The organism is Campylobacter avium LMG 24591 (assembly GCF_002238335.1).
Classification (GTDB): domain Bacteria; phylum Campylobacterota; class Campylobacteria; order Campylobacterales; family Campylobacteraceae; genus Campylobacter_D; species Campylobacter_D avium.
This window is the reverse complement of the sequence record NZ_CP022347.1, coordinates 344,531-402,201: the sequence shown is the minus strand read 5'-3', so window position 1 is coordinate 402,201 and position 57,671 is coordinate 344,531. Positions and strand designations below refer to the sequence as shown.

At 35.4% G+C, this 57,671-nt stretch carries 57 protein-coding genes (2 of these 57 running past the window's edge); 24 read left to right on the top strand and 33 right to left on the bottom strand.

Annotated elements, in window-relative coordinates:
- The 3 genes in view from pglK to CAV_RS02040 are tightly spaced (at most 39 nt apart) and all read right to left on the bottom strand, a layout consistent with a single transcriptional unit that may run on beyond the window.
- Positions 1 to 1,401 carry the 5' portion of a BC-type lipopolysaccharide transporter PglK gene (gene pglK / locus CAV_RS02050; protein WP_094325519.1) on the bottom strand. The gene continues 297 nt to the left of window position 1, outside the view, so 1,401 of the gene's 1,698 nt are visible here — the first part of the coding sequence; the start codon lies at positions 1,399 to 1,401; its stop codon lies off the left edge, out of view.
- Entirely contained in the window at positions 1,395 to 2,381 is a 987-nt protein-coding gene (gene galE, locus CAV_RS02045) for a UDP-glucose 4-epimerase GalE (RefSeq protein ID WP_094324860.1), read from the bottom strand. Before galE ends, pglK begins: the two co-directional genes overlap by 7 nt.
- Before the next feature lie 39 nt (positions 2,382 to 2,420).
- Complete coding sequence (locus tag CAV_RS02040) at positions 2,421 to 3,212, bottom strand: 3'-5' exonuclease (protein ID WP_094324859.1); 792 nt, start codon at positions 3,210 to 3,212, stop codon at positions 2,421 to 2,423.
- Positions 3,213 to 3,285: 73 nt separating this feature from the next.
- Here CAV_RS02040 and waaC point away from each other — a divergent pair, with 73 nt between their 5' ends.
- Positions 3,286 to 4,305 (top strand): lipopolysaccharide heptosyltransferase I, encoded by a 1,020-nt coding sequence (waaC, locus tag CAV_RS02035; protein WP_094324858.1) that lies wholly within the window; start codon positions 3,286 to 3,288, stop codon positions 4,303 to 4,305.
- Positions 4,292 to 5,170: a lipid A biosynthesis lauroyl acyltransferase gene (locus CAV_RS02030; RefSeq protein ID WP_094324857.1), complete on the top strand. Its 879-nt coding sequence runs from the start codon at positions 4,292 to 4,294 to the stop codon at positions 5,168 to 5,170. Before waaC ends, CAV_RS02030 begins: the two co-directional genes overlap by 14 nt.
- Here the strand turns inward: CAV_RS02030 and CAV_RS02025 are convergent.
- From CAV_RS02025 to mraY, 15 genes are all read right to left on the bottom strand, one after another.
- Positions 5,161 to 6,207: an aspartate-semialdehyde dehydrogenase gene (locus CAV_RS02025; protein ID WP_094324856.1), complete on the bottom strand. Its 1,047-nt coding sequence runs from the start codon at positions 6,205 to 6,207 to the stop codon at positions 5,161 to 5,163. The genes CAV_RS02030 and CAV_RS02025 overlap by 10 nt on opposite strands.
- 8 nt (positions 6,208 to 6,215) lie before the next feature.
- Positions 6,216 to 7,499 carry a sigma-54-dependent transcriptional regulator gene (locus CAV_RS02020; protein ID WP_094324855.1) on the bottom strand — a complete coding sequence of 428 codons (1,284 nt, stop codon included), beginning with the start codon at positions 7,497 to 7,499 and terminating at the stop codon, positions 6,216 to 6,218.
- A 1-nt stretch (position 7,500) separates the two neighbouring features.
- Complete coding sequence (locus CAV_RS02015; protein ID WP_094324854.1) at positions 7,501 to 7,941, bottom strand: hypothetical protein; 441 nt, start codon at positions 7,939 to 7,941, stop codon at positions 7,501 to 7,503.
- Between the two features lie 9 nt (positions 7,942 to 7,950).
- Positions 7,951 to 11,208 carry a cytochrome c biogenesis protein gene (locus CAV_RS02010; protein ID WP_094324853.1) on the bottom strand — a complete coding sequence of 1,086 codons (3,258 nt, stop codon included), beginning with the start codon at positions 11,206 to 11,208 and terminating at the stop codon, positions 7,951 to 7,953.
- Positions 11,209 to 11,240: 32 nt separating this feature from the next.
- A complete protein-coding gene (locus tag CAV_RS02005; protein ID WP_094324852.1) occupies positions 11,241 to 11,936 on the bottom strand; it encodes an ABC transporter ATP-binding protein in 696 nt (231 codons plus the stop codon).
- Entirely contained in the window at positions 11,936 to 12,709 is a 774-nt protein-coding gene (locus CAV_RS02000; protein WP_094324851.1) for an ABC transporter ATP-binding protein, read from the bottom strand. The genes CAV_RS02005 and CAV_RS02000 overlap by 1 nt, the downstream gene beginning before the upstream one ends.
- Complete coding sequence (locus tag CAV_RS01995; RefSeq protein WP_094324850.1) at positions 12,693 to 13,730, bottom strand: branched-chain amino acid ABC transporter permease; 1,038 nt, start codon at positions 13,728 to 13,730, stop codon at positions 12,693 to 12,695. Before CAV_RS01995 ends, CAV_RS02000 begins: the two co-directional genes overlap by 17 nt.
- Positions 13,730 to 14,614: a branched-chain amino acid ABC transporter permease gene (locus CAV_RS01990; RefSeq protein ID WP_094324849.1), complete on the bottom strand. Its 885-nt coding sequence runs from the start codon at positions 14,612 to 14,614 to the stop codon at positions 13,730 to 13,732. The genes CAV_RS01995 and CAV_RS01990 overlap by 1 nt, the downstream gene beginning before the upstream one ends.
- 7 nt (positions 14,615 to 14,621) lie before the next feature.
- Entirely contained in the window at positions 14,622 to 15,731 is a 1,110-nt protein-coding gene (locus tag CAV_RS01985; protein WP_094324848.1) for an ABC transporter substrate-binding protein, read from the bottom strand.
- A 9-nt stretch (positions 15,732 to 15,740) separates the two neighbouring features.
- Positions 15,741 to 16,850, bottom strand: a complete 1,110-nt coding sequence (locus CAV_RS01980; RefSeq protein WP_094324847.1) for an ABC transporter substrate-binding protein — start codon at positions 16,848 to 16,850, stop codon at positions 15,741 to 15,743.
- A gap of 8 nt (positions 16,851 to 16,858) precedes the next feature.
- Complete coding sequence (locus tag CAV_RS01975) at positions 16,859 to 17,056, bottom strand: major outer membrane protein (protein ID WP_094324846.1); 198 nt, start codon at positions 17,054 to 17,056, stop codon at positions 16,859 to 16,861.
- 112 nt (positions 17,057 to 17,168) lie between these two features.
- On the bottom strand, positions 17,169 to 18,467 hold the full coding sequence (locus tag CAV_RS01970; protein WP_094324845.1) for a major outer membrane protein: 1,299 nt from the start codon (positions 18,465 to 18,467) through the stop codon (positions 17,169 to 17,171).
- Between the two features lie 124 nt (positions 18,468 to 18,591).
- Positions 18,592 to 19,872, bottom strand: coding sequence for a major outer membrane protein (locus CAV_RS01965; RefSeq protein WP_094324844.1), 1,281 nt, complete (start codon positions 19,870 to 19,872; stop codon positions 18,592 to 18,594).
- A 138-nt stretch (positions 19,873 to 20,010) separates the two neighbouring features.
- Positions 20,011 to 21,207, bottom strand: a complete 1,197-nt coding sequence (gene murD / locus CAV_RS01960) for a UDP-N-acetylmuramoyl-L-alanine--D-glutamate ligase (protein ID WP_094324843.1) — start codon at positions 21,205 to 21,207, stop codon at positions 20,011 to 20,013.
- Complete coding sequence (gene mraY / locus CAV_RS01955; protein WP_094324842.1) at positions 21,207 to 22,268, bottom strand: phospho-N-acetylmuramoyl-pentapeptide-transferase; 1,062 nt, start codon at positions 22,266 to 22,268, stop codon at positions 21,207 to 21,209. Before mraY ends, murD begins: the two co-directional genes overlap by 1 nt.
- 75 nt (positions 22,269 to 22,343) lie before the next feature.
- Between mraY and gpmI the strand changes: the two genes are divergently transcribed.
- The 3 genes from gpmI to CAV_RS01940 are packed head-to-tail and all read left to right on the top strand — an operon-like array spanning position 22,344 to position 25,033.
- Complete coding sequence (gene gpmI, locus CAV_RS01950; RefSeq protein WP_094324841.1) at positions 22,344 to 23,822, top strand: 2,3-bisphosphoglycerate-independent phosphoglycerate mutase; 1,479 nt, start codon at positions 22,344 to 22,346, stop codon at positions 23,820 to 23,822.
- A 50-nt stretch (positions 23,823 to 23,872) separates the two neighbouring features.
- Complete coding sequence (gene fabG, locus CAV_RS01945) at positions 23,873 to 24,616, top strand: 3-oxoacyl-ACP reductase FabG (protein WP_094324840.1); 744 nt, start codon at positions 23,873 to 23,875, stop codon at positions 24,614 to 24,616.
- Positions 24,617 to 24,625: 9 nt separating this feature from the next.
- Positions 24,626 to 25,033: a pyridoxamine 5'-phosphate oxidase family protein gene (locus CAV_RS01940; protein ID WP_094324839.1), complete on the top strand. Its 408-nt coding sequence runs from the start codon at positions 24,626 to 24,628 to the stop codon at positions 25,031 to 25,033.
- A gap of 128 nt (positions 25,034 to 25,161) precedes the next feature.
- Here the strand turns inward: CAV_RS01940 and tenA are convergent, their stop codons facing one another.
- From tenA to CAV_RS01895, 9 genes are read right to left on the bottom strand one after another with little or no spacing between them, the layout of a single operon-like run.
- Complete coding sequence (gene tenA, locus CAV_RS01935; protein ID WP_094324838.1) at positions 25,162 to 25,827, bottom strand: thiaminase II; 666 nt, start codon at positions 25,825 to 25,827, stop codon at positions 25,162 to 25,164.
- Between the two features lie 10 nt (positions 25,828 to 25,837).
- Complete coding sequence (locus CAV_RS01930; RefSeq protein WP_094324837.1) at positions 25,838 to 26,788, bottom strand: KpsF/GutQ family sugar-phosphate isomerase; 951 nt, start codon at positions 26,786 to 26,788, stop codon at positions 25,838 to 25,840.
- Between the two features lie 8 nt (positions 26,789 to 26,796).
- Complete coding sequence (locus tag CAV_RS01925) at positions 26,797 to 28,470, bottom strand: polysaccharide biosynthesis/export family protein (protein ID WP_094324836.1); 1,674 nt, start codon at positions 28,468 to 28,470, stop codon at positions 26,797 to 26,799.
- On the bottom strand, positions 28,470 to 29,675 hold the full coding sequence (locus CAV_RS01920) for a KpsE/RkpR family capsule polysaccharide export protein (RefSeq protein ID WP_094324835.1): 1,206 nt from the start codon (positions 29,673 to 29,675) through the stop codon (positions 28,470 to 28,472). Before CAV_RS01920 ends, CAV_RS01925 begins: the two co-directional genes overlap by 1 nt.
- Positions 29,672 to 30,370: an ABC transporter ATP-binding protein gene (locus CAV_RS01915; RefSeq protein WP_094324834.1), complete on the bottom strand. Its 699-nt coding sequence runs from the start codon at positions 30,368 to 30,370 to the stop codon at positions 29,672 to 29,674. The genes CAV_RS01920 and CAV_RS01915 overlap by 4 nt, the downstream gene beginning before the upstream one ends.
- A complete protein-coding gene (kpsM, locus tag CAV_RS01910; protein WP_094324833.1) occupies positions 30,367 to 31,149 on the bottom strand; it encodes a capsule polysaccharide transporter KpsM in 783 nt (260 codons plus the stop codon). Before kpsM ends, CAV_RS01915 begins: the two co-directional genes overlap by 4 nt.
- Positions 31,150 to 31,198: 49 nt before the next feature.
- On the bottom strand, positions 31,199 to 31,609 hold the full coding sequence (locus tag CAV_RS01905; protein WP_094324832.1) for a hypothetical protein: 411 nt from the start codon (positions 31,607 to 31,609) through the stop codon (positions 31,199 to 31,201).
- The gene (locus CAV_RS01900; protein WP_094324831.1) at positions 31,603 to 32,601 is read right to left on the bottom strand and encodes an alanine racemase; all 999 of its coding nucleotides are present in this window, start codon (positions 32,599 to 32,601) and stop codon (positions 31,603 to 31,605) included. Before CAV_RS01900 ends, CAV_RS01905 begins: the two co-directional genes overlap by 7 nt.
- Positions 32,601 to 33,581, bottom strand: coding sequence for a L,D-transpeptidase family protein (locus CAV_RS01895; protein WP_094324830.1), 981 nt, complete (start codon positions 33,579 to 33,581; stop codon positions 32,601 to 32,603). The genes CAV_RS01900 and CAV_RS01895 overlap by 1 nt, the downstream gene beginning before the upstream one ends.
- Positions 33,582 to 33,684: 103 nt before the next feature.
- On the opposite strand from CAV_RS01895, the gene CAV_RS01890 reads away from it, so the two are divergent.
- From CAV_RS01890 to CAV_RS01880, 3 genes are read left to right on the top strand one after another with little or no spacing between them, the layout of a single operon-like run.
- Positions 33,685 to 34,125 (top strand): copper chaperone PCu(A)C, encoded by a 441-nt coding sequence (locus CAV_RS01890; protein ID WP_245807420.1) that lies wholly within the window; start codon positions 33,685 to 33,687, stop codon positions 34,123 to 34,125.
- 1 nt (position 34,126) lies between these two features.
- On the top strand, positions 34,127 to 34,561 hold the full coding sequence (locus tag CAV_RS01885; RefSeq protein ID WP_094324829.1) for a hypothetical protein: 435 nt from the start codon (positions 34,127 to 34,129) through the stop codon (positions 34,559 to 34,561).
- Positions 34,558 to 35,100 (top strand): SCO family protein, encoded by a 543-nt coding sequence (locus CAV_RS01880; protein WP_094324828.1) that lies wholly within the window; start codon positions 34,558 to 34,560, stop codon positions 35,098 to 35,100. Before CAV_RS01885 ends, CAV_RS01880 begins: the two co-directional genes overlap by 4 nt.
- On the opposite strand, the gene cysK is transcribed toward CAV_RS01880, so the two are convergent.
- Both cysK and CAV_RS01870 read right to left on the bottom strand, forming a co-directional pair.
- Positions 35,092 to 36,000 carry a cysteine synthase A gene (cysK, locus tag CAV_RS01875; RefSeq protein WP_094324827.1) on the bottom strand — a complete coding sequence of 303 codons (909 nt, stop codon included), beginning with the start codon at positions 35,998 to 36,000 and terminating at the stop codon, positions 35,092 to 35,094. The genes CAV_RS01880 and cysK overlap by 9 nt on opposite strands.
- Positions 36,001 to 36,065: 65 nt before the next feature.
- The gene (locus tag CAV_RS01870) at positions 36,066 to 36,362 is read right to left on the bottom strand and encodes an HU family DNA-binding protein (RefSeq protein WP_094324826.1); all 297 of its coding nucleotides are present in this window, start codon (positions 36,360 to 36,362) and stop codon (positions 36,066 to 36,068) included.
- 192 nt (positions 36,363 to 36,554) lie between these two features.
- On the opposite strand from CAV_RS01870, the gene CAV_RS01865 reads away from it, so the two are divergent.
- Positions 36,555 to 37,196, top strand: coding sequence for a thioredoxin domain-containing protein (locus CAV_RS01865; protein WP_094324825.1), 642 nt, complete (start codon positions 36,555 to 36,557; stop codon positions 37,194 to 37,196).
- The gene (locus CAV_RS01860) at positions 37,193 to 37,852 is read left to right on the top strand and encodes a disulfide bond formation protein B (RefSeq protein WP_094324824.1); all 660 of its coding nucleotides are present in this window, start codon (positions 37,193 to 37,195) and stop codon (positions 37,850 to 37,852) included. The genes CAV_RS01865 and CAV_RS01860 overlap by 4 nt, the downstream gene beginning before the upstream one ends.
- Here CAV_RS01860 and rseP read toward each other — a convergent pair.
- From rseP to CAV_RS01845, 3 genes are read right to left on the bottom strand one after another with little or no spacing between them, the layout of a single operon-like run.
- Complete coding sequence (gene rseP / locus CAV_RS01855; RefSeq protein ID WP_094324823.1) at positions 37,845 to 38,954, bottom strand: RIP metalloprotease RseP; 1,110 nt, start codon at positions 38,952 to 38,954, stop codon at positions 37,845 to 37,847. The two genes, CAV_RS01860 and rseP, sit on opposite strands and share 8 nt — an antisense overlap.
- A gap of 1 nt (position 38,955) precedes the next feature.
- Positions 38,956 to 39,480, bottom strand: coding sequence for a CDP-diacylglycerol--glycerol-3-phosphate 3-phosphatidyltransferase (pgsA, locus tag CAV_RS01850; RefSeq protein ID WP_094324822.1), 525 nt, complete (start codon positions 39,478 to 39,480; stop codon positions 38,956 to 38,958).
- A 53-nt stretch (positions 39,481 to 39,533) separates the two neighbouring features.
- Positions 39,534 to 40,625 (bottom strand): CinA family protein, encoded by a 1,092-nt coding sequence (locus CAV_RS01845; protein ID WP_094324821.1) that lies wholly within the window; start codon positions 40,623 to 40,625, stop codon positions 39,534 to 39,536.
- 96 nt (positions 40,626 to 40,721) lie between these two features.
- Between CAV_RS01845 and ileS the strand changes: the two genes are divergently transcribed.
- The 11 genes from ileS to CAV_RS01790 all read left to right on the top strand — a co-directional run bounded on the left by ileS (position 40,722) and on the right by CAV_RS01790 (position 54,555).
- Positions 40,722 to 43,493 carry an isoleucine--tRNA ligase gene (gene ileS / locus CAV_RS01840; RefSeq protein ID WP_094324820.1) on the top strand — a complete coding sequence of 924 codons (2,772 nt, stop codon included), beginning with the start codon at positions 40,722 to 40,724 and terminating at the stop codon, positions 43,491 to 43,493.
- Positions 43,494 to 43,583: 90 nt separating this feature from the next.
- Positions 43,584 to 44,948 carry an Asp-tRNA(Asn)/Glu-tRNA(Gln) amidotransferase subunit GatA gene (gatA, locus tag CAV_RS01835; protein WP_094324819.1) on the top strand — a complete coding sequence of 455 codons (1,365 nt, stop codon included), beginning with the start codon at positions 43,584 to 43,586 and terminating at the stop codon, positions 44,946 to 44,948.
- A gap of 9 nt (positions 44,949 to 44,957) precedes the next feature.
- Entirely contained in the window at positions 44,958 to 46,415 is a 1,458-nt protein-coding gene (gene guaB, locus CAV_RS01830) for an IMP dehydrogenase (RefSeq protein ID WP_094324818.1), read from the top strand.
- Positions 46,412 to 46,588, top strand: a complete 177-nt coding sequence (gene xseB, locus CAV_RS01825; RefSeq protein WP_094324817.1) for an exodeoxyribonuclease VII small subunit — start codon at positions 46,412 to 46,414, stop codon at positions 46,586 to 46,588. The genes guaB and xseB overlap by 4 nt, the downstream gene beginning before the upstream one ends.
- Positions 46,581 to 47,366 carry a carbon-nitrogen hydrolase family protein gene (locus CAV_RS01820; RefSeq protein ID WP_094324816.1) on the top strand — a complete coding sequence of 262 codons (786 nt, stop codon included), beginning with the start codon at positions 46,581 to 46,583 and terminating at the stop codon, positions 47,364 to 47,366. Before xseB ends, CAV_RS01820 begins: the two co-directional genes overlap by 8 nt.
- A 9-nt stretch (positions 47,367 to 47,375) precedes the next feature.
- Positions 47,376 to 48,665 (top strand): UDP-N-acetylmuramate--L-alanine ligase, encoded by a 1,290-nt coding sequence (gene murC, locus CAV_RS01815; protein ID WP_094324815.1) that lies wholly within the window; start codon positions 47,376 to 47,378, stop codon positions 48,663 to 48,665.
- 19 nt (positions 48,666 to 48,684) lie between these two features.
- Positions 48,685 to 50,883, top strand: coding sequence for an endonuclease MutS2 (locus tag CAV_RS01810; protein WP_094752796.1), 2,199 nt, complete (start codon positions 48,685 to 48,687; stop codon positions 50,881 to 50,883).
- 147 nt (positions 50,884 to 51,030) lie between these two features.
- Positions 51,031 to 52,071, top strand: coding sequence for a Cj0814 family flagellar-dependent secreted protein (locus CAV_RS01805; RefSeq protein ID WP_094324813.1), 1,041 nt, complete (start codon positions 51,031 to 51,033; stop codon positions 52,069 to 52,071).
- Between the two features lie 262 nt (positions 52,072 to 52,333).
- A complete protein-coding gene (locus CAV_RS01800) occupies positions 52,334 to 53,026 on the top strand; it encodes a hypothetical protein (protein ID WP_094324812.1) in 693 nt (230 codons plus the stop codon).
- Between the two features lie 71 nt (positions 53,027 to 53,097).
- Positions 53,098 to 54,144, top strand: a complete 1,047-nt coding sequence (locus tag CAV_RS01795) for a hypothetical protein (RefSeq protein WP_094324811.1) — start codon at positions 53,098 to 53,100, stop codon at positions 54,142 to 54,144.
- A gap of 108 nt (positions 54,145 to 54,252) precedes the next feature.
- Positions 54,253 to 54,555, top strand: coding sequence for a c-type cytochrome (locus CAV_RS01790; protein ID WP_094324810.1), 303 nt, complete (start codon positions 54,253 to 54,255; stop codon positions 54,553 to 54,555).
- 26 nt (positions 54,556 to 54,581) lie between these two features.
- Here CAV_RS01790 and CAV_RS01785 read toward each other — a convergent pair whose 3' ends face one another.
- Positions 54,582 to 55,940 carry a phosphomannomutase/phosphoglucomutase gene (locus CAV_RS01785; protein ID WP_094324809.1) on the bottom strand — a complete coding sequence of 453 codons (1,359 nt, stop codon included), beginning with the start codon at positions 55,938 to 55,940 and terminating at the stop codon, positions 54,582 to 54,584.
- Between the two features lie 88 nt (positions 55,941 to 56,028).
- Here CAV_RS01785 and fliL point away from each other — a divergent pair, with 88 nt between their 5' ends.
- From fliL to CAV_RS01770, 3 genes are all read left to right on the top strand, one after another.
- Entirely contained in the window at positions 56,029 to 56,580 is a 552-nt protein-coding gene (gene fliL, locus CAV_RS01780) for a flagellar basal body-associated protein FliL (RefSeq protein ID WP_094325517.1), read from the top strand.
- A complete protein-coding gene (acpS, locus tag CAV_RS01775) occupies positions 56,577 to 56,939 on the top strand; it encodes a holo-ACP synthase (protein ID WP_390088412.1) in 363 nt (120 codons plus the stop codon). The genes fliL and acpS overlap by 4 nt, the downstream gene beginning before the upstream one ends.
- Before the next feature lie 124 nt (positions 56,940 to 57,063).
- Positions 57,064 to 57,671 carry the 5' portion of a YebC/PmpR family DNA-binding transcriptional regulator gene (locus CAV_RS01770; protein WP_094324807.1) on the top strand. 100 nt of this gene lie beyond the right edge of the window, so the window shows 608 of its 708 coding nt (coding positions 1-608); its start codon is at positions 57,064 to 57,066; its stop codon lies beyond the right edge, outside the window.

The window sequence follows — 57,671 nt, the reverse complement described above, 5'->3', positions numbered from 1 at the left end:
GATAAAGTCCTTTAAATTCGCCTTTTCTAAGACGCTTAAGACCTTAGCCTCATCTATCTCTTCGCAAAAGGCTATGTTTTTTGCTATGCTCTCATTAAAAAGATAAATTTGTTGAGGTATATAGCCTATCTTTTGTCTATAATCCTTGCAGTTTGCTTCATTTATTATCTTTGAATCCACTAAAAGCTCTCCTTTATCAGGCTTTAAAAGTGAGCAAAGCAAATCCACAAGTGTGCTTTTTCCGCCCCCGCTTTCTCCAACTAGGGCTATTTTCTCGCCCTTTTTTATGCTAAAGTTTAAATTTTCAAAAAGTAAAGGCTTATCTTTGTAAGCAAAGCTGATATTTTTTAATTCTATGCTTTCTTTAAAGTCTATCTTTTCATCTTTTAAATTCTCATCCTTGCTTTGAAGAGCCTGATATATTATATCTAGTGAGGAGCGGTAGTAAAGTAAGTCGTGATAGCTTGTGATTATGCGGTTTGCACTTGGCATAAGCCTATAAAGTGCTAAAACAAACATAGAAATCATAGCTAAAGAGCCTGATATATCGCCTTTTCTTTGCATTACAAGCAAGATTACTACAAGGATTAAGACGCAAAAGCCAACTGCTTCCAAGAAAATTCTAGGCATAGCATTAACGCTTTCACTTGTTATATTTGCCCTTGAAAAATCAAAGCTTTGAGAGCTAAAAAGGCTTGTTACATCCTTTTCTTTTGCCCTTAGTTTTATAAATTTAAAATTACTTAAATTTGTCTCAAGCGTTTCAAAAAAGTCCTTCATAGCCCTTTCTCTTTTTACACCTGCTTTTTTTATCATAGGAGAGAGAATTTTTACTAAGATAAGGGCGTTAATTAGCAAAAAAGCACTTAAAAATAAGGTTATTTTATAATCCACAAAAAGCATAAGCAAATATATGAGTAAAACCACAAAAATTTCACTAAGCATAAGCAAAAAGGAAGCTAACATCGTGCTTAGATTATACGCTTCGTGAGCTATGCTTTTAAGAAGTTCTGATTTGTTTTGCCTTGTGAAATCCTCGTAGTTTAAAGAAAAATATTTTTTGAAAATTCTAAGCGCGAAAAGATGATACCTGCCTTTTGAAAATTTAGCCAAAAGATGAAAATAAAAGCCATTTAAAAGAGCTCTAAAGGCGTAAAATCCTATCAAGGCAAAGCCAAGATATATGACAAAGTCATAGGCACTTAAACCAAATTTACTAAGTAAAGAAGAAAGATAAGTAGAGCTTTCAAAATGAGAAAAATTACTTGCCAAGCTTACAAAGGGCATTATAAGGCTTATAGCAAAGCTTTCTATAAAGGATACAAAGATAGAAAAAACAAGCAAGAAAAATAAAAAGTTCTTGTCCTCCTTGCTTAAGATAAAAAAAAGCTTTTTCAGCACAGCTTCTCCCACTCATAAGCACTTTTGCAGATGAGTTCTAAGTCATCATACTTAGCTCTCCAGCTAGTTTTTGCACGAATTTTATCAGCATTTGAGATTAAAACACTAGGATCTCCAGCCCTCCTAGGTGCAAGCTCAACCTTAAAATCAACCCCGCTAACCTTTTTCATAGCTTCTATAACTTCTTTTACGCTAAAGCCGTGCCCATAGCCTACATTAAAAACATCGCTATCATTATCTTTTAAATACTTAAGTGCAGCTAAATGCGCACTTGAAATATCATCAACATGTATGTAATCCCTTATACAAGTTCCATCTCTTGTATCATAATCATCTCCAAAAATAAATAACTTTTCCCTTTTGCCAGCTGCACATTCAGCTGCAACCTTTGTAAGCAAAGTCGCTTTTGGATATCTTTGACCTATGCCGTAAGTATTACAAGCACCTGCTACATTAAAATATCTTAAAATGCAGTGCTTAAAGCTAGGATTTGCCATACTTGCATCCCTTAAAAGCTCCTCGCTCATAAGCTTAGATCTTCCATAAGGATTTATAGGTTTTAACTCACTCGTCTCGCTAACTACAGGGTTTTTAGGCTCTCCATAAGTTGCAGCTGTGGATGAAAATATGAAATTATTTGTGCCATTTTCTAAGCAAGTTTGCACTAAATTTGCGGTATTTACGGTGTTATTCATATAGTATTTTAGCGGATTTTGCATACTTTCAAAGACCTCTATACTAGCAGCAAAATGCACCACAGCTTCAAATTTTTGCTCCTTAAAAAGCCTTTTTACTCCCTCAAAATCACTTAAATCCATCTTTACAAAGTTAAATTCTCTTAATTTTTGTAAATCATCTATACTCTTTTGACTACCCTTTGAAAGATTATCTAAAACTACGATTTCATTATCTGTTTCTAAAAATTGCTTTAAGGTGTGAGAGCCTATATAACCAGCTCCTCCTGTTAGTAAAATTTTCATAATCCCTCCTTGTTAAAGCCTGATTTTATCCTATCTTTGCTAATCAACTCTTAAGCACTCATCCTCACAGGCTTTTATAAAAATTTCAGCATAAGCCCTGTGCTTTTTTTGCTTTTTTAGATACTCACTCATAGTAAAAAGGTATTTTTTATAATCTTCCTCACTTAAATTTCCCTTTATAAGCTCGTATTTTAAAAACAGCATATAGGTGTTTAAGGTGTCGCTTTCGCAGTATTCGTGTATCTTTTCAAGCTCGTTTTTATAGTAAAGCTCAAGCACATCAGAGCCATTTACATCGTATTTTCCGGGCAAAGAGGCCATTGAACATATAGTATCAAGCTTAAGCCCTCTAATGCCAAAGCCGCCCAAGGATTCAAGCAAATCACAGTGCTTTAGCTCACTATATCTTGTTTTATAATTATTCCACTTATCTTCTTGACTTAGATAAGCACTTGCTTTTATGTTGTATTTTAAGGCTCTTAAAACAAGCAAGGGCATATCGTAGTTTTTGCCATTAAAACTAACAAGTCTTGGCTCATAATCCTCAATGATTTTAAAAAAATTTGAAACTAAGCTTTTTTCATCATCTCCGCTTATCTTATCTACCTTTATGAAAGAGCCAAAGCTATCACAAAGCGTGGCACAAATGCTTATAATCTTATGAAAAGGCAGAGGTAAAAAGCTAGTGCCCTGCTCTTTTTCGTAAAGCTCAAGCATTTGTTTAGAAAGCTCATAATCATCTCCTTTAAAATCATAAAGTCTTCTTACAAGCTGCGTATCCACTATACTTTCGCAATCAAAAACACAGATATAACCCTCGTTTTTTTTCATCCTTATACCTTTAGTAAGCAAATTTTGTTAAAATCATAGCTAAAATTACTAAAATTTAAGGTATAAAATAAGTATGAAAATAGCCATTATAAGACTTTCAGCCCTAGGAGATATAATCCAAAGCACTATTATTTTACAAGTTATAAAAGAGCATTTTAAAGGGGCTAAAATTCATTATTTTATAGACGAAAGATTTAAAGACTTACTTTTTAATCATCCCTTAATAGACGAGCTTTTTACCCTACCCTTAAAGGATAAAAAAATTTTAAAATCCCTAAAAATAGCCCTTAAGGCAAGAAAAAATAAATACGACCTTGTCATAGATATGCAAGGGCTTATAAAATCAGCCCTTTTAAGCAAAATTTTATCAAGCAAAAACTACGGCTTTGATAAAGATAGCATAAGAGAAAGTTTTGCAAGTGCTTTTTACACGCATAAAGTTAATATTTCATACAATGAAAACATTTATATAAGAAATTTAAGCTTACTTTGCTTTGCCTTAAATTTAAATTTCGATAAAAAGAGCTTTTTACTAGATAAAAAGCCCTCTTTTTTTAGCGATGAAAGGCTGGAAAAAAGCCTGATAAAAGAGCTAAACTTAAGTGAAAAATTTTTCTTAATTCACTGCGGCTCAAGCGTAGAAAATAAAATTTATCCCAAAGAAAAAATGGCTAAACTTTGTAAAAATTTAGCCTCAACTTATAAAGATTATGAGCTTTTACTTTGCTTTGGCAGTGAAAAGGAAAAAAACTATGCTCAGTTTGTGCTTGAAACTTGCAAGAAAGAAAATGTAAAGATATGCAAAAAACTTAGCTTACAAGAGTTAATTTGCCTTACAAACTTAAGCTCTTTCGTGCTTGGAAATGATAGCGGACCAACTCATCTAGCCTTTGCCTTAAACAAGCCCTCTCTTAGTATCTTTGGTGCAACACCTAGTAAAAGAAATGCTTATGAAACAAATATAAATTTCACTATAGACACAGGCAAAGAAATAGACGCTAAAAAGCTTGATAAGAATGATTTTTGCATAAGGGATATAGATGAAAATGAAATTTTTAAAAAGATTAGGAATTTTTTAGATGAAAAAAAGTGATTTTTTATATCTTTTTCTTTATTATCTTTTAAAATTTGTATTTAAAATTCTGCCTAAAAAGCTTATAAAAAAACTAGCAAACTTGATAGCTAAAATAGCTTTTAAGCTTAATAAAAAACATAGAAAAATCATAGATGTAAATTTAAGCATTTGCTTTCCTAGCAAAACTAAGAAGCAAAGAGATGAGATAAGCCTTAAGATTTATGAGAATTTCGCCAAATTTGGACTTGATTTTTTGGCAAATCAAAATATAAATAAAGACGAAATTCAAAAAAAGGTGCAAGTTGAGGATTTGCAAGATTTCAAAGCAATATCAAATTCTGGGAGAAAATTAGTATTTAGCACGGCTCATTATGGAAATTGGGAGCTTTTGTCCTTGTTTTACTCTGCAAATTTTAAAAAAATATCTATAGTGGTTAGAATGCTAGATAGCGAGGTTATGAATAAGATTGTTGCTAAAAACCGTGCCCAATTTGACATAGAATTAATCAATAAAAAAGGCGGTTTAAAACAAATGCTAAAAGCCCTAAAAAACGACAGAGTTTTAGGAATTTTAACAGACCAAAATGCCACTGAAAACGAGGGTTTAAAGCTTAAATTTTTTAACAAAGATATAATTTATCTAAGCGGTGCTAGCGTGATAGCGAAAAAAAGCTCCGCCCTTTTAGTGCCCGTTTTTATATACCAAAAAGATGACAAATACATCATCAAGCATTTTAAAGCCATGGATTCTAAAGACTTCTCAGTGGAAGAGCTTACAAAATACCAAGCCGCTTGCCTTGAGCAAATGATAAAATTTAAGCCTGATGAGTATTTTTTCTTTCACAAAAGATTTAAAAGCTCTAGCGAAAATCCTTATGAGTGAGAAGCTTTAAATTCCTTATTTTTAATTAGTTTCAAAGCTATGCGAACAGCATTTGTCGCAGCCCCTACTCTAATCTGATCCGCCACACACCAAAGGTGCAAAATCTTTTTAGAATGCAAATCAAGCCTTATTCTACCAACATAAGTTTCATTTGTATTAGCTGTAAAAAGAGGCATAGGGTATTTTAAATTTTTTATATTATCCATCAAAACTATATGTTTTTCCTTTGACAAAGCCTTTCTTGCCTCATCAACATCAACTTCTTTGGCAAAAGTTAGGGTAAGGCTTTCGCTATGAGAGCGTAGAACAGGCACTCTAACGCAGGTTGCCGAAATAGCCATTTTCTTGTGCATAATCTTTTGAGTTTCATTTATCATCTTTAGTTCCTCTTTTGTGTAAGAACTATCCTCATCAAAAGAATCTATATGCGGTATCAAATTTAAAGCTAAAGTGTGAGGAAAAACCTTGGCCTTAAAATCATGCAGCTTAAAAGAAAAAAACTCCCTAAGCCCATCACTTAGTTCTCTCATGCCCTTAGCACCAGCACCACTTGCTGCTTGATAGGTGCTTACATCAACCCTTTTAAGATTGTAAAGCTTATCAAGAGGGCTTAGGATATGAACCATTTGTATGGTGGAGCAGTTTGGATTAGCAATAATTCCTCTCTTTTTATACAAGCTTATATCCTCTTCATTTACCTCAGGCACAACCAAAGGAACATCATCTTGCATTCTAAAATAACTCGTATTATCAATCACAACAGCACCACTATTAACCGCATCTTGTGCAAATTCAGCTGACACAGAACCTCCTGCTGAAAAAAAGGCTATATCGACCTTATGTTCTTTAAAGACATCATGAGTTAGCTCTTTTACAACTATTTCTTTATCCTTAAAATTCACAGTACTGCCTACGCTGTTACTGCTTGCTAGAGCTAAAATTTCATTAACAGGAAAATCAAACTCCTCTAATACAGTCAAAAGCTCCTCTCCAACAGCACCCGTAGCACCGACTATAGCTATATTAAATTTTTTCACTTAACACCTCAATTTAATTTGTATTTTTTAATCTTTTCTTCTAATTTATTTTTACTAAGACCTAAAAGCTCGCAGGCCTTGCTTAAATCGTTATCAACGCTTGCTAAAACCTCAACCAAAAGATCTTTTTCCATATCCTTAATATCTTTTATTTTTCTACTTTCTAAAAACAAATCATCACTGCTTATCTCATCGACCTCGCTTAAGATACAAGCCCTTTGCACTATGGATATAAGCTCTCTGATATTGCCCGGATAATCATAATCTAACAAGGCCTCTTTAGCCTCCTTGCTTATGCTTTTTTTAGCAAAATCATACTCTTTGCAAGTATCTTCTAAAACCCTTTGTGCTATTTCTAAAATTTCTTCTTTTCTTTGCCTAAGTGGTGGAATTTGTATAGGAACTGTGTTTAATCTATAATACAAATCGCTTCTAAATTCATTATTTTTAATTTTTTCTTCTATATTTGCATTTGTGGCTGAAATAATCCTCACATTTATCTTTATACTCTTAGTGCCACCAAGCCTGGTAATCTCCCTTTCTTGCAAAGCTCTAAGCAATTTTGCTTGAATTTCAAAAGGCATTTCTCCTATCTCATCTAAAAAAAGGGTACCCTCATTTGCAAGCTCGAACAACCCTTGTTTTGTGGTATTAGCATCTGTAAAAGCTCCCTTTTCAAAGCCAAAAAGTTCACTTTCTATCAAATTTGAAGGTATAGCTGCCATATTTATTGCTACAAAGGGCTTAGAAGCTCTTTTTGAATTCTTATGAATATAATTTGCAAAAAGCTCCTTGCCAACACCACTTTCTCCAAAAAACATCACAGAAGCATCTGTTTGTGCTACTTTTAAGGATAATTTTAAGGCTTGTTCTAATGCCGGCGAATTTGCGAAAAAGTCATTATTTTTGTTTATCTTAGCACTTTTTTTATCTGTGCTTTTTTCTCTTATAAGCTTAACCCTTTTTATCGCTTGAACCAAGGTTTGTATGTCAAAGGGCTTAGTAAGAAAGTCTTTAACGCCTAATCTCACGGCCTCTATGGCTCTGTTTAAGGTAGCATTTCCTGTGATGATGATAAACTCATATTTATTCTCGCAAGCCTTAACAAATTCTATGCCGTCAATTCCAGGCATGTTTATATCAGTGATTATCAAATCTGTATTATCATCTAGCTTTTTTAAGGCTTCGGTGGCTGATTTGTAAGTTTTTATTTTAAATTCATCAAATTCAGCCAGGGCTATTTCTAGCGATTTTCGCATATTGATATCATCTTCTACTATAACTATATTCATATTAGCTCTCTGTATGTTTGATTATACTTCTTTTAGCCATGCCAATTTGTTCGTATTTTAAAATATCATCTTTATAGGATGTGTATCTCTTGCTTAGCTCCCTGCTTAAAAAGGCTATATTTTTAGCACTTGCGTTTTTATGAGCGGCAACCGCACTTACAAATTCTAGCTTTTTTTTAGCCTCATTGCTTAAATTTTTGCCAAGTTTCATTGGCAAAGTTTGAGTGTCTATAAATTTTAATATAATTTTTTGTATAGCCTCATGGTCTAATCTTGGATTAGCAAGCTCTGCAAACAAGCTGTCTATATTAACAGTTTTTTTTGCATTTATTTTTTCTGAGTTGCTAACGCTTTTCTTTTTAAGATACGAAAGCACCAGTGCGCAAAATACAAAGATTAATATAACAATAACAACGAAAATTGACAATAAAATATAATTCAAAATAAATCCTTACAATCTTTTAGCAAAATGCCTTTTTCTATATGAAACAATGCCTAAAACAAGCATAGCAGTAAAACCATAATAAACATAACTTGGAATTTGAGTAGCCTCACCGGCTGCGTAAGAGTGCATTCCAACTAGAAAATAATTCACCCCAAAATAAGTCATGATGATAGACCAATAAGCAAATATCGAACAAAGTGCGAAATTATACTGACTTGTTAGGCTTGGAATCATCCTTATGTGCAAGATTGCAGCGTAAATTAAAATGCTAATTAAAGACCAAGTTTCTTTTGAATCCCAGCTCCAATACCTACCCCAGCTTTCATTCGCCCAAATCGCACCCAAGAAATTTCCAACTGTTAGCAAACAAAGCCCTAAAATCATAGCCATTTCGTTAATCCTTGTGGCTTCAAGAATGTTTCTGGCTATATTCTCATTGTGCTTTGAGCCTTCTTTCATGAAACAAAACAGTATCAAAGTAAAAATTCCAAGCAAGGCACAAAGTCCTAAAAATCCATAACTAGCAGTGATTACTGAAACATGTATAACTAACCAATAAGAATCAAGCACGGGGACTATATTTGTAATTTGTGGGTCCATTTCACTTAAATGTGCCACCCAAAGCACAATACCTGATAAAATAGCAGTTAATGCTAGCGATATAGGGCTTTTTTTGGAAAAGAAAATTCCACTTAAAGCCAAAGCCCAAGCTATGTAAATCATGCTCTCATAAGCATTACTCCAAGGTGCGTGCTCGGCCAAATAAGCTCTAATCACCAAACCAGCAGTATGTATAACAAAGGCTATGATATTTACTATATAAACTGCTTTAAAAGCCAAGGATATATTTAGCTTTGAATTTAGCATTTTTATTATAAGTATCAGCAAGAGCAAAAGGCCAGCAAAAAGATAAACAGGCGTTAATTTAACAAAAATTTGACTTTCATTTATAAAAAGCTCTGTATAAATTTTGCTCTTACTTGGCATTATATGAGCAGAATACTTGCTTTGATATGCACTCATATCATCAAGGGCCTTGTTTGCTTCCTCCCAATTGCCATTTTCTAGGGCTTGTTTTACGGCAGTAAAATAATTATCAAGCAAAACAACAGCACTTTGTCTTTCTTGATCCTTTGTTTTGGTGAGAATTTCATAGCTTGTAAGCCAAGTATCGTTCTCATCATCTTGCTTTGGTAGGAACCTAAAAAGCTCTCCTAAAAGAGTTAAATTTAAGATATTTGCCCTCTCATCAAGCTTGATAATCTCTTTATCATACACAGTTCTAGCATTTGGTGCTTTTCTGTTTGCGTTTTCCACATATTTTGCAAGTTTGTATTGCTGATTTTCATCAAAAAAATCTAAAAAGCTTATATAAGGCTTTTCCTCTATGTTTAAAAGCTTTGCAAGCTCTTTTCGCACATTCTTATCTTTTGGCATTGCGATTAGCTTTTCCTCGCTCCAAGCCTTTGAATTCATAATCATAGAAAGCACCACAGCGTTAGAATCCATGCCCTTATAGGTGATATTTTTATGCAGTTTTTCTAAAATTTCCTTAGACACAGTATCAAAAGGGCTCATCCTGCCATTTAGCTTTTGCACCACCAAGGCACCAAGTCTTTGACTATGCGTTTCATCTATAACAGGAAGTTCGCTTGCATTTAATTTAGAAGCAAAAAAACTTAGAAAAACAACGATGGCTAAGGATTTCACGCCGTATTTTAGGGAATCCTTGCTAACTAATCTTGCTAAGGTTCTAAATCTTGACTTAGGATTTAATAAATTCAAAAACATCCCCAAAAATAACAAAGTATATCCTATATATGTAGTGAGTTTGCCAGGGTCCTGATTTACAGATAAGATTGTTCCTTGCTCATCTTGGTCATACGAACTTTGATAAAATCTGTATCCTTCATAGTCTAAAACATTATTCATAAAGATCCTAGCCTCAAATTTTTCATCACCGTTTCTTACCTCAACCAAGCTTTCATAAGACTTAGGCGACATAGAACCAGAATACCTTTCTAAGATAAAATCTTTCAAATATATGGAAAAATCAAGCTTTTGCAAATGAGTGCCCCAAGATATGAAAAATACTTGATTTGCAAGCTCTAAGCCCAAAGGCTTTGCGTGCTCTAGGACATAAAATTGGGTCTTTTCACCTCTAAATTCAAGCTCCAAAAGCAAGGCATTTATATCATTATCTTTTAATTTTAAAGCCTGATAATCCTTACTCATCGCAAAGTCTTTGAATTTTAACAAAAATGAATTTTGCCACCTATTAGGCTCTCCAAAGGTGGATACCAGCAGGGTTCTAAGAGCCTCTAAAGAAATACTTTTTAGCCAGGAAGCAAAATTTTCATCTTGCTGTCTGTTTAGGCCTTTTAAGTCCATTCTAGCGTGCTTGGAAGCGTATTTGACGACGAAATTTAAAGCCTGCATGTCATACAGCCTTTTTTGCGAGCTATCAGCCTTTTGCCCGGCTAAAAGCACATCTTGTTCGCCGCTCGCCATACTAAGAAATTTCAAGTTTTTATTAGAACTTAGCTGTAAATTTTCATCTATACTAACATAAGGTGTGTTTTTCAAATCCTTGTATAAGGCCTCATCACCCATAAAAACAAAGCTCACGCCTCCTATATTTTTAACATCGCCCTTGCCTAGTAAAACTTGCTGCGCCTCGCCGTTTAAATTTATCACCAAAGATAATAAAGCGCTAGCATTCTCATCCTCTACGAAAACTTCGCTTGCTCCTAAAAGCAAATTCTTGTAAGAAAGCTTTGCTACTTCGCCATTTACATCAAGTTTTAGTTCAAAGTCATTGGCAAAAGGTAAAAGCGCCATGTCCTCCTGGCTTTGCGTGCTTACAACCTCATTTTGCCCTGTTAATGCTGCGATTTTTACGAAAGATTTTGAGCTTTCGATTACAGAACTTTCGGCATTTTCCCTTATGTGCATAAGCCCTTCAAAACCCATATATCTAGTGAAAATCGAACCAAGCAAGATAAATAAAAAAGAGATGTGAAAGATTAGCATAGGAATTTTGTTCTTATCTATCATCTTGTATCTAAAGATAGCGCATACTAAATTTATGCCCAAAAGTAGCTGTATAAAACCAAAATAAAGCGTCCCATACACCATAGCCCAAGCGGTTGGCGTTCCATAAGAACTCTCTATAAAAGTGGCCAAAGCACAAAACAGTGCAAACAGTAAAAATAAAATTATCGAAACACTAAGGCTTCCAACAGAATACAATACTTTTCTCATGGAAAAAATTGTAACAAAGATAAATTAACTAACTACAAGCCTAAGTATTTTTTGCGTATCTCATCATTGCCTATTAATTTAGAGGACTCATCTTGCATACTAATCTTGCCATTTTCCAAAACATAAGCATAATCGCTTATCTTGAGGGCTAAATAGGCATTTTGCTCAACCAAAAGTATGGTAATGCCCTCCTCCTTAAGTCTCATTATGGTTTGAAATACCTCGCTTACTATCTTTGGTGCAAGTCCTAGGCTTGGTTCATCAAGCATCAAAAGCTTTGGTTCGCTCATTAAGGCTCTTGAAATAGCAAGCATTTGCGCCTCGCCTCCGCTTAGAGTTCCTGCCAGGGCGTTTCTCTTAAGTTTTAATCTAGGAAAAATTTTATACATTTGTTCCTTTAAATGCTCGTAATTTTCATCGTTATTAAAAGCACCGATTTTTAAATTCTCCTCAACAGTTAAATTTATAAACACTCTCCTACCCTCAGGTACCAAGGCTATGCCTTTTTGCACTAAGGTGTGGGGCAAATGTCTTTTAGTGTCATAGCCTAGAAAGCTTATCTCGCCCTTTCTTTTCACGCAGTTTAGCAAGGCATTTAGCGTAGAGGTTTTGCCGGCTCCATTTGAACCAATCAAACTAACTATTTGTCCCGTTTTTATCTCAAAGCTAATGCCCTTAACAGCTTCTACCAAGTTATAATACACATGCAAATCTTTAACTACTAACACTATTTCTCCAACTGCTCTATGTCGCCAAGATAGGCTGCTATCACTTCTTTATTAAGCACAGCTTCTTCTATCTTGCCTTCAAAAATTACCTTGCCATAATCTAGCACTAAAACCTTATCGCACAAAGTATTCACAAATTTCATATCATGTTCTATTAGCAAAACGCTTAGTTTATATTTATCTCTTAGCCTAAATATAAGACTTGCTAATTCATCGCTTTCAGCTGCGTTCATGCCAGCAACAGGCTCATCAAGCAACAACAAGGTAGGGTTTGTGGCCAAAGCTCTTGCTATTTCCACCTTTCTTTGCTGGCCGTAGCTAAGTGAAGTTGCCTTTTCATAGGCCAAATGCTCTATGTCAAGCTCTTTTAAAAGCTCTAAACACCTATTTTTAGCTAAATTCTCGCTTTTCCTAAAACGCCCTAAGTGCAAAAAGGCTTCTAATAAGCTGTATTTTATGCTGCTATTAAGGCCTATCAAGACATTTTCAAGCACGGTCATGGATGAAAACAATCTTATATTTTGAAAGGTTCTTGCTATGCCAAGATGTACTATTTTATGCGCCTTTAGCTTGTCAATTCTTTTGTCTTTAAATAAAACCTCACCAGAACTTGGCTTGTAATTTCCTGTGATTATATTAAAAAGAGTTGTTTTTCCAGCACCATTTGGGCCTATGATAGCGTAAATTTCGCCCTCATTTATAGAAAAGGAAGTATCGCTGATAGCCTTTACTCCGCCAAAATTTTTCGTGATATTTTTAAGACTTAGTATCACTTTTTTTCCTTTTGATTTTAAGCAAGTCTAAAAGCTCCTTATCTCCCATAATGCCCTTTCTTGCAAAAAGCATTATAAGGATTAGTATTAAAGAAAAAACAACCATTCTAAGACCCGGCATTGCCTCGCTTTCATAGCCAAAGATATTCATAGGTTCATCTAAAAATCTAAGCCACTCCGTACCCCCAAGCACCAAAACAGTTCCTATGATAGCTCCTGTTGTAGAGCCAAGACCGCCTAAAACTATGATTATTAAAAGCTGAAAGGTTAGTAAAAACTCAAATTGCTCTGGCGAAACAGTGGTTAAAAGACAAACTAGCAAGCCGCCTCCAACACCTTCTAAAAAAGCTGAGGTTCCAAAGGCTAAAGTCTTGGTCCAAAAGGTATTAATGCCCATGGCAGAGGCCGCGTCCTCATCATCTCTAATCGCCCTCATCGCACGACCGTATTTAGAATACACCAAATTCAGTATTAAAATCACAGCAAGTATGGCAAAAATGCCTGTAACATAGATGTTAGAATGCTTTGGTATATCGACAAGCCCCAAAGAACCATTAGTAAAGGAAGGAAAATTTATAGCAACAAGCTTTATGATAATGCCAAAGCCAAGAGTAACTATAGCTAAGTAATCCCCTCTTACCCTAAACACCGCAAAAGAAAGCACCAAAGAAAGAGCCAAGGCGCAAAGGCCGCCCATTAAAAGTGCTATGAAAAAATTGCCCGTATAAAGTGCAAGTATTAAAGAGCTAGGGTCTTCTAAGGCAAATTGTGAAATTTTATCATCAGCACTTAAAAGCATGATAGCAGTAGCGTAAGCCCCAACAGCCACAAAGCCGTTAGGTTCTAGGCTAAACTGCCCTGTAACGCCGTTTATGAGGTTATAAGAAACGGCTAGGATTATAAAAATCGCGATATTGTTTAAAATTCGCATGCCATAATCGCTAAAAAAATAAGGAGATAAAAACACAAAGGCTAAGGCTATAAATAAAAAGGCTAAATGATAAGCTTTATTAACAGTCATTAAAATCTACTTCTTTCATAATTTATTCCTAAAATTCCACTAGGTTTGAAAAGTAAAATAAATACTAAAAATATAAAGGCAAAAGCGTCTTTAAACCCGGCAAAATCAGGGAACAATGCCACAGCCACAACCTCAGTAAAGCCTATGATAAGTCCGCCTAAAACCGCACCAACAACAGAGCCAATCCCGCCCAAAACAGCGGCAGCAAAGGCTTTAAGCCCTATTAACACTCCCATATTAGGGTCTAATGAGGGATAATTCACAACCCAAAAAATCCCCCCAATAGCCGCCAAAGCCGAGCCCAAAGCAAAAACAAGGGCTATGATTTTATTTGCGTCAATTCCCATTAAATTTACAGTGTGTATATCAAAGGCTAAGGCACGGATGGCCACGCCGTATTTCATCTTATAAAGCACGAAAAGCAAGATGGCTAGGATTAAGATAGTTAAGATAGGCACGCAAAGCGTGGCAAGGCTGATATTTAAAGAGCCTATTTGTATAACTTGTTCTAAATAAGGCGGAACAGGAAAAAGCCTAGGCGTGGAACCAAAGCACACATTAAATAAATTTTGTATGAAAAAACTCATGCCAATGGCTGTGATTAGCAAAGAAATTTTAGGCGCTTTTCTAAGGGGCTTATACGCTATCTTATCCATAGCTATACCGATACAAGCCGCAAAAATCATGGCCAAAGAAATTGCACCCAAAAAAGGCACATTCATAGCACTTACGCAGAACAAACAGCAGTAAGCACCTATCATCATGATTTCACCATGAGCGAAATTTATGAGCCTTAGCACCCCATAAACCATAGTGTAACCTATGGCTATGAGTGCATACATAGAACCTAAGGAAAGACCGTTTATAACTTGTTGTAAATCCATAAAAATCCTAAGGGTTTATGCTGTCTTTATAAACTTGCTTTTGATTTTGAATTTGTTTTACAACCAAAGACCTTGTAGCGTTGCCGCTTTTATCTATGTTGATTATACCTGAAACGCCGTTGAAATTCGTAGTTTTGTGAATTTCATTATTAACACACTCGCTTGTTAAAGAGGAGGCGCATTTTTGCATAGCTTCAAACATCACAAAATACGCGTCAGCTCCCATAGCCGTGAAATTTGGCACCTCTTTTGTTTTCTTGCTTTTTTGATACTGTGCTATAAAGTCCTTGCTAAGCTTAGTTGGCGGGTTTGTATAATCGAAACTATCTGTAAAGATGTGATTTTCAGCCGCTTGTTCAGCTAATTTTATAAAGGTATCATCAGCCACGCCATCAGCCGAGCCCATAGGAGTTTTAAGCCCTGCTAAGCGTGCTTGTCTCACAAACAAAGCCGCCTCTGTGTAATACACCGGCATATAAATAAAGTCCGGATTTAGCTTTTGAATTTGAGAAATCACAGCCTTATAGTCCTTATCGCCTGAGCTTATCCTAAGCTTTTTAAGCACCTTGCCGCCTTTAGCCGTAAATTCCTTTTCAAAGGCTCTAGAAAGACCTAAAGAATAATCAGCACTTTGGTCACTTACTATAACCGCACTCTTGTATTTTAGGGTATCGCTTGCATATTTTGCCAAGGATGAGCCTTGAAAACTATCCATGAAGCAAACTCTGCTTGAGTATTTTTTGTTATTTAAAATTTTATCTCCGGTTGCGGCTGGAGCTATTAAAGGCACCTTGTTTTCCTCTGCAACGCTCATGATTTGCAAGGTGTTTGCACTTAGCATTTCGCCTATTAATCCGATGGCTTTATCTTGGGAGATAAGCCTTTGTGCTGCGTTGCTTGATTCTATCTTATCGCCCTTTGTATCAAGCACGACAATCTTAACGGTATCGCCGTTTGGAAGTTTATTTTTCATTTCATTTGCTAGTTTAATCCCCTCAAGTGCAGCCTGACCGTAAGCAGCCGTAGAGCCACTTAAAGGCATAATCACACCTATATTTACATCCTTTGCTAGCAAAGCACTAGCAAGTAAAGCAGATAAAAGTAAAATTTTTCTCATCGTCTTTCCTTAAGGATTTACAGTAGCTTTATAGCTTTGCTTGCCGTTTTTAATCTCTTTTATAATAACCGGCCTTTTGGCATTTCCGCTTTTATCTATGCTTATCACACCGCCAACCACTTCTAGCTTCGTGGTTTTGTGAATTTCGTTGTTAATGCACTCGCTTGTTAAAGAAGCAGCACAGTTATTAATGGCATTAACCGTTACAAAGTAAGCGTCAGCTCCCATAGCAGCAAAGGCTGGAACCTCTCTTGTCTTTTTTTCTTTTTCATATCTATCTACAAAGCTCTTACCTAGGGCTGTGCTTGGGTTGTTGTAATCAAAGCTATCGGTAAAGATGAAGTCATTTACAGCCTCGCCGCCTAGTTCTATGAAAGTCTTGTTATTTACCCCATCTCCTGCACTAAAAGGAGTGTTAAAGCCCAAAGCTCTTGCTTGCTTTGTTATTAGGGCTGCTTCTGGGTGGTAAATTGGCATATACACAAAGTCAGACTTCACGCTTTGAAGCTGGGAAATTATAGCCTTAAAATCCTTGTCATTTGAGCTTATCATAAGCTTTTTAAGCACCTTACCGCCTCTTTTTTTAAACTGAGTTTCAAAAACCTTGGCAAGCCCTAAAGAATAAACATTCGCCTGGTCAACAACCATAGCAACAGTCTTATACTTCAAGGTATCTATGGCGTAATCAGCGAATTTTTGCCCCTGAAAACTATCCATAAAGCAAACTCTGCTTGAGTATTTTTTATTATCCAAAAGCTTGTCCCCGCTTGCAACAGGTGCTATCATAGGCACTTTTTTATCCTCTGCTACTGAGATAACTTGCATTGTGTTTGGGGTGGTGGCCTCGCCTATTATCGCCACAACCTTATCCTTTGATACAAGTCTTAGGGCTGCGGTCGAGGTTTCTACCTTGTCTCCCTTGCTATCTAGCACTACTAAATTTATGGTATCGCCATTTTTAGCCTTTGGCATGATTTTATTAGCCAGCTCAACCCCAGCCAAAACATCCTGACCATAAGCAGCAACAGGGCCTGTTAAAGGCAAAACAACGCCAACTTTTACATCCTTAGCGAAAACAAAGCAGCTTAAAAGAGCTGTGCTTAAAAGAATTTTTTTCATGATAACTCCTAGTTTAAAGGTATGGTAACATTTAGTCTTGTTCTATCACCCCCACCGCTGTGAGGCACTGTCATTTTATCATTATTACTATTTTCGTATCTGTAGCGAATTTCACCGCTGATTTCAACATTTTTAATGGCTTCTTCTAAAGGTTTTGCGAAGCTAAATGAAGAAAGTATAAAAAAGCTTAAAAGCAAAATTCTCATAAATCTCCTTTACGAAATTTTAAAGAAATTATAAGCTTTTTAACTTAATCTTTAGCTAAATATAGTAAGAAAATGTGAATTTTTAAAGAAGAGTCCCCAAAAGGGGACAGTGTTAGAATGTATAAGCAGCTTGTAATCTTACAGCGTCTCTTTTGCTAGTTCCATAAACTTTGTTGTCATAGTTTAGGATAGAATACCAGCCAAAGAATTTAAGATTGTTGCTGTATTTGTAATCTAGGTCAAGAACATACTCGCTCTTATCGCCACCACCTGTAGAACCTTGTCCGGTAGTTAAGGTATCAGAAGTTCCACCTATAACACCTCTAAGTCCTATTCTAAAATCCCCCGGTAAGGTGTAACCAACAGAAGCGTAAGCTAGGGTAGTTTGTCCGTTGCTTATACCGGTCCAAGAACCGCGTCCGTATAAAATTTCTCTACCTATCACATTAAGACCAGCTGAGCCTGTATCTTCTATGGTGTTGATAGTTACTTTGTTTTTCTTACCATACATGATACCGCCTAGGGTTCCATCAAAGCCGTATAAATTCACAGTTCCGTATAGGTTGAAAAGCTGTCCGCTATCAGCTATGTCGCCTAAAAGTTCATTAAAAGAGTTGTCGACATTATTACCCATGTAAGTAAATCTTAACTTCCAAGAATCTTGCTCACCTAAAGGTAAGGTATAAGCTAAATCAGCTGCATAAAAAGTAGCTGTTTTCATAAGCTGTGCAAACCAGATATTCGCATCAAAGCCACTTCCGCCTATGTCTTTACCTAAGAAAGCAGCACCATACATATTGTATTCATAAATTCTGCTATTTATAGCTGCTTGTTGTGCAGCATTAGGAAGCAAATTTAACTTAGAAACAGATATAGCATCGCTATCGCCTGTATTTTCCTCGAAGCTATCTACAGCAAAAGCAGCTATGGATATACCATCAGCTGGAGAGTAAATAGCCTTAGCAGCAGTTCCTACGAAATCAGATGTCCAAATAGTTCCTAACTCTTGGCGACCTAGCACAAGACCGAAACCATAATCAGCCAAATCGTATTGTAAATACGCTTGTCTTAGGTTAAAAGGCTTGTTTGTTGGTGTTCTACCATCAGGTGTATTGCTGTTTATATAACCAGCAGCCTTATCGTTAGCATACTGAGCTTGACCAAAGATTTTAAAGCCATCGCCCACATCTGCCTTAAGTCCCAATCTCACACGAATTCTGTGATCTTGCTTACCAGAAACAGATGAAATATCACCTATTTGGCCATTATTTTCAGAGTTATCTTCATATCTGTATCTTAACTCACCTGTAAAATCAACATTCTTAATAGCTTCCTCTAAAGGCTTAGCATTAAGAGCTGAAAACGAACCAACCGCAAGGGCAGTTACTAAAGAAAGTTTTACTAATCTCACATATTCTCCTTAAAAAGTAAACTAACGGGTATATTATATCAAAAAAATAGGATTTTTAGAAAAAAAATAAATAAAATGAGAATACAAGAAAAAATGAAATTCAAGGCTTTAAGCCTTGAATTTTTTAGAATGTGTATCTTGCTTGGATACGGAAGGTGTTTTTGGTTTCATTATCTACATTTGTTCTACCGCTGTAGTTTAGATAAGAATACCAGGTTAAAAAGTCTAGATTAGCACTGTATTTATATGAAGCTTCTACAACTCCTTCTAGCTTATCGCCACCACCCCAGGCAGCTCCATTAGCACCTGTTTTAGTTCCACCATATACGCCTTGTAAGCCTATCCTAAAATCAGATGGTAGGGTATAGCCTACATTTACATATCCAGCAGTGGTTTGACCTTGGCTTATAACAATCCAAGAACCTCTAGAATACATAAATTCCTTACCTACTGAAAGACCAAAAGAACCTACATCTTCAATGGTGTTTATCGTAATTTTATCTTTTTTACCATAATAAACTCCACCCAAACCACCGTCAAAGCCGTAACCTTTGATGTCTCCATAAACATTTACAAAGTTTCCAGCATCAGCTCCTTTATTTTTAAAATAACTATCCACACTGTTGCCAAGATAAGTAGCTCTTAAAGACCAGGCTAAATCATCAGCTAAAGGCAGGGTGTATTTAAAATCAACAGCATAGAAAGTAGCTGTATTCATAAGTTGTGCGAACCATAAGTTAAAGTCTAAGCTAGAACCACCCAAATCAAAGCCACTTAAAACAGCAGCACCATACATATTATATTTATATAATCTGCTAGTTAGAGGATCGCCAGCAGCATCTCCCATAAGGTAATCAAATCTAGCATTATCGCCGTCTGTATCTTCCTCAAAGCTATCTACAGCAAAGGCAGCTATGGCAAGACCATCATAAGGTGAATAAACAACCTTAGCAGCAGTGCCTACGAAATCATCTGTCCAAATAGTTCCTAATTCTTGGCGACCCCAGATGAAGTTTAAGCCGTAATCAGCCATATCGTATTGCAAATAAGCTTGTCTTAAAGCGAAAGGTTTGCCTGTTTGGGTTCTACCCTGACCTGCAGAAGCAGGATCTCCAAAACCTCTATTTTTATCAAAATCATAATGAATTTGACCGAAAATCTTGAAGCCATCACCTATGTCAGCTTTAGCACCAAATCTAGCTCTAAATCTATGATCTTGATTACCAGCAACACCAGCACCTATAAAAGCTTGGGGTGCTTTTCTAGCAGTAGAGCTATCATATCTGTATCTTAGATCACCGCTTAAATCAACATTCTTAATAGCTTCCTCTAAAGGCTTAGCATTAAGAGCTGAAAACGAACCAACTGCAAGAGCAGCTACTAAAGAAAGTTTTAAAGCTTTCATAAATCTCCTTTATAAAAAAATATTAAAATTATAGCAAAAAAGAAAGGTATTTTGGACAAAAAATGGCAAAAATTTCATATGCGAAACGGTAGAAAAAAAACGCTATCTCAAGGACATTTGCAAGACTTAGATTTAAATTTAAAGCCTTGCCACACAGTCCTTAAAAAGCTCTGCCCTTTGAGCATAAGAGCTAAATTCGTCCAAGGAAGCACAGGCAGGGCTTAGAAGTGCTACTTCATTTAAATTTAGGCTTTTATCTATCTTAAAAACCGCATCTTCTAAATTCTCGCAAAGGCTGTATTTTATGTCATACTCTTTAGCCAAGACTTCGCACTGTTTTTTGCTAGTGCCTATGAGATAAATCCTTATCTTAAAATCTTTCATAAAGGCAAAAAGCGGGCTTAAATCAACGCCCTTGCTATCGCCTCCTAAGATAAGATGAATGTCTTTGTCTTTGTATCTTATCAACGCTGCTTTGGTGGCGTCTAAATTTGTGGCCTTGCTGTCATTTACCCACAGCCTTTGCTTTTTATCCTTAAATTCTTCTAGCTTGTTATCAAGGATGACAAAGGAGTTTAAAAGCTCGTATGAGGTGCTGTCAAGTAAAATTTTCTCTATGCTTAAGGCTAGGATAGCGTCTAGTAAAAATGGGGTTTTAAAAGAAATTTTAGCCATGTCAATGCCCATCTTTAAGGCCAAATCCTCATCATTTTCATAAGTTATAATATAAGCCTTTGTTTTTACATCCTTATACTTGGCTGGCAAAATGGCCACATCGCATTCATTCATCCTTGAAAGAACGCTTAGTTTAGCTTTCTCGTAAGCCTTGAAAGAACCGTGCCAAGAAAGGTGGTCCTGCGTTATAGGCAAAAGGGCGTAAAGCTCGGGCTTGGCTTTTTTAGTGTAGTGCATGGTGAAACTTGAGGTTTCAAGTATCCAAAGCCTTGCGTAAGGGTCTAGCTCGGCTAAAGGAATGCCAACATTTGCCCCCATTTGAGAGCCTATTTTAGCCAGCAGGTGCTGAGACATTTGCGTGGTGGTGGTTTTGCCATTTGTGCCGCTTATCCACACGGTTTTGGGCGAAACATCGTAAAAATAATCATACTCGCTTGTTAAATTCCTAGCCTCTTTTATGAGCTTGTGCTTTGGCGGAAAACCCGGGCTCATAATCTCAAGCTCGCTTAAGGCAGGATTAAAATACGAGGGGTTTAGCAAGATGTTGTTAAATTCATCTTCTTTAGGCTCTTTGAAAGTATCATCATAGATATGAAAGCCGCCAAATTTTTGTGCCAAAGCCTTGGTAGTTTTACCATAACCAAATAAAGACTTTTGCATTATCTTAACTTTATGGTGGCTATGGCTAGGAGGTTTGCTAAGAAAGCTATAGTCCAAAAACGAACTATGATTTTATTTTCTACCCAGCCTATTTTTTCAAAATGGTGGTGTATTGGTGCCATTTTGAACACTCTTTTGTTAAACATCTTAAAAGAACCGACCTGCAAAATCACAGAAATGGTTTCAAGGACAAAGACAAAGCCTATTAAAAGAAGTAAAATTTCGTTTTTGCTTATAACGGCTAGAAATCCTAAAAATCCTCCTATGGCTAAGGAGCCGCTATCGCCCATGAAAACTTGAGCCGGGTAGCAGTTATACCACAAAAAGCCTATCAAAGCGCCAATTAAAGCAGAACACACTATAACAACCTCGCCCAAACCTTGAATTTTAGGCAAGAGCAAATACTCGCTGTAAATGACATTTCCGCTTAGATACATGAAAATTCCCAAGGTAGCAAGGGAAAAAATCGATGGCACGGTTGCAAGTCCGTCTAGTCCGTCCGTCAAATTTACGGCATTTGAGCTTGAAAGCAAGACTAAAACCCAAAAAAACAAGGCAAAGAAACTCATGTCAAAAAGTGGGTATTTGTAAAATGGAAAATAAAGCTCCGTGCTTATGTAAGAGCCTAGATATAGGGGCAAAATGCAAAGCAAGGATACTAAGCTTAGGTAAAAAATCTTTTCGTTAGGGCTTAGGCCTGAGTGATTATCTTTCTTTAAAACCTTTGCTATATCATCTATGAAACCTATGAAACAAAAGGCTGCAAGGCAAAACAAAGAGCATAAAACCAAGACATTATCAAGCTTGGCACAGAGTAAGGAGCCAAGCAAAGCACAGATTACAAAGACTAGGCCGCCCATTGTAGGAGTGCTACACTTTTGCTGATGTGAGCTTGGGGCTAACTCATAAATAGGCTGCTTTACATCCCTAGACTTTGCCCAAGCTATAAATTTAGGCATTAAAAAAAGAGTTAAAACTAAAGATATGAAAAAGGCAGCACCCGCACGAACGCTAATATATGAAAAAAAGGCGTAATCAGAAAAATAATGCAGATAATACAAAAATCGTCCTTGTTAGTTTTTCAAAAATGAAATTGTAGTAAAATTTAACTTAAATTACGGCAAGGGAAGTAGGAAATGAAGCAAAAATGTATTTTGGTTATAACTGATGGGATAGGCTATAATAAAAGCTCTTATTACAACGCCTTTGAAGCGGCGAAAAAACCCACTTATGAAAGACTTTTTAAAGAGGTGCAAAACTCACTTTTAAAAACCAGCGGGCTTGCTGTTGGTTTGCCTGAGGGGCAAATGGGAAATAGCGAGGTAGGCCATATGTGCATAGGAAGTGGTCGCGTGATATATCAAAATTTAGTGAGGATAAACAAGGCGATAGAAAATGACAGCCTAAAGGACAATGAGAATTTAAAAAACTTTTTAAAAAAACACAAGAAAATTCACATCATAGGGCTTTATAGCGATGGCGGTGTGCATTCAAATTTAAGCCATTTTAACGCCATAGCTAAGATAGCAAAGCAAAGCGGTGCGGAGGTTTTTGCACACGCAATTAGCGATGGCAGGGATGTGATACCTACAAGCGGGCTTTCTTTTATCGGTGCCTTGGAGGAGTTTTGCAAAAAAGAGGGTGTGAGCTTTGCTAGTTTGTGCGGACGCTTTTATGCTATGGATAGAGATAAGAGGTGGGAAAGGCTAGAAAAATACTACAAATGCTTAATGGGCGAGGTAAACTCAGTAGAAAGTTTTAGCGCTTACATGCAAGAAAGTTACGATAAAAACGTCTTTGATGAATTTATAGAACCTGTTAAGAATGCTGAATTTAAGGGTATAAATGAGGATGATGGCATAATTTTAATAAATTTTAGAAATGACAGAATGAAGCAGCTAGTGACTGTTTTAAAAGATGAGAGCTTTGCTGAATTTGAAAGAAAAAAGCTTTGCAAAAACATACTGTGCATGACTGTTTATGATGATAGCTTTAAGCTGCCTGTTATCTTTGAAAAAGAACAGATAGAAAATACCTTGGCCGAGGTGATTTCAAAACAAGGCTTAAGACAGTTTCACACAGCAGAAACCGAAAAATACGCTCATGTAACCTTTTTCTTTAACGGCGGCAAGGAAGAATGCGTTGAAAATGAGGATAGGTTTTTAGTGCCAAGCCCTAAGGTAAAAACTTATGATGAAAAGCCTGAGATGAGTGCGTATGAAGTACTTGAAAAGGTGAAAGAAGCTATAAATAAGGAGTATGATTTCATAGTAGTGAATTTCGCAAACGGCGATATGGTAGGGCATACGGGGGATTTTCAGGCTTGTGTGAAGGCTGTTGAGGCTGTCGATGAGTGCTTGGGAGTGCTTGTAGATGAGGCTAGGAAAAAAGATTATGCCTTTATAATCACGAGTGATCATGGAAACTGCGAGGCTATGCAGGATGAAAAGGGCAACATCTTAACAAATCACACAAATTTTGATGTCTTTGTCTTTGTAGAGGCTAAGGGCTTAACGAAGCTAAAAGAGGGAATGGGGCTTAGCAATATAGCCGCTTCTGTGCTTAAAATAATGGGCATTGAAAAAGCACCTCAAATGAACGAGGCGATATATTAAAATTTGCTTTAAGTGGGTAGAATTTTAAAAATTTAAATAAAGGATAAAAAATGAAATTTAGTGGCAAAAATGTATTAATAACCGGGGCTAGCAAAGGCATTGGCGCGGCGATTGCTAAAACCTTGGCTTCTTTTGGCTTAAAGGTGTGGATAAATTATAGAAGCAAACCTGAGCTTGCAGACGCTTTGAAAGAGGAAATCGAAAAAAGCGGTGGCAAGGCTGCTGTGATATGCTTTGACGCTAGCAAGGAGGATGAATTTGAAGCTGGGGTTAAAGCTATAATTGATAGTGATGGCGAGCTTTCTTATCTTGTAAATAATGCAGGAATTACAAATGACAAATTGGCTCTAAGAATGAAGCTTGAGGACTTTAACTCCGTGATAGAGGCGAATTTAAATTCGGCCTTTTTGGGTTGCAGGGAGGCTTTAAAGGCCATGAGCAAAAAGAAATTTGGGGCTGTGGTGAATGTGGCTTCTATAGTTGGTGAAATGGGCAATGCTGGGCAGACAAATTACAGCGCAAGCAAGGGTGCTATGATAGCTATGACAAAGTCCTTTGCTAAAGAGGGCGCTAGCAGAAACATAAGATACAACTGCGTTACGCCGGGCTTTATAAAAAGCGATATGACGGACAAGCTAAGCGATGAGATAAAAAAGGCTTATGAGGATAGCATAGCTCTTAGGAGATTTGCAGAACCAAGAGAGGTGGCTGAGTGTGTGGCGTTCTTGCTTAGCGATTATTCAAGCTATGTGACAGGGGAAAGCCTTAAGATAAACGGCGGATTATATATGTAAGGAAAAAATATGACTTTAGAAGATATAGCTAAATTTTTAGACGATAACGCACCTGCGTTTTTGGCTACGCTTGGAACCTGTGGCAATCCTCGCTTAAGGCCTGTACAAAGTCCGCTTTTGTATGAGGATAGAATTTATTTTTATACCTCTAATGAAAAAAATCTTTACAAGCATATACAAAAGCACAGCGGTATAGAATTTTGCTCTTGTGCTAAGGACGGAACTTTTTTAAGGCTAAGAGCTCAAGCCGTGTTTGAGGATGATAAAAAGGTTAAGGAAGCGATGTTTGAAAAATATCCTCTTGTAAAAGACATATACAAGGATGTTAATAATCCTATCTTTGAGGTTTTTTACCTTGATAAACTAAGTGCAAGGTTGCAAAAGCTAAACGGAGAATTTGAAATTTTCAAGGCTTAAAAAGCCTTGAGACGCAGGCTTCACTAGCTTGCCGCAACCGCAATCAAAATAAAGTCTAGAAATTTACTAAAACTAACTTGCCAAAACCGGCGAAATTTCAGTTTTTGCAGCCTAAAAACTGCATAAAACTAATACAAATCAAGCTTTAAGTTTAAGCCGTGTTGCCAGAATTCTCTTTCTAAACGTACAACGGTGTGAAAAATTTCACTTAGTTTTTTAAATTTATTCTCATCTACCTCGTAAGAATTTAAAAAGTCTTCAAATTCCTTAATCTCTGCTTGAAATACCTCGCCTGAGTAGGTTAAAATCCACTCCTTATAAGGGTGTTTTTCTAATTCATCTTTAGAAAGCCTTTGCTTAATCTCAGCTCCTATATAGCCATAACCTATAGCACAAGCACTAAGTGCTACTAGCATATCTAAAAAATCCCCGCTTTGACCCACACTTAGCATATATCTAGTATAAGCAATATTTACTATACTCTCATCTTTTACGCAGAGCTTATCAGCATCAATGCCAAGCTTTAAAATGCTTTTATGAAGTTCAAGCTCGCCCTCAACTATATAGTTTTGAAATTTCATAGCAAAGCGAAGCTCTTTAGCATTGTTTGCATTTAGGGCTAAAAGTGCGTAGCATTTTGCGTAATTTATGAGATAAATATAATCTTGCTTTAAGTAAAACAAGAAATTTTCCTCTTTTAAAGTGCCTTTTTCTAGCTCTTTTACGAAGCTATGGTGCAAATACTCATCCCAAACCTTAGCATTTTCTTTTAATAATCTTTGAAAAAGTTTCATATTTTCTCCTTTAAATTCTACCTATATCATAAAGCTGTATAATGCCTACTATCTTGCCATTTTTAGATACCGGAATTTCTTTTATATTATGTTTTAGCATAAGCTCTTCAGCCTCTATGATTTCGGCACCCCAATCTATTACCTTTGGGTTTTTACTCATTATCTCACTTGCTAAAAAGTCAAACCTAGCCTTATCGCTATTTTGCAAGGCTCGTCTAAGATCGCCATCTGTTATAATGCCTTTTAATTCCTTTTTATCAAAAACCAAGCAAAGTCCTAGTTTTCCACTCGTCATAGTGTTTATAAGCTCATTAAATTTAGTATCTAAATTTACAGATGGAACCTTTTTTATCATCACATCCTTAACCCTTGTAAGAAGCTTTTTACCCAAAGAGCCTCCCGGATGAAAAAGTGCAAAATCATCTGGCTTGAAATTCCTAAGCCTCATCAAAGCAGCAGCTATCGCATCACCCATAGCAAGAGTTGCCGTGGTTGAGGACATAGGAGCAAGCTGCAAGGGGCAAGCTTCCTTTTTTACGCTTATATTCAAAAAAGCGTCTGCTTCTTTGGCTAGGGTGGATTTTGCATTTGAAGTCATTGCTATTATGTTTATGCCTCTTTTTTTAATAGCTGGAATTATCTTTAAAATTTCATCGCTTTCGCCTGAATTTGAGATAGCTAAAAGCACATCCAAAGAGGTTAGCATTCCTAAATCTCCGTGCAAGGCCTCAGCTGGATGCATAAAAAAGCTAGGTGTGCCTGTGCTAGCTAGGGTAGCTGCTATCTTAGCTCCTATGTGGCCTGATTTGCCCATTCCGCTTATAACGCACCTTCCCTTGCTTTGAAAGATAAAATTTATAGCCTTTGTGAAATTTTCATCTAAATTTAGGGCTAAATCCCTAACGCTATTTGCCTCTATCTCAAAAACCTCTCTTGCTATCTTTAAAACATCTAAATTCATAAAAAGCCTTATCTGTTGATATTTAAAACCACATTTGTAGCTATAGCTACTTGATATAAGATATTTACAAGCATACTTGTGATTTGTAAGCCTTGAGAATCAACCTTTGGTAAGACTAAGATACTATCTCCTGCCTTTACTTCTGGTGCGAAGGACAAAAAGCCTTGATTATACTTTGTGGCCTTGCCATTTGAATTTATAACAAGAACCTTAGAGGTATCAGCCCTATCGCTATAATCTCCAGCTAAATTTATGTAATAATCAAGCTTTTTTGAGGGCATATACACAAAAGAACCGGGCAAGGAAACCTCGCCTTGCACCACTACTAAATTATTCTTACTAGGCACTACGATAGTATCGCCCTCTTCTAAAACCACGCTTTTATAGGCTTTTACGCTATCTATGATGATTTGTCCCTTTGGCTGCACTTGCTTTGCTCTTTGTATGAAATCAAGTATGGTTTTAGCTTGATTTGCCCTTATGGCTGCACCTTCTGAATTTACAGATGGCGCGGTTAAAGCTAAAGTTTCAAGCTCTTTAAGCTGTGCATCTATGAGTTGTTTTTGAGTAAGGGCAACGCTTTTTCTAAAAACCTGCACCGAAGTTATATCAGACTGTGCATTTGTTACTATCCTAGAAACCACCTCATCCAAGGTGCTTCCTTTTCTTACCACCATAAAATGCGCTCCGCTGTGCTCACCTTCTATGCGGATATTTACATCATTAGCATTATAATCTGGACGAAATTCAACCTCATCAGCACTTTTAAGCATAACAGAGGCAAAGTCTTTTTTAGAATAAGATTTTATATCTACTATGTGATTATTTGCGTAAGATTTTACTATGGCATTTGTAACTATGGGCTTTGCACCGGCTAAGATAGCTAAATCTTGCAAGGACAAAGCTTCGTCCTTTAACTCAAATCTAAAAGGCTTTTGCACATCCCCGCTAGCACTTACATAGCTTTTTAAAGATGATACTAAGATAACATCACCCGTTCTAAAGGCAAGTAAGCTTAACTTTCCTTTTAGCAAGAAATCATAAAGATCGATATTTGCTAGAATTTTATTATCTCTTAGAATTTGTATGTATCTAAAAGAGCCATAATCAAGATTTATCCCGCCTGCTTTGTCTATGTATTGCACCACAGAATCAGAGCTTAAGCCCTTGTAAAGTCCGGGCGAATTCACAGAGCCGGTCACGAAAACAGAGACATTTTGATAGGCATTCATATCCGCATAAACATAGACATTGTCTTTATAAATTTTAGAAACACTTGCTTGTATGACTGATAAAAGCTCTGAGTTTTTAACGCCTAAAACCTTGATAGCTCCAACTTGAGGCACGAAAATATTGCCTTGCGAATCAACTACTAAATTACTTTCATAAGACACAGCTCCCCAAATTTTAAGGCTTATCACATCAGCAACGGCTATCTTATAATCAGGATTATAAATGTGCTGTGTGCTTTGAGTGAAATTTCCGCTAAAAAGATGAGAGCCAAAGGCTGTGATTTTAGGGCTTTGTTTTGAAATGTCTTGATTTGAAGTGCTTTGGGTGCTGTTTTGAGCTGTTGAGTTACTATCCTCTAGCAAAACGGCTGCACTTGTGCTTCCTGCTATGTTTGAAACATCTACGGCATAAAGTAAAAAAGGTAATATTAACAATAAAATTCTCTTCATCAATACTTATGCTCCTCTATGATAGTTTTTATAAGCCTTAAAACACCAAAAGCTAGACTTAGTATAACAAAAATACTAATGATATTATATGTTTTTCTAGGATAGGTTTCGCTTTGTGGGTAGCTTGGATTTTGCACTATCACAAGATGTTTAATCTTTCTAATGGCCTCTATACGCGTGGTTTCAAAAGAGCTTAAAGCCGTGGTGTAAGCCTTTTCAGCAAAGCCTGCTTCTATGCTAAGCTTTTGAAAATCAGAGGCGAGGTTGTTTAACTGATCCTTTGTAGAACTAGATACTACCTTGTTTTTTTCCTTTTCAAGCTGTTCTTTTAAGGCTTTTATCTCTGCTCTTAAGGTAACAAGCTGTGGTGCGTCATCATTTATATATGATCTCATAGCTAAAAGCTTGGCTTCCTTGCTTGCTATCTCAGCTTCCATTTGTGCCGTAAAAGATGCCCTACTTTCAGCCTCTTGCAGTGGATCAAAAACTCCGTGTTCATTTTGAAAGGCTATGAGCTTATCTCTTGATTTTTGATAATCATCCCTGTATTTTACAAGCTCTGTTTCAGCAAATTGTAGCTGCTCTCTAGCACTTTTGTGCGAAATTTCATTTACAAATTTTTCACTTTCTTCTAAGATAGCAGTGGCTATTGTATAGGCTTGTTCTGGGCTAAAACCCTCAACTTCTAGCTTTAGCATACCTGTTTCATCTATAACCTTAACCCTAGCTTGATAAAATTTCAAAAAGCTTTCTTGGCTATCATCCTCATAAAGTCTAAAGAAAATGTCAAGCTTTTGACTTTCATAAAGCTTTCTTATACCTATCTTTTCATCTAAAATTTTTAGCATATCTAAAGAAGTGATATAGGTTTTTAAAAAGATTAAATCCTCATTTGAATTTACGGTTCCCGGACTTATCAAAGCACTTAAACCGCTTAAGGATGAGCCTTGATTATCCCCTGCTGAACGCACACTTATATAAGAGCTACTTACATATCTAGGTGCGGCGATAAAAGCATAATAAATAAGCACGAAAAGCATTATGAAAAGCACGGATTTATAGGTGTTTAAAGATAAGATGTCTCTAAGTTTTTGCCAAAAATCCTTTTGATTTATGGTGCTAAAGGTTCTATGCTCCTTAAGCTGTCTAAATTTAGCTATAATCTTTTCTTTATCTATCTTTTTTAAGACATTTTTACCATTCATTGCACAAGTCCTATTTGCCTTGAGCTTTTTAGTGCTAATTTGCCTTGATAAGCGGCTATGCCATCCTCTACATCATCATACACATCAACAACACCGTCGTGAAGTAAAACAACCTTATCGCACCATTTTCTTATCTCGCTAACTATGTGAGAAACCATTATAACATTTGAATTTGCTAATCTTTCCTCATAAAGCTTTCTTGATTTTTGTATAAAGGAAGGGTCTCCAACCGCACCAGCTTCATCTATTAAATAATAATCAAAGTCAAAAGCCATAGAAAGCCCAAAACCTATACGAGAACGCATACCGGCTGAATAATTTCCCATAGGCTCATCAAAGAATTTGCCTATCTCCGCAAAGTCCTCTACAAATTTAATCTTTTCTTTTAAAGACCTACCCTTATAGCCATAAACCCTAGCTACAAAGGCTACATTATCCCTTGCGGTGAGTGAATTTTGAAAACCTCCCGCAAGTCCTAGGGGCCAAGAAATTCTTTTGTTTGTGATGATTTTACCCTTATTTGGCACCTCAGCACCACTTAAAAGACGCATAAGGGTTGATTTGCCAGCTCCATTTTTGCCCATAAGCCCTATGCTACAATTTTCAGGAAATTCAAAGGTAAAATCCTTAAAGATATAATGCTTCTTACCTGAACTTAGGGTATAAAATTTAGTTATATTATCAAGCTTTATCATAGTGGGTCCGCTGCTAGTTCTTGTCTTTTGTAGTAGTAAAACCAAAGCCCTATAAATAAAATCACTAAGTTAAATATTATAGGATAAGTTATGTCTATGCCCTCAGTTACGGGGTAATTATCAAAATAATTTATCTTTAGTGTTTCTGTTATGTGAATGTATGGATTATAAAGTAAAATTTCAAGCAAATTCGTAGGCACTATCCATATAGGATACACAACCGCAGAGGCTATATAGAGCAAAATGCCTGTGTATGGCAGGATTTTCCTACTTGGTTCTACTAAGTGATTTAAGATAGTAAGGCAAAGTCCTAGGCAAAAGCCACTAAAGGCTAATAAAACAAAGCATAAATACACTTCTAAAAAATGCTTAGGAACAGCATAAATTCCAAAAACCCACTGCGCTAGAAAAAAAACTAACAAAATAACGAAAAAAAAGATAAAGGACTCAAGCAAGGTTCTTGCGATAAAAACATGTATGGGTTTAACAGGCTTATAGGCAAAAAGTCCTAAATTTGCTTGAATTCCGCCCATTAGCTGAGTAAGGATATTTCTAAACATAAAAAAGGGGATTATACCAACAGCTAAAAACATAAAGATAGAAACCCCTTGAGGCATTATGATAGTCCTTGAATGCTCTCTAATGGCTGTGATAATGCTAGTAATAACCACGACTTGTATCATAGGCTCAGCTATAACTAAAGCGTAGCCAAGCCTTCTATTTTTACCAAATCTAGTCTTTATCTCCCTAAAAAAAAGGGCGTAGATAACATTTATCATCACTTCCTCTTAAAATATCTAATCCAAAATATTAACTTAAAAAGCTTAATTAAAGGCAAGATTTATTTACAAATTCTATCTTTTTACTTAAGGTATTATCGCTAAATTTTAGATATTTTATCCTGAGTGCAAAAAGCTTGGCATCTGATAGTCTTGCAAAAGGAAATTTTTTATAATAAAGTTTTTCTTGTTCTTTTAAGGCTTGTGAAAAAAGAGCCTTTATCTGCAAACCCTTTAAAAGCGGGATTTTATCTAGCTTTGCTATGTTTATGGCTATGTTTGGATTTTTAAAGGCTAGTTTTATGTGCTTTGTGTCGCTGTGAGAGGCTATTAAGAAGTCTAAATTCGCTTCATCAAAGGCATAAAAGGCATTTGCTATATAAACTTCGTTTTCATCTTGCATAGCCCAAGCTAAGAGCTTGTGCTTTTTGATGTATTTTAAAACTTTTTCATCTAGCATAAAATTCTTTTTATATTTGCATTTAATTTAACCAAAATTTCATACTCTATGGTATTAAAAAACTTAGCCCAAATTCTAGCATCATCAAAGACGCAAAGCTCCTCTCCAAAATCCTCACAAGAAAAGCTATCCATAGACATCCTACCAAGTAAGCAAGCTTTATTTGCTAACAAAAGCTTACCCTTGCCAGAGTATCTAAAAAGTCCGTCTGCATAGCCAAGATCATAAGTTGCTATACTCATATCCTTTTTCGCTGTGAAGCTTAAACCATATCCTAAAGACTCGTTTTTTCTTAAAATCCTGCTGCTAAGCTTGTTTGCATAAAGGCTTAAAACCCTTTTTAAAGAAGCTTCAAAATCACTATATCCAAACTGCACAAGCCCAACCCTGCAAAGCTCGTCCTCATCAAGCTTTAAGCACCGAAAAAGTGCTGATGAGTTGTGTGAGTGAAAGCAAAGTTTTAAATCGCTTAAAGAGCTTGCTAACTCTTTTGCCTTTTTAAATTTTTGTCTTTGCACAAAAAAAGAGCTATCAATCTCATCAGAGTTTGCAAAATGAGTGAAAAGTCCAAGTATACGAAGTCCTAGTTTTTTAGCCTCAGCAAAAACAAGGGGCAAGTCCTCTAAAAAAACTCCATTTCTGTGCATACCTGTATCTAGGGCTATGTGAAGCTTGGTATTTTTTTTATATTTGTGTAAATTTTCTTTTGAATTTAAGGCGTAGATGAAATCCTCGTTTTCACAACCATTTGGGATATGAGATAAGATAAGAATATTAGCAAATAAATCTTTTAGGCTTTGTGCCTCGTCTTCGTTTTTTAGTGCTATAAATTTTATTCCAAGTTCTTTGGCTAGTGGTGCTATTTGCAAAACTCCGTGTCCATAAGCATTATCCTTAAGCACACAGATTATCTTATCAAAGCCCCCTGCCTTTGAAGCAATGAGCTTTAAATTATGCTCGTAAGCCTTTTTATCAAGCCTTATAAAAGCCATTATCTTTCTGCAAGTATCTTCATTTTTCCATTTTCATCAAGCTTTACATAAAGAAGTTTATTCCCTCTAAAGCTGTGATTTGTGGCGCGGTAATCTTGATAAAAGGTTATTCTAAACATCTTTTCATTATCTAAATTTGGATACGGGCTTATGTTGATATTTGAAAATTTTATAGTCTTATCCTCATTTCTTGAAAAGATAATTCTTTTCATAGCTGCAAATTCTTTAAAAGAGCTTTTATCAAATCTTTTAAAATTCTTTTCATCGTAAAAGCTTAGGTATTTTTTTATATCACTTATCGTCCAGCTTTCTTTCCACTCAAACAAAGCAGCCATTATACTTGCTATCTCATCTTGATTTGTCCTAAAAACTTCTTTGTTTTCAGTCATAGCATAGACATTTTTTTCCCTGTCTATAACCTTGGCAAAATCAACCAAGATATGATTATGCAAGGCTATGCAGCCTCTAGTCTTATACTCATCCAGCCTAGTGCCATCCATTGGATAGCCGTGTATCCAAATTCCGCCTCCTGTTTTGTCATTTACCCTATCTAACATATTTGGATAATCGGTAGCAAAGGCAAAGGGTCCATAGTAAGTATTTCTAGGATCAAACTTAGGTCCTAAATCATAAAAACCAACAGGAGTTATCAAATCGCCCTCTTTTTGCTTATCGCCCATAAGCCCGGTTAATACATCTTTTTGCTCGAATTTTTGCTCTAATTTACCATTATCATACACAAATACCCTAAAGGTTTTATCTGTCTTATTTGTAAGCACGATAGCAGTTCTTTGAGTGTAGTAACCTAGGGACAAATCCTTGCCATTAAGCTCACTTAGCCAAAAATTTTTATTAGTAAATTCTTTTTCAAGCTCTCTTGCAACCGCCTCTAAGCCCTCATTAAGATAAATTCTAGCCAAATCACTAGAAAAAGCAAGACTAAAAACAAAAAACAAACACAGTAAAACTTTTCTTAACATAAAAATTATCCTTGAAAAATATAAAACACGAAGCCTAAATTATACTACAATTTGTTTAAAAAAGTATTATAATATGATAAAAATTTACTATAAGGTTTTATTTATGAAAAAATTTTTTATACTTTTTGCCTTGATTTTATTTACTACGCAAATGTATGCTAACAGTGCTTCAGAGCCAATAACAGTTCAAAATGCCTATTCATTTAAAAGCGCTCCAAATGCAAAAAATGGCTCCGTTTTCCTTGAGATAAAAAATAACACAAACTCAAATATAAACCTTATAAAAGCACAGTCTGATATAAGTGAGCATACTGAGCTTCACACCCATGTGCATTCAAAAGATAAGATGATTATGAAAGCGGTAGATAAGATAGAAATTAAAGCAAATTCTACCCTATCTTTAAAACCATTTCACGAACACATAATGCTAATAAATTTGAAAAAAAGCATCCAAAAAGATACGAAAATTTCCTTAAAACTCTTCTTTGATAACGGGCAAAATGTGTCTATTTTGCTTACAGATATAAAAGAGCGCAACAAGTAATATGCGCAAAAAAATTGTAATTTTTGCGATTTTTTTACTAACTCTTGCTTTGGTGTTTTTTGCGAATAAAAACCTAAAAAACGCTGAAAATTTAAATGAAGAAAATTTAACTCTTTCTTTTTGTGATTTAAATTCTAAAAAATGCAAATTTGAAAACAACATAAGCATAGATATATCCAAAAGGCCTATAGTTGCTATGCAAGATTTTAGCATGTATGTGACAAATTTATCCCAAAAAGAAAGCATAAAAGCAAAGCTTTATGGCGTAAATATGTACATGGGCGAAATAGAGCTAGAATTTACAAAAATACAAGATAACACTCACAAGGCGGATGTTGTGCTAAGCTCTTGTCCGCTTGATGTCATGCTTTATAGGATGGATTTTTTTGATGAAGATGATAGAATTTTTTACTTTCATTTTGAGGTGAAAAGATGAAAAAAAAGCTAGTTTTTTCTCTTGTGTTTTTGCTTTTGCTATTAAGTTTTTACGTGTTTTATACTCAAAACAAGTACGATTTTACATTAATTTCACAAGATAAAATTGTGAGCTTAAAAGACTTTAAGGGTGAAAAATTAATAGTGTATTTTGGCTATACAAATTGCCCAGATGTCTGTCCTGCTACGCTTTCTTTGCTCACAAGTGAGCTAAAAAAACAAGATAAAAATCCTAAATTATTATTTATTTCGCTTGATATAGAAGCCGATAAAGATTTGCAAAAGTCAAGTGAGTGGCTTAGGTATTTTTACGAAAATTCAGTGTTTTTGCTAGCTAAAAATGAGGATGAACTTAGAAAAATAAGTAAAAATTACGGGGTGCATTATGAAAAAATAGATATGAAAGACTCGGCACTCAAATACACAGTGGCACATAGTAATTTTTTATTTTTATTTGATGAAAACTCGAATTTTTTGGGAAAAATTAGCAATCTCTCCCAAAATAATCTAAAAAAAGAATTGAGCGAATTTTTAAGATAAATCCGCAAACAAATCGGTTGAGATGTATCTCTCAGCGGTGTCATTTAGCATAGTAACAACTATCTTATCTGGATTTTGCCTAGCTATCTCACTTGCAACAAAAACATTCGCCCCGCTTGAAATTCCAACCATAATGCCATTTCTTGCTAGTTTCCTTGCGGTATCTATGGCATTTTCATTGCTAACGGTTTTTATCTCATCTATCACATCTTTGTTTAGTATAGCTGGTAGGAAATTAGCGCCTATGCCTTGAATTTTATGAGGACCAGTCTTGTTTTGAGATAACAAAGGCGAAGCTTCAGGCTCAACCGCTACTATTTTTACAGAAGGTAGTTTCTCTTTTAAAACCTCGCCTACTCCGCTTATAGTTCCACCTGTGCCAAAACCTGCGACAAAGATGTCTATTTTATTATCCAAATCTCTTAGGATTTCTAAGGCGGTGCCGTTTCTGTGTGCGTTTTTATTGGCCATGTTTTCAAATTGAGACGGTATAAAAGAATTATCTATCTTATCTCTAAGCTCTAAAGCCTTGTTATGAGCTCCTTTCATGCCCTCGCTAGCAGGAGTGAGCTCTAAAGTTGCCCCAAATAAAAGTATCATTTTTCTTCTTTCTAAACTCATAGATTCAGGCATTACGGCTATAAATTTCAAATTCAAACTCGCACAAATCATCGCTAAGGAAATACCCATATTTCCGCTTGTACATTCTATAATAACTGTATCTTTATTTATAATATTCTCATCTAAAGCTTTTTTAAGCATAGCATAAGCAGCTCTATCCTTTATGGAATGGCTAGGGTTAAGAAATTCACATTTTCCATACAAATTGGTAGCAAAACCGGATAAAGAAATAAGTGGCGTATTGCCTATCATTTCACTTATATTTTTATAAACAGCCATAAGAACCTTTCTTGAATTTAAAAGAGAGAGTAAGTGAGCTAAGCAAGCTCACTTGTTTTAACGAGTTATTTTTTCTTTTTAACTTTTCCGCCAGCAACAGCTTCTTTAAGATTTTTACCAACTTTGAATTTAGCAACCTTAGTAGCTGGAACTTGTATAGTTTTACCAGTGCTTGGAACTCTAGCTGTTCTAGCTGCTCTTTTTGCAGTAGAGAATGTTCCAAAACCTATAAAGCTGATTGTATCACCCTTAGTTAAAACTTCAGTGATAGTAGCTATAACAGCGTCAGTAGCTGCAGTTGCGTCTTTTTTTGTAAGCCCAGAAGTTTGAGCAACTTTTGAAATAAAATCTGCTTTAGTCATAAAAGCTCCTTGTATTTTGAAATGTGCCTAATTCTATCATATTTTTACACACTTTGCAAGATTTTTTGCGAAAAATTGGGCTTTTTGTGATAGTTTTTTGCTTGAAAGTCTTAATTTTACTATATTAACAGTTGATTAAATTTAAAAAAATAGAATTAAAAGCTTTATAATTTAAATTTAAAGGTTTAAGCCATGAACTTACTTATCAAATTTTGCCTTATCTTTTGCACAGTATCTATAACTTCGCTGTGGGCTATAAGCGAAGGTGTTGAGTACGAAAATTTAAACAAGCAGCTAGACGGTGAAACAAATTCTGTGATTAAAGCCTTCAGCTACACTTGCATACACTGCTATAATCACCATAAACTAAATACCTTAGGCAAGGTAAAGGAAAAATTACCAAATTTAGAGTATAAAATTTATCCTGTGAAAAGCTTTACTTTTGGTGAGGAATTTGCTCAAGTTTATGCTTATGCGCAGTTTCAAGATGAAAAAAACAAGATAAGCTTCACAGACAAAAATGCTCTAACTCAAAGGGTTGCTGACGCTTATTTTACGGCGTATTTTGAGAGAAAACAAAGATATAGTAATTCTGATGATTTTTTAAAACTTGGGCTTTTGGTTTTAAAAATCAACAAAACTCAATTAAATAATTTTTTACAAAGCAAAGATGGAAAACGCATATACTCATCTTACGATAAGGCCTCTGTGCTTTCTGCTCAATACGGCGGAACTCCGGCCTTTGCCGTGGCGGGTAAGTATTTGCTAAGAATGGAAAATATCAAATCCTTAGAACATCTAATAGAAGTTGTAAAAGCACTTAGCTCTAAATGATTTTTAACAAAACCTGGTTTTTGCTATGCCTTTTTAGCATGGCTTTAGTGCTTTTTTCGCATTATTTTTTACAACTTTATTTATTTATGAACCCCTGTGCTAACTGCGTTTACATAAGGTTTGCGATATGCGTTTTTGCTCTTGGGGCTTTCTTGCTAATCTTTGGCAATAAATTTGCTTTTTTGGCCTTTGCCATGCTTTTTTATGCCTTATTTTTGGGCTTTAAATACTCATTTTTGCTAAATGAAAGCTATGAGGCTATCGCAAATGCAAATCCCTTTGGGGTTACATCCTGTCCTAGTGAGCTTAACTTTATATTTTCGCTGCCCTTGGATAAAATTTTTCCAAGCTTATTTACAGCTACCGGAACTTGCGGAATGGACGCACCGATAGTTCCTGAGTTTATGTCAGACCAGCTTTCTAAGATACAAGAATTCTTTGTAGGCACTAAGGAAGCAAATTTCACAAATGGACTTTACAGCAAAGCTTGGTTTTTGATACCGAAATTTGAGTTTATAAATATGGCGCAAGGCATCATGATATGCTTGGTGTTTTTTTCTTTTTTTGTTATAAAAGATTTTATAATTCTTATAAAAAACAGCAAAGCTAAGGCTGTGATTGCCTTATTTTTCTTTGCTGTCTTGCTCATTAATTAAGGCTTAATCTTACTATATCATTATATGTTGCAAAGACCATAAGACAGAGCAAAAAGGCAAGTCCTACGTAGCTTAACTTTTCAAACACCGCAAAAGGCACGGACTTTTTAAATACCAACTCATAGAGATTAAACACTATATGTCCTCCATCTAGCATAGGAATTGGCAAAAGATTTACCACGCCTAAATTTATCGATATCAAAGCAGAGATTAAAAGCACGGCCACGATACCCATATCAGCTGCCCTTGAAGTTACATCGGCCATGGTTATAACCCCGCCCAAATTTTTAGGGTCAAGCTCACCTATAACAAGCTTTGCTAAGGCTTTTACTATCAAAGTAGTGGCATTTAAGCTCTCTTCATAAGCAAAAATGAGAGAATTTAAGCCCGTATGTTTTACTGTGATTAGCTCATCAGTTTTTGCCTGTATGCCAATTTGTGGCCTTTGGGTTAGCTGTAAAAATTCATTGTAAGCTTGTTTTAGGCTTGGCGTGATTGATACGGTTATAAGCTTATCATCTCTTATAAGCTCAACACTCATAGTATTTAAACTTAAGAGCTTTGAAATTTCATCAAAGCTTCGCACAGGCTTACCATCAATACTTACAATCAAATCCCCTTTTTGCAAATTTGCCCTTTGTGCTGCCGAGTTTTCAAGCACCTCGCCAACAACAGGAGCTACTTTTTGTAAGCCCAAATTCCCAATGATAATATAAAGCATAAAGGCCAAAATGATGTTAAACAAGGGCCCAGCAAGCAAGATGTAAATTTTTTTAAGCGGGCTTAAAATAGTGTAGCTGTCTTTATCATAACTCTTGTGTTTAATATCAAAATCATCTTGCCCCTTAAGCTTAACATAACCGCCAAGCGGCAAGGCACTAAGCCTGTAATCCGTGCCTTTAAATGTTTTTTGAAATAAAACCTGTCCAAAACCTATGCTAAAAACCTCTACTTTAACTCCCATGTGCTTTGCAGCTAAAAAATGTCCTAGCTCGTGAAAGAAAATCAAAAAAGATATGCAAAGAATGGTAACTACAAAATTTAGCGAAAAAAAGTAAAAGCCAAGCGCTAAAATTACAAGCAATGCTAAAATAGACTTCAAGTTAAAGCCTTGCTTTGTAGTATTTTACAACATATTCAACGCCAGAATAAATAGTAAGAAAAAAGGCTATATAAAGTATAAAATCCGCAAATTTCCACTGCATTAGCAAAAATATAATGGCGATTGTTTGTGAAAGGGTTTTGATTTTACCGGCAAAAGAAGCGCTTATGTTTAGGTTGTCGCTTATCATAACTATCCTAAAACCTGTTATGAAAAATTCACGAACTAAGATTAAATACACTATCCAAGCATTAGCTCTATCAAGGAGCAAAAGTCCCAAAAATGCCGCTAAAATAAGCATTTTATCAGCCAATGGGTCTAGTATCGCACCAAGTTTGGTAACCTGCCCCCAAATTCTAGCTATATAACCATCAAAAAAATCACTCAAAGCTGCTATAGAAAAGACAACCGTTGCAAAATAATCTATCCAGCTTGGGTGTATATCATCTATCTTGTAAGTCAGCAAAAAAAACAAAATTGGCGCTAAAACTATACGCATTAATGCTAAGGCATTTGGCAAATTCATATCTTAAATATCTCCTTGCTTTAAGCCTTCAATATTATCAAAGTTTTTTAAATTTATGAGAAAAATATTTCTTTTTTTAACCTCAAAAGCAAAGAAAAAGTATGCAAAACAGCCTGTTCTTGTATAAAACGCCTATCACCACTTATGTGAAAACTCTCTTGTAAAAAATTCCCATCTTTATACATAACGCCTGCAAAAATAGTGCCTGCCTTTATGTCTGCCACATCAGCAGTACCTGCTAAACCGCTAATAGCTATGGCAAAATCGGGCTTTGCTGTCTTAAAAATTCCTTTTAGCATGAAATACACACATTTTTGAGAATACTCTCCACTGTTCTCAAGCACACCCTCGCTAATGCCTAGCCACTCGTGCTTTATGCGGTTAGAATAGCTCACAACAGAACCATCAAAAATTTCACTAACCCCATCTATACCGGTAAGTTTGCTAGCACACAGCCCGCCTGTACAACTTTCTGCAAAAGAAATTTTTAATTTTTCTCTTTTTAAGACTGAAACGATAAAATTTAAAGGATCTTTTCCGGGTATAAACTTATCGCTAAAAAGCTTTTTAGCAGCACTTAAAAACTCATCTAATTTGCCGTACTGTAAACTACTAGCCTTTATAAGCACCAAATTTTTTAAAAGCTCAGAGCTTTGTATACTTATCTCGTAGGATTTTGCTATGGTGTCAAGCAAGAGTTTAGCGCTTTCTTCATCTATATCAAGCAAGCAAAAATACTCAAATTGTATATCAATGAAACCCAATAATGGCGGGATTTTTCTTAAATTTGAACTCTTAAGTAAATTTATCTTGCACTTTGCAAGGTGCATTAAAAAGCCTTGCTCGTTGTGCTCAAGAGATTTTATAGGCGCTAAAATATCATCCTTTAAAACCAAACTATCGCCATTTAATGTTGCTAAAATTTTCGCAGTAGTGCCGTAGTAATCATCATAAGCAAAGATAGTTATAAAATCATAGTCTCTGCTGTATTTCTCAAGCAAAAATGGCAGATCTTTGCTGCTTTTTTCAAGTATAACCACATCATTTACTTCCTGAAATTTATCCTCATAAGTTCTAAGTATGTAAGATAGATAATTTGCGTTAGTTTTAAGCTCAAAACCTATGACTAGGAGTAAATGCCTCATTTTTTTCCTTTTTGCTGATTATATCTAAAAATAAAGTCAAAATTAAATCTAAATTAAGTAAAATTAACAATTATAAAAAATTTCAAGGTTTAAGATATGGATTATAAGGATAGTTTATTGCTTCCAAACACTACTTTTGCAATGCGTGCAAATTTAGCCCAAAACGAAAAAGCCCGTTTTAGCAAATGGTTTGATAACTCCTACGCTTACAATAAAATGAAAAGTAAAAGACAAAATGCCAGCAAGGTTTTTACCTTTCACGATGGACCTCCTTACGCAAACGGACACATACATATAGGCCATGCTTTAAATAAAATTCTCAAAGAAAGCATAGTTAAAACGCATTATTTTAACGGAGAAAAGGTCTTTTTCACGCCCGGCTGGGACTGCCACGGTTTACCCATAGAACAGCAAGTTGAGGTAAAACTAGGCTCAAAAAAGAAAGAATTAAGCAAAAAAGAAATAAGAAAGCTTTGCAGAGAACACGCTAACGAATTTATACAAATTCAAAAAGATGAATTTAAGGCACTTGGCGTTATAGCCGATTGGGATAAACCTTATCTTACAATGGATTTTGCCTTTGAAGCACAAATTTACCGCTCTTTATGTGCGATAGCTAAAAGGGGCTTGTTGGTGCAAAGGTCTAAGCCTGTGTTTTGGAGCTGGGCTGCTAAATCAGCTCTTGCTGAAGCTGAAGTTGAATATGAGGATAAGGAGGATTACTCAGCCTTTGTAGCCTTTGATTTGGATGAAAAATCCTGTCAAAAACTTGGAGTAGAAAAAGCAAAGGCTGTCATTTGGACTACCACACCTTGGACCTTACCTGCAAATCAAGCAATAGCCTTAAATCCAAACGAAACTTATGTTTTAACAAAAGAAAATTTAATCTTTGCAAAACCTCTGCTTGAGAGCATGGTGCAAAAGGGCTTTACAAGCGGTGAGCTGCAAAAAGAATTCAACGCACAAGAACTTGAAAAACTAGAAGCAATAAATCCTTTAAATTCAAGAAAATCCTTAATAATACTTGGCGAACATGTCTTGATGGACGGAGGCACAGGGCTTGTGCATACCGCACCTGGACACGGCGAGGATGATTACTACGCAAGCTTAAAATACAACTTAGAAGTGCTTATGCCTGTTGATGATGGCGGTTGCTATGATGAGAGCATAAAGGAAAGAAAGCTTTTTAAAGATGATGTTGTGGATGAGTTTTTGAGGCTTCATGTTTTTAAGGCAAATGAAAGAATTTTAGAGCTTTTGGGAGATTCTTTGCTTCACTGCTCTAAATTTATGCACTCTTATCCTTTTTGTTGGAGGACACACAAACCTGTTATTTACAGAGCTACGAAACAGTGGTTCATAGCAATGGATGAGAAAAAAATCAACTCAAAAAGCCTTAGAGAGTTGTGCTTAGAGCAAATTTCAAGAACTAAATTTTATCCAAAAAGCGGCATTAACAGGATAGGCTCCATGATACAAAACCGCCCTGATTGGTGTATCTCAAGGCAAAGAGATTGGGGCACTCCTATAGCATTTTTTCAAGATAAAAAAACAAAAGAATTAATCTTAGACGATGAAATTTTAGAAAACATAGCAAGTATTTTTGAAAAACAAGGAGCAGATGCTTGGTGGGATCTTGAGATAAAGGACTTTTTGCCAGCAAATTCAAAATACAAAGAAGAGGACTTAGAAAAGGTTTATGACATCTTAGATGTATGGTTTGATAGCGGCAGTACTTGGAATGCTGTTTTATGCTCCAAAAATTATGAAAGCGGAACCTACCCAGCTTCAATGTATCTTGAGGGAAGCGACCAGCACAGAGGTTGGTTTCAAAGCTCCTTACTAGTAAGCACGGCCATAAATGAAAAAGCACCCTATAAAAGCATACTAACTCACGGCTTTACTGTTGATGAAAAGGGGCAAAAAATGAGCAAATCCAAAGGAAATGTAGTTTCTCCTTTGGATGTGGCCAAAAATTACGGTGTTGAAATTTTAAGACTATGGATGCTTTTAAGTGATTTTACCGGGGATTTAAAAATCTCCGAAAACATCTTAAAGCAGGTAGCAGAACAGTACAGAAAGATAAGAAATACCATAAGATTTTTGCTTGCAAATACAAATGACTTAGATTTCATAGATACCAGGCATTTTAATTTGCTAGATAAGTGGATTTTAACAAAGGCAAGCACTGTGTTTAAGGCCGTTAAAACATATTTTGATAATTATGAATTTGCCCGCGGATACAATTTGCTTTTAAATTTCTTGATAGTGGATTTAAGCGGAATTTATCTTGATATATGCAAAGACAGGCTTTACTGCGATTCTAAAAATTCACAAAGAAGAATAAGCTCTCAAAGCGCTATGTGTCTCATCACAAAGGAGTTATTTACTCTCATAGCACCTACGCTAACACACACTGTTGATGAGGCCTTAGAGCATGCAAATCCTGTAATTAAAGACGGCGTAAAAGATGTGTTTGACATAGTGTATAAGGATGATTTTAATTTTGACTTTGGTATAAATGATGAATTATTGCTTGCAGCCAGAGAAAAATTCTTAGAACAAATTGATATTTTAAAGAAAGAAAAGCTTATAAAATCAACCCTAGAACTAGCTTTGCAAAGCTCAGCAAACGAGCTATTAAGCCATGATTTAAGCGAAATTGAGGATTGGTTTATGATAAGCAAGCTAGAAAACATAGATAGCAAGGAAGCTTTGGCTGAATTTAAGATAGGTGATAATAGCTTTAAGCTTGTTAGAGCTGATGATTTTAAATGCCCTAGGTGCTGGAAATTTAACGCAAAGAATGAAAACGAAACCTGCCCTAGATGTACAAAGGTTTTAAAGGAAATGAATGTTAAACTATGAAGTTCCGCAAACAGTTATAATTCTTACCATACTATCTTTTGCCTTGGTTACAATGTTCGCCCTACTTTTACTTAAAAAAAAGGATAAATAATGATAAGCTTAAAGCAAGCCTTAAAACTATCTCAAGATGAACTTAGAGTACTAAAAAAAGAATTAAACGAAAGAGCAAAAAAAGAAAAAAAAATCGGTGCTTATGTAGAGCAATTTTTAGACTGTGATTTAAGCGATAGTTGCGATGGAATTCCCGTTGCTATCAAAGACAATATAAGCGTTAAAGATTGGCCTTTAACTTGTGCATCTAAAATCTTGCAAGGCTATATCGCACCTTATGACGCAAGTGCTATAAAAAATCTCAAGCAAAACGGCTTTTCACCTTTTGGCAGGTGCAATATGGACGAATTTGCGATGGGAAATGCAACCCAAAGTTCGTATTATGGAAAAACCTTAAATCCAACAAATTTAAGCAAGGTAGCCGGTGGTAGCAGCGGTGGCAGTGCAGCTGCTGTGGGAGCTGATATAGCACTAGCTTCACTTGGCTCTGATACCGGAGGTTCTGTTAGACAGCCGGCGGCATTTTGTGCTTGCGTTGGCTTTAAACCAAGCTATGGAAGGGTGAGTAGATACGGACTTGCCGCGTATTCATCAAGCCTAGACCAAATAGGCACTATAACAAAAAGCGTCGAAGATGCCTCCATACTATACGACGCCATAGCAGGATACGATGAGCTTGATAGCACCAGTGCTAAGATAGAATTTCAAAAAACCCACGATAAATTAAACCCGAATAAAAAATTAAGGATAATAGCCATTAAAAACTACATAGAAAAGGCAAATCCTGAAGTAAAACAAGCCTTAATGCAAAGCCTTGACAAGCTAAAGGCTAACGGGCATGAGATTGTTTTTAAGGACTTGCTCGACTTTAAATACGACATAGCAGCTTATTACATAATAGCCACTGCTGAAGCAAGTGCAAATTTAAGCAGATATGATGGTTTAAGATATGGAAGAAGGGCTGAAAATATAGAAAATTTAAAAGATTTGTATGTAAAAAGCAGGTCTGAGGGTTTTGGAGACGAGGTTAAGAGGAGAATTTTACTTGGTTGTTTTGTGCTAAGCTCTGGGTATTATGATGCTTATTATATCAAGGCACAAAAGGCAAGAGCTTTGATAAAAAACAAATACAATGAGCTTTTAAGCGACTGTGACTTAATTTTCATGCCAGTTACTCCTAGCACCGCATTTGATTTAAATTCTAAAAAAAGCCCTATAGATTCGTACCTAGAGGATATTTTTACCATATCTGTGAATTTAGCTGGACTTGGCGCTATAAGCGTTCCTGTAGCTAAAGATAAAGAGGGCTTAAACATTTCAGCACAGTTAATTTGCAAAGCTTATGATGAGCAAACTTTGCTAGACGGCGCCTTAAGCCTTGAAAACATAATCAAAAATCAATAAAGGACAAAGATGAAGATAGTAAAAAGAGCCCTAACATTTGAAGATGTGCTTTTAATGCCAGCTTATTCTGAAGTTCTTCCAAAAGAAGTTGATATAAAAACAGAACTTACAAAAAATATAAGCTTAAACATGCCCTTGCTATCGGCTGCCATGGACACTGTTACAGAACATAGAAGTGCCATTATGATGGCTAGGCTTGGCGGGATTGGTATAATTCACAAAAACATGGACATACAGTATCAAGCAAGAGAGATTAAAAGAGTTAAAAAAAGTGAAAGTGGAGTTATCATAGACCCTATTTTTGTGGGAGAAAACGCAAAGGTAAAAGAGGTTTTAGAAATAATGGCGGAGTATAGAATTTCAGGCGTTCCTGTAGTGGATGATAATAAAATTTTGCTTGGAATTTTAACAAATAGAGATTTAAGATTTGAAACAAATATGAATAACTTAGTAAAAAATGTTATGACTAAAATGCCGCTAATTACAGCACCAAAGGGCTGCACCTTGGATGAGGCTGAGAAAATTTTTAATAAAAATAAGGTAGAAAAATTACCTCTAGTGGATAAAAAAGGACATCTAGAAGGACTTATAACCATAAAAGACTTGAAAAAAAGAAAAGAATACCCAAATGCGAACAAAGACAGCTACGGTAGATTAGTAGTTGGCGCAGCAGTTGGGGTAAATGACATGAAAAGGGTTGATGCTCTTGTTGAAGCTGGAGTTGATGTCATAGTGCTTGATAGCGCTCACGGACACTCAAAGGGCATAATCAATAGCTTAAAAGAAATAAAAGCAAAATACCCAAAACTTGATGTCATCGCTGGAAACATAGCAACAGCAGAAGCCGCTAAGACACTGTGCGAGGCTGGAGCTGATGCTATAAAGGTTGGAATAGGCCCTGGAAGCATATGCACAACGCGTATAGTCTCTGGCGTTGGTGTGCCTCAAATTTCAGCCATTTCTGACTGCGCCAAAGAGGCCTTAAAATACAAAGTAAAAGTAATTGCTGATGGCGGCATAAAATACTCAGGAGACATAGCAAAAGCAATCGCTGCCGGTGCAAATTCAGTTATGATAGGTTCTTTATTAGCCGGAACAGATGAAAGTCCGGGAGAAATTTTTAGCTATCAAGGAAGGCAGTATAAAAGCTATAGGGGTATGGGCAGCTTAGCAGCCATGCAAAAAGGAAGCTCTGATAGGTATTTTCAGCAAGGAATGGCTCAAGATAAACTAGTTCCTGAGGGCATAGAAGCTAGAGTGCCTTATACGGGCAGCATCAAAGATGTGATACATCAACTACTTGGCGGGCTTCGCTCTTCTATGGGTTATGTTGGGGCTAAGGATATAAAAAGCTTCCAAAAGAAAGCTGAATTTGTCGAAATCACAAGTGCAGGCCTTAAAGAAAGCCATGTGCATGATGTAATCATAACACACGAAGCACCAAATTACAAAGTAAATCAACAATGAGTTTTGAAGAGCATATAAACAAAGTAAACAAGGCTTTAGAGGATTTAAATAGCGAGGATTTAAGTCTTGATGAGGGTATCAAGCTTTATAAAAAGGCTGTTGTGGATTTAAAAAAAGCTAGAGAAGTTCTAGACAAAGCACAGCTAGAAATAGAAAAGATAGATAATGAATAAAATAGCAGCCCTACAGCTTCCAACCTTGGCATTAAGCGAATCAAGGCTTGATTACTACCTAAAAGCCTCAAAAGATAATGGTGCTAACCTAGTTGTGCTTGGAGAATATGTCTTAAATAGCTTTTTTACCGAGCTTTTATCTATGCCTAAAAATATGATAAAAGAGCAAAGCTTGGCAAAAAAAGAAAGTCTTATAAAATTTGCTAAAAAATACGACATAAAAATCATCGCACCATTTATAAGCGTGGAAAACAAAGGTCTTAAAAAGCTATGTCTCATGGTTTCAAAAGACGAGGTAAAAAGTTACGAACAGCAAATTCTAATGCCTTATTCTCACTGGAACGAGGAGAAATTTTTTATAAATTCTTGCAAAAAACTAAAACTTTTCTCCTTTGATTACAATGACATAAAATGCGCTGTGTGCTTTGGCTTTGAGGCTCATTTTGACTTCTTTTGGAACCAAATTAAAGCAAAAAAAATAGACCTTTTGATACTACCCACAGCCTCGACCTTTAACAGCGAGCAAAGATGGCTTGAAATGCTTAAAACTAGGGCTTTTCTAAGCTCTTGTGCTATACTTAGGGTAAACCGCGTAGGAAAGGCAAACAATGATGATAAGTGGAATTTTTACGGAAACACCCTTTATATCAACGCCTTTGCAGAGCTTACAGAATGCCTAAAAGACAAAGAGGAAATGCTCATCATACAAGCAGAAAAATCAAGCGAGGCTAGGAAATTGTGGAAATTTGATAGCATAGCCAGAAAATATAATTCTTAAAGGATAGTTTTGAAAAAAATACACTTCATAGGCATTGGCGGCATAGGACTTTCAGCACTTGCTAGGTTTTTAAAAGAAAAAGGCTTTGAAATAAGCGGCTCTGATTTAAAGGAAAGCAAGATCACCGATGATTTAAGCAAGGAAAATATAAAGGTTAGCATACCACATAAAGAAGAAAATGTTTTAAACAAGGACTTAATCATATACTCAGCCGCCATCAAGGAAGAAAACGCAGAATACAAAAAGGCAAAGGAACTTGGCATAAAATGCCTCTCTCGCAAGGAAGCCTTGCCGCTAATTTTAGAGGATAAGCAAGTGTTTGCAGTAGCTGGTGCGCACGGCAAAAGCACCACTTCAAGTATATTAGCAACGCTTTTTGATGACGCTTCTGTTATCATAGGCGCTATTTTAAAAGAATTTTCTTCTAACATGATATATAAAAACAGCGATAAATTAATCTTTGAAGCAGATGAAAGCGATAGTTCTTTTTTGAACGCAAACCCTCATTTAGCAATAGTTACAAACACAGAGGCTGAACATTTAGAGCATTACAACAACGACTTAAGCAAGCTGCAAGAGGCTTACAACACCTTTTTAAAACGGGCTAAATTTCGGGTGATTAACGCAGAGGATGAGTATTTAGCAAAGCTAAATTTAGAGGCGATTAAGCTATATCCTAGCAAAGACATAAAAAACTGCAAAACAGTGATTAAAAATTTCAAGCCCCAAACTAGCTTCGAGTTAAAAGACTTGGGAGAATTTAAAATTTTAGGCATAGGTTATCACCTAGCACTAGACGCTTCGTTAGCAATCCTAGCAGCACTTGAGTATATGGACAAAGAGCTAATAAGAAATAAATTGCAAAGCTATCAAGGCATAAAAAAAAGATTTGATATTTTATATGCTGATGAGAATTTAGCTATCATTGATGATTACGGGCACCATCCAACAGAAATCAAAGCGACACTAAAGGCAGCCTTTGAGTATGCGAAATTGGTCGGTTACAAAAAAGTAAGCGCCGTATTTGAGCCGCACAGATACACGCGTTTGAGTGCGAATTTAAATGAATTTAAGGAAGCTTTTGTAGGGGTGGATGAGCTCATCATTTTGCCGGTTTATGCAGCCGGAGAAGCAAAAATAGATATAAATTTAAAAGAACATTTTAAAAACGCTATCTTTATAGATGATATAAAAAGAGAGGGCAAGTACCTAGTAGCAAACAATGGACGCGTCTTTGATGAGGGGCTTATCATAGGCTTTGGCGCCGGAGATATAAGTAATAAATTAAGAGAAGCTTAAATAAATCTTAAGACTATAGATGAAAAAACTCTTACAAAAACTTGATTTAAGCTCGTACATACAAGACTTTGAAGCACTGCTAGCAAGGCAAAAAGATGTGTTTTATTTGCAAGGGGATTACAAGCTTCATTTTAAACGCATAAATGAGCTAGCAAAGCTTGATTTTACGCCGCCACAAGAGGTAAAAAACCTAAACACAGAACTAATGCATCTTAGCAAACAAGGAATTTTACACCTTAAGCAAAGTTTTGAATTTGTAAAGATTATAAGGTATTTTATCTATCTTAAAGGCTTGAAATTTGAACATTGCCTAAAGGAATGGCTAGATAAAATTCAAATCAGTGATGAAATCAAAGAACTTACAAAATACTTTGATGAAAAGGCAGAAATCAAAGAAGAGCTAGACGAAAGACTAGTAAATTTAAACGATAGCTTAAGGCTTAAAACAGAGCAAATAAGGCTTGAATTTAGCAAGTTATTGCACTCAAAAACACTAAGCCCTTACCTTATAGATAGTCAAATTCACCTAATAAACGATGAGGAATGCTTGCTTTTAAGAGGCGGATTTTCATCAAGTTTAAAATGCAAAATCATAGCTCGTTCAAATTCAGGCGGCTTTTATGTTGTGCCAAATTCAGTGGAAAATTTATACAAACAAAGAGAGGATTTAAAGGCTCAAAAAGAGGAAATTTACTACGAATACGCTAAAAAAATATCTGCGATTTTTCATAAAAATTTAGCCTTTTTGAAATTTATAAACCAAGCCTTTGATTTGTTCGATTCTTACAGCGCAAGGGTTTTGCTAGCAAAAAGTAAGGATTATGAGTTTGTGCCAAGCGATAGTTCAAAAGATATAATCCTAAAAGACTTCGCTCATCCAGCCCTTAAAAACGCTAAAAAAGTAAGTATTGAATTTAACAAACAGGTTTTGTTGATTACCGGAGTTAATGCTGGCGGAAAATCCATGCTTTTAAAGGGTATTATCTCGGCATGTTTTTTGGCAAAATATTTGCTTCCAATGCCAATAAATTCAAGCCAAAGCAAGATAGGAAGCTTCAAAGAATTTGTGAGCATTATAGAAGACCCGCAAAATATAAAAAACGACATATCAACCTTTGCGGGCAGAATGCTTGAATTTTCAAAGCTGCACGAAAAAAAAGACTTGCTTTTGGGCGTTGATGAAATAGAGCTAGGAACCGACGCTGAGGAGGCTGCTTGTCTTTATACTGTATTGATTTCGCAGCTTATCACCGAAGGAAAGAAAATCATCATCACAACGCACCACAAAAGACTTGCTCTGCTCTTAGCACAAAACGAAGAGGTGGAGCTTTTAGCGGCACTGTATGATGAAAAAAATGCAAAGCCTAGTTATGAGTTTTTAAAAGGTACCATAGGCAAATCTTACGCCTTTGAAAGCGCCTTAAGATACAACATAAGGCCAAATTTGATAAAAGAAGCGAAGAGGCTTTATGGGGAAGATAAGCAAAACCTCGAAAGCATGGTATCTAAAAATATAAATTTAGAACTAGAACTAAAGGCAAAGCTAAAAAAAGTTGCCAAAAAAGAGGAAAAATTAGAAAAGTTATTGCAAAAGGTGCAAGAGGATAAAAACGAGCAAGAAAAAAATATGCAAAAGCTAGCCAAGGACTTAGAATTCAAATTCTACGAGGCCATTAAAGAGGCTAAAAACACCATAAAATTTACAGATATAAAAGAAAAGCAAAGAAGCTTAAACAAGGCAAATGAACTCAAAAAAAATATCAAAATACCAACGATAAACCAGCAAAAGGAGGATATAAAAATCGGCGATTATGTAAAATACAACGACATAAAAGGCGAGGTTAAAAGCATAAACAAAAACGAGGCTTTGATACAAGGCGAAAGCCTAAGCCTTAGAGTGCCGCTTTCTTTGCTCAAAAAAACTACGAAAAACACGCAAAAAGAAGCTAGTAAAATTCATATAGAAAAAAAATCCAAAGCAAATGTAAGCCTGGATTTGCACGGCTTAAGAAGCGAAGAGGCCATAGAAAAACTCGATATGTTTATATCGGACGCTTTGTTGGCTGGCTTTGATGAGGTTATAGTTTATCACGGCATAGGCACAGGAAAGCTTGCATTTGCTGTGAAGGAATTTTTAAAAACGCACAAAAGCGTAAAGGAATTTAACGACGCACCTATGAATCAGGGTGGCTTTGGCGCAAAGGTGATAAAATTTTAATTTATAAATGCCTGTGTTTTAAAGCTACGCCGTGGATTTAAAGGCTTAAATTTACTTTTTACACAGGATATAAATTTAAACAATACTTTTCCTAAATCTTTTTTAAAATTTGACGATTTTTTAAATAAATTTAAATAAAGGCAAACTGTGCTTAATGCTATATCTAATAACTTAAATTCATACAGTCCAAATTTATATGACAAAAACATTCAAAATTTAAATTTAGAAACAACTTTACCTTTGAACGCAAATTTAGACCAAACTTTAGTCAAAGATAAAAGCGAAGCAGTGGATAAAATTCTAGGCTATGGTGTAGATAAAGAAGGATATTTTACAAGCGATTTTAATGAAGCAGCAGGAATTCCAAAAGATTTTAAATTAAATGCAAAAGAAGTAGAAAAGTCTATATCTTTATTTCAAAAAGAAGCACCATTTTTTAAATTTTTTAGCAAAATAGACCTAGCACAAACTTATGCTAATGCTTATAATGCTTTTTTTAAAGAAAATAAAAGTGATGATTTTATAGTAAATGGTGATGACTTGATAGTCTTTGCGAGTTCAAGTATGAAAACATTTATCAGTGGAGAAAGTAGTATATATGGTAAATTAGCAGGGCTTGATAAAAATACAAGTGGTAAAGATATAAGAAAAATCGAAAATTTTATGGCTTTAAATCCTATACAAGATCTACCAAACTCGCTTCCTAGTGAGGGATGGAGTATTAATTCTGATTTTTTTAAAATATCTGTCTATGTCAAATCCTCCCAAACCTACAATCTAGGCTCTGATATAACAAAGCTAGCTCAAAGTCTAAGAGATGAATACAAAGACTTAGTAAATTCAAATATAAGCTTAGATGAATTTAAAGAAAAATATCTTGATTTTAAACAAAGACACGATGCTTTTGTAGCTCTTTACAAAGAAGCTATGAATGGAGCTAAGATAAATATAGATAAAGATAGTAATGGAAATTTAAATATAAAAATTCAAAAAAATTTAGATGATGAAAATAAACCTTTCTCCCCCATACAAGCTGAAAGTAAAAATGAAACTTATACTTATGATGATATAGCTAAGAATTTCTTTTTATCTTTTTTAGAAAATGAAAGAAAAAAAGGAAATGATGTATTAGAATTATTGCAGAATTTATTTAGGGTGGATAAAGGCAAAGTTGATTTAAAGGCTTAGTGAATATAAGTAAAAAAATAAATTTAAAGGTTTGAAATTTAAAATTCTTTTTTTACACAAGAAAGCAACTTTTTCTTTATAAAATAATGCTTATATTAATTTTTATTAAACTTTATGTTAGAATTTATCTTTTTAGAAGTTAAAACAGGTGCATGCGTAAACCCTTTAGCTACAAAAATTTTCAATACAGCTAAAGATTTTGTTTCAAATCAGGTTTACAATGGCAGATATAATCAAATAAGATAAGTTCAGGGAATTAAAAATGTTTATAAACACTTCGCTAAATTCTAGTACATATACCCAAACAAATAAAAGCTCAAATTCCAGCGTTGACAACAACGAATTGTTTATGGAGCTTGTAGAACTTAATAAAAATAACAATATAGAGGCTGATTTTGACTTTATGAGTTTAGGCAAGGTTAGCGAAGATGAGCTTTTCAAGGCCATTGATACTATAAAATCAAAAATGGATGAAGTGATAAGAAATGTAAAAAAAGAGGGCAAAGGTGAGTTAGCTGCCAAACTCACCCATATAAGAGTAGAGTGGTATCAAGTAGGTTTAAATGCTTTTAATGATACTTTAAAAGAGCTTGAGCACTCTAGCGAAAGCTTAAATTCAAAGGATAAAAATATTATAGCAAAATCTGCTGATGATATATCCAACAATCTTTCATTGTCAAGTATGCTTTTAAATGGCTTAGTGGGTATAACACGAAATTTTTTTCAAATTGCCGGAATTTCTGACGAAAGTATAAAAAGCGAAATAGATAAGATTAAAAAATACGCCTTTGATTCTGAAGTAACACTTGATAATGGCAAGACTGTAAAATTCGAAAACGGCAACAATATAAAAATCGAAAATGAACAAATCAATCTATACAACAGCTCAAGATATATGGATATATTTAAGGAGCGAAAAAATTCTTTGCTAGAGGATTTACTAAAGCTTAGATAATAAAGGCTAAATTTCCTAAATCTTTTTTAAATTTTGACGATTTTTGTCATAAATTTAAACAAAGGCAAACTGTGCTTAATGCTATCTCTAATAACTTAAATTCATACAATACAAATTTAGATAACAAAAACATTCGAAATTTAAATTTAGATACAACTTTACCTTTAAACACAACTTCGAGCCAAAACCTAGTCAAACCCAAAAGCGAAGCAGTGGATAAAATTCTAGGCTATGGCGTAGATAAAGAAGGATATTTTACAAGCGATTTTAATGAAGCAGCGGGAATTCCTAAGGATTTTAAGATAAATGCAGGGCTTATCAAGGGCATAGATGAGAGCTTAAGAAGTGATAAGCTTAGTTTAAAACCTTTGTATTATGATATAGATTGGGCTTTAGAGCTTGGTACACTTTATAAAAATAAATTGCAAAACTTTGATGAGTTTGGAAAAAAATTTGACAAAAAAGAACTAGAGAGTGAATTTAATATAAGTTTTAAAGATATTGACACAAAGGCTGACACTCTTTTATTGCTTTTGGATATGAAAAACCTAAGTCAAAGCAAAAATACTCTTTATGGAAAATCTTATGGCTTTGGTGGTGAAAACACAAGTGAATTTGACAGCTTTATGCAGAAAAATCAGCTAAAAAGTCCAAATGCAAATTCAGTCTTTGCCTTTATGCTTAATGATACTTATATAGGAGTAGATGCGGAAAGGTCAAAACTACAAGGCTTTGCAGACTATGCCTCAAGTTACAATTTAGGAGCTGATTTAGCAAAGGAAGCTAATGCCTTTATAAAGGAATTTGATGAGCTTTTAAGCGAGGATTTAAGTTTAGATGAATTTAAAGAAAAATATCTTGATTTTAAAAATAGACACGATATCTTTGTAAAAAAATTTCAAGAGGCTATGGGGGATAACTTGCTTGTGAAAGATATAGAAAAACCCTTCACTCCTATACAAGCTGAAAGTAAATCTCAAACTTTTACTTATGATGATATAGCTAAAAATTTCTTTTTAACTTTCTTAGAAAATGAAAGAAAAAAAGGTAATGATGTATTAGAATTATTAGAAAAGTTATTTAGGGTAGATAAAGACAAGATAGATATGAATGTTTAGAAAATACATTTTTGATGATAAAAAATTATCGTTTATCTAGGATTTTAAATAAAAATTAATTTTATAACAATAAAATAATAAGTTGAATTTACATTAAAAGGATTTACAATGAAAAAGCTAGTAGTTATTTCAGCTTTAGCATGTCTAGGCGTTTCAGCGTTTGCTGCTGATGGTGCTACACTTTACAAAAAATGTGCTGTGTGCCACGGTCCAAAGGCTGACAAGGTATATCTTAACAAAGTTCCAGCTTTAAATAGTATATCAAAAGCTGACAGACTTAAATACATGAAAGAATACGCTGCAGGCACCAGAAATGCTTACGGTCAAGGTGCTTTAATGAAGATCAACCTAAAAGGTCTTACAGAAGCTGATTTTAAAGCAATTGATGATTATATCGATACTTTAAAATAAGCAAAAGGCTTGCTTTTAAGCAAGCCTTATTTCATTATATCCTCAAATATTTTCATAGTTTTATTTTTGATTTCCTCAACTCTTTCTTTACTATCAGCCTCAAAACGAGTAACAACATAAGGACTTGTATTTGACGCACGAAACAAGGCCCAGCCGCATCCAAAGTCAATCCTAAGGCCGTCTATCTCACACAAGGACTTTACCTCATCTAAGGCACCATTTTTAATGGCAGTTTTAAACTTTTCGATTAACTCAAATTTAAGATTATCATCGCTTTTTATTTTTATCTCATCTAAGGTATAAAGCTTTGGCAAAGCCTCAATCATAGCAGATATATCCTTGCCTTGCTGTAAAAGCTCCAAAGCTCTTAAAAAGGCGTAAATACCATCATCAAAACCAAAATACCTATGTTTAAAAAAGATATGCCCGCTAACCTCTGCAGCTAGGTCGATATTTTCTTCTTTCATTTTTTTCTTGATGTTTGAATGTCCTGCCTTTGACATTAAAATTGTTCCAAATTTAGACACCTCATCAAATAAATTTTTAGACGACCTTATATCGGCTAGAATTCTTGGCTTTTCAATCGCACTAGCAAAAACATAGCAAAGCTCATCGCCATGAAAGGCTCTATTTTTACCCACAACAACAATCCTATCGGCATCTCCGTCAAAGGCAAAGGCTATTTGCATATCCTTATCTTTAAGCAAAAGTTCTTGCAAAGGCTTTAAATTCTTGCTTTCTGTTGGGTCTGGTTCGTGATTAGGAAAATTCCCATCAGGCTCGGCAAATAAAACCTTTGCTTTTAAATTTAAAGCTTCTATTAAAGGCTTAAGCACGACAAAACTAGCACCATTGGCACAGTCTATAGCAAATTTTAGGTCTAAATTTTTTAAATGCTTAAATTGCTTTAACATAAAATCCACATAAACGCTTAAAATATCGTAATCTTCGCAGCTTGTATCATCTTGTATATCCAAATTTAAATTCTCTAAAACCTCGTCAGCAAAGGCCAAAAGCTCCTTGCCAAAAAAACTTTCTTTGTTTATGCTTATCTTAAAGCCGTTGTATTCTTTTGGATTGTGAGAACCTGTAATCATAATGTTTGCGTCAAATTTCATGCCCTCATACATAGAAAAATACCCAAGCGGTGTAGGCACAAGACCTAGATGATACACTTTAATTCCCGCTTTATTTAAGCCGCTGCTAAGATAGGCAAAAAGAGTTTTATTGCTAAGCCTTGCATCATAGCCAACGCTCACATTTTTACAAGCGCGTTGTTTCATCTTTAAACCCAGCAAATAACCTATGGTTTTTACCACCTGTTCGTTTAACTGCGTAGGATAAATGCCCCTTATATCGTATTCTCTAAAGATTGTTTTTAACATCAGACTTCCTTTTTTATGTAAATTTATTGCAAAAATGACAAAAAATGGATACAATTTTACAATATTTTTCATAAAAAAAGGGAATAGAGTGGAAGAAGAAGCAAAAACGGAAGAAAAAAAAGGCTCAAAAATATCTTTAGTTCTTATCATTGTTATAGTTTTGTTCGTGCTTTTATTGGCCATAATAGGCGCTATAGGGTATTTGGTATTTTCTGGCCCTGCTGATGAGGCTACACCGGCTACTGAAGTTAGTGCTCAACAAAGTCAAAGTGCAAACAAGCCCAAGAATACGCAAAATTCAGCCAATAGCAGACAAAGAGGAAGTGATTTTGCAAATATAGGCCCTATGTTTGCCCTAGAACCATTCACTGTGAATTTATTAAGCAATAGCGGTTCAAGGTATCTAAAATGCAGCATTCAGCTTGAGCAAAACACTGAATTATTGCAAACAGAGTTAGAGAAAAAAACATCTATCATAAGAGATATAATCATAAGAACTCTAACCTCAAAAACTTACGAGGAGATAAGCACTACAAGAGGCAAGGAAAGACTTAAGGATGAGCTTGTGGGGCGTATAAATGAAATTCTAAACGACGGCTTTATTAAAGATATGTATTTTACGGACTTCGTTGTATCGTGATAGGCTGTGATATAGTTCTTATAAGTAGGATTGAAAAAAGCTATAACAAACACAAGCAGTTATTTTTAGATAAATTTTTAAGCAAGGATGAGCAAAAAATCATAACAAACGCCTCATCTTTGGCTGGTTTTTTTGCGGCCAAAGAAGCTGCTTTAAAGGCCTTAGGAGTTGGCATTAGCTCTGAAGCTGGTTTTTTAGATGTGAAAATTAGCAAGGACCATAAAAACAAACCTTTGCTTGATTTTAGCGAAAAGGTAAATAAAAATTTCGGTATCAAATCAAGTTCTCTTAGCATATCTCACGATGGCGGCTTTGCAATAGCGGTGGTTGCATTAGAATGTGAAAAGGAAGGCAAGTAACCTTCCTTTTACATAAAGGAGTTTTTATGAGTAAAACCAAGTTTAGTATTGTCTTAGCATTGAGATTATAAAGATACTAGATTAATGATTTGTAAATTTAAAATTTTAGATTAGGATTTTATAAATGGGAAGAGCTTTTGAGTACAGAAGAGCTTCAAAAGAAGCTAGATGGGATAAGATGAGCAAGTTATTTCCAAAACTTGCAAAAGCTATACAAGCAGCTGCTAAAGAGGGCGGGAGTGATCCTTTGATGAATGCTAAATTGCGTTTAGCCATAGCCACAGCAAAGGCAAATAATATGCCAAAGGACAACATAGAAGCTGCCATAAAAAGAGCTAGCGGCAAGGACGCGAACGACATAAAAGAGCTTCGCTATGAGGGCAAGGCAGCTTATGGCGTGCTTGTGATAGTTGAGTGCATGAGCGATAATCCAACAAGAACGGTTGCTAACATAAAGGCGATTTTTAATAAAAACAAGGCTGAATTCTTGCAAAACGGATCTCTTGATTTCATGTTTTCAAGAAAGGCTGTGTTTTACCTAGAAAAATACGAGGGCGATTTAGAGGAGCTTGAGCTTGAGCTTATAGACTATGGGCTTGAGGAGCTGCAAAACAATGATGATGGCTTGCTTGTAATAGGCGATTATACTTCATTTAAAGAACTAAGCGACATTATAGAACAAAAGAATTTGAGCATAAAAAAAGCCGGATTAGAATACATCGCAAATTCGCC

What these genes read in the sequence shown, in the direction of transcription:
- CAV_RS02040 (WP_094324859.1), bottom strand. Translation starts at nt 3,212, where the DNA reads ATGAAAAAAAACGAGGGTTATATCTGTGTTTTTGATTGCGAAAGTATA.
- galE (WP_094324860.1), bottom strand. Translation starts at nt 2,381, where the DNA reads ATGAAAATTTTACTAACAGGAGGAGCTGGTTATATAGGCTCTCACACC.
- gatA (WP_094324819.1), top strand. Translation starts at nt 43,584, where the DNA reads ATGATAAGCTTAAAGCAAGCCTTAAAACTATCTCAAGATGAACTTAGA.
- fabG (WP_094324840.1), top strand. Translation starts at nt 23,873, where the DNA reads ATGAAATTTAGTGGCAAAAATGTATTAATAACCGGGGCTAGCAAAGGC.
- CAV_RS01940 (WP_094324839.1), top strand. Translation starts at nt 24,626, where the DNA reads ATGACTTTAGAAGATATAGCTAAATTTTTAGACGATAACGCACCTGCG.
- CAV_RS01900 (WP_094324831.1), bottom strand. Translation starts at nt 32,601, where the DNA reads ATGGCTTTTATAAGGCTTGATAAAAAGGCTTACGAGCATAATTTAAAG.
- CAV_RS01895 (WP_094324830.1), bottom strand. Translation starts at nt 33,581, where the DNA reads ATGTTAAGAAAAGTTTTACTGTGTTTGTTTTTTGTTTTTAGTCTTGCT.
- CAV_RS02030 (WP_094324857.1), top strand. Translation starts at nt 4,292, where the DNA reads ATGAAAAAAAGTGATTTTTTATATCTTTTTCTTTATTATCTTTTAAAA.
- CAV_RS01880 (WP_094324828.1), top strand. Translation starts at nt 34,558, where the DNA reads ATGAAAAAAAAGCTAGTTTTTTCTCTTGTGTTTTTGCTTTTGCTATTA.
- guaB (WP_094324818.1), top strand. Translation starts at nt 44,958, where the DNA reads ATGAAGATAGTAAAAAGAGCCCTAACATTTGAAGATGTGCTTTTAATG.
- CAV_RS01860 (WP_094324824.1), top strand. Translation starts at nt 37,193, where the DNA reads ATGATTTTTAACAAAACCTGGTTTTTGCTATGCCTTTTTAGCATGGCT.
- CAV_RS02020 (WP_094324855.1), bottom strand. Translation starts at nt 7,499, where the DNA reads ATGAATATAGTTATAGTAGAAGATGATATCAATATGCGAAAATCGCTA.
- CAV_RS01905 (WP_094324832.1), bottom strand. Translation starts at nt 31,609, where the DNA reads ATGCTAGATGAAAAAGTTTTAAAATACATCAAAAAGCACAAGCTCTTA.
- pgsA (WP_094324822.1), bottom strand. Translation starts at nt 39,480, where the DNA reads ATGAATTTGCCAAATGCCTTAGCATTAATGCGTATAGTTTTAGCGCCA.
- cysK (WP_094324827.1), bottom strand. Translation starts at nt 36,000, where the DNA reads ATGGCTGTTTATAAAAATATAAGTGAAATGATAGGCAATACGCCACTT.
- murD (WP_094324843.1), bottom strand. Translation starts at nt 21,207, where the DNA reads ATGCAAAAGTCTTTATTTGGTTATGGTAAAACTACCAAGGCTTTGGCA.
- CAV_RS01790 (WP_094324810.1), top strand. Translation starts at nt 54,253, where the DNA reads ATGAAAAAGCTAGTAGTTATTTCAGCTTTAGCATGTCTAGGCGTTTCA.
- CAV_RS01785 (WP_094324809.1), bottom strand. Translation starts at nt 55,940, where the DNA reads ATGTTAAAAACAATCTTTAGAGAATACGATATAAGGGGCATTTATCCT.
- CAV_RS01965 (WP_094324844.1), bottom strand. Translation starts at nt 19,872, where the DNA reads ATGAAAGCTTTAAAACTTTCTTTAGTAGCTGCTCTTGCAGTTGGTTCG.
- CAV_RS01885 (WP_094324829.1), top strand. Translation starts at nt 34,127, where the DNA reads ATGCGCAAAAAAATTGTAATTTTTGCGATTTTTTTACTAACTCTTGCT.
- tenA (WP_094324838.1), bottom strand. Translation starts at nt 25,827, where the DNA reads ATGAAACTTTTTCAAAGATTATTAAAAGAAAATGCTAAGGTTTGGGAT.
- xseB (WP_094324817.1), top strand. Translation starts at nt 46,412, where the DNA reads ATGAGTTTTGAAGAGCATATAAACAAAGTAAACAAGGCTTTAGAGGAT.
- CAV_RS01820 (WP_094324816.1), top strand. Translation starts at nt 46,581, where the DNA reads ATGAATAAAATAGCAGCCCTACAGCTTCCAACCTTGGCATTAAGCGAA.
- CAV_RS01865 (WP_094324825.1), top strand. Translation starts at nt 36,555, where the DNA reads ATGAACTTACTTATCAAATTTTGCCTTATCTTTTGCACAGTATCTATA.
- ileS (WP_094324820.1), top strand. Translation starts at nt 40,722, where the DNA reads ATGGATTATAAGGATAGTTTATTGCTTCCAAACACTACTTTTGCAATG.
- CAV_RS01920 (WP_094324835.1), bottom strand. Translation starts at nt 29,675, where the DNA reads ATGAATGGTAAAAATGTCTTAAAAAAGATAGATAAAGAAAAGATTATA.
- CAV_RS01810 (WP_094752796.1), top strand. Translation starts at nt 48,685, where the DNA reads ATGAAAAAACTCTTACAAAAACTTGATTTAAGCTCGTACATACAAGAC.
- CAV_RS01800 (WP_094324812.1), top strand. Translation starts at nt 52,334, where the DNA reads ATGTTTATAAACACTTCGCTAAATTCTAGTACATATACCCAAACAAAT.
- waaC (WP_094324858.1), top strand. Translation starts at nt 3,286, where the DNA reads ATGAAAATAGCCATTATAAGACTTTCAGCCCTAGGAGATATAATCCAA.
- kpsM (WP_094324833.1), bottom strand. Translation starts at nt 31,149, where the DNA reads ATGATAAATGTTATCTACGCCCTTTTTTTTAGGGAGATAAAGACTAGA.
- CAV_RS01925 (WP_094324836.1), bottom strand. Translation starts at nt 28,470, where the DNA reads ATGAAGAGAATTTTATTGTTAATATTACCTTTTTTACTTTATGCCGTA.
- gpmI (WP_094324841.1), top strand. Translation starts at nt 22,344, where the DNA reads ATGAAGCAAAAATGTATTTTGGTTATAACTGATGGGATAGGCTATAAT.
- CAV_RS01890 (WP_245807420.1), top strand. Translation starts at nt 33,685, where the DNA reads ATGAAAAAATTTTTTATACTTTTTGCCTTGATTTTATTTACTACGCAA.
- CAV_RS01975 (WP_094324846.1), bottom strand. Translation starts at nt 17,056, where the DNA reads ATGAGAATTTTGCTTTTAAGCTTTTTTATACTTTCTTCATTTAGCTTC.
- CAV_RS02010 (WP_094324853.1), bottom strand. Translation starts at nt 11,208, where the DNA reads ATGAGAAAAGTATTGTATTCTGTTGGAAGCCTTAGTGTTTCGATAATT.
- CAV_RS01870 (WP_094324826.1), bottom strand. Translation starts at nt 36,362, where the DNA reads ATGACTAAAGCAGATTTTATTTCAAAAGTTGCTCAAACTTCTGGGCTT.
- CAV_RS01930 (WP_094324837.1), bottom strand. Translation starts at nt 26,788, where the DNA reads ATGAATTTAGATGTTTTAAAGATAGCAAGAGAGGTTTTTGAGATAGAG.
- CAV_RS01845 (WP_094324821.1), bottom strand. Translation starts at nt 40,625, where the DNA reads ATGAGGCATTTACTCCTAGTCATAGGTTTTGAGCTTAAAACTAACGCA.
- CAV_RS01915 (WP_094324834.1), bottom strand. Translation starts at nt 30,370, where the DNA reads ATGATAAAGCTTGATAATATAACTAAATTTTATACCCTAAGTTCAGGT.
- CAV_RS01980 (WP_094324847.1), bottom strand. Translation starts at nt 16,850, where the DNA reads ATGAAAAAAATTCTTTTAAGCACAGCTCTTTTAAGCTGCTTTGTTTTC.
- CAV_RS01985 (WP_094324848.1), bottom strand. Translation starts at nt 15,731, where the DNA reads ATGAGAAAAATTTTACTTTTATCTGCTTTACTTGCTAGTGCTTTGCTA.
- CAV_RS01995 (WP_094324850.1), bottom strand. Translation starts at nt 13,730, where the DNA reads ATGACTGTTAATAAAGCTTATCATTTAGCCTTTTTATTTATAGCCTTA.
- CAV_RS01990 (WP_094324849.1), bottom strand. Translation starts at nt 14,614, where the DNA reads ATGGATTTACAACAAGTTATAAACGGTCTTTCCTTAGGTTCTATGTAT.